Genomic DNA, 57,671 nt, shown 5'->3' with positions numbered 1-57,671 from the left:
TGGCGCGCGATCGCGGCGCCGCCCGAGGCGGTGATCCCGGCGACGACCTCCTTCGCGGCTTCGAGATCGAGATCGGAGACCACCACCCCCGCGGCGCCCTCGGCGGCGAACCGCCTGGCCATGGCGGCGCCGATACCGTGTGCCGCGCCGGTCAGCACGACGACCCGTCCTGTCACTTCCACATGCGCTCCATGGTTGTCGATTCTGCTTTCGATGACAATTCTTCTGTTTTGTTATGCCGGTGAGCAATGCGTTGTCGAAATCTGCGATGGCAGTGATAAAAGTCCAGGTCAGAAGGTTGATCCGGCTGTGTCGACATATTTGTTTCCGGCGCCGGACTTTAGCATGCGTTCCCTTGTTTTCCGAGTTTTCGCACAAGAGTATTGCGCTCTCTGCGGCAAGTAGGTTATTTCTTGGGAATCCCGCTGAAAGATCGCCGAACCCGGCGAGGTTCGACCAGTCCAGCCGAACAGGAGGTCCGCCGGTGAGTCATGCGACGGCGCGCACGCGGGTACTCGGTGTCAATCCTCTCGGACGTCCGGATCCGGGGCTGGCGGCAGCCGTCGCCAGGGGCGGTGGTCTCGGGGTCCTCGATCTCGGGCAGAGCGAGTCCATAGTGGACAGAGCATTCCCTTTCGGTGTCCGGATCCCGGCGGGCCGCCACGTGCGGGACGAAGAGGTGCGGGAAAGCGGCGCGGGGCTCGTCCTGCTGGCCGAGGGGGCGGTTTGGCGGGGCAGGGCAGGACTCCCAGTGCTGGCCGAGGTGACCGGTGTCGAGCAGGCCGTCCGGATGCTCGACGCCGGCGCCTCCGGTCTGGTGGCGAGGGGAGCCGAAGCGGGCGGCTCGGACCTCACCACGTTCGTCCTGCTGCAGCGGTTGCTGGAGCGGTTCGGCGCGGACGTGCCGGTGTGGGCGTACGGGGGCATCGGGCCGCGGACGGCGGTGGCCGCGATCGCCGGGGGCGCGGCGGGTGTCGTGCTCGACGGACTAGGTCTGTTCCCGGAGGCCGACGTGCCCGCGGCGGAGCGGACCGAACTGGCCAGAGCCGACGACGGGCTCACCGCGTTGTTCGCGAATCGCTTCGAGGACGCGGAAAACGCTGTCCGCTCGATCGTGCGGTCACTCGCGGCGCCGGTGGCGATCCCTGCGGACCAAGGCGTACGGCTGTGCCGCACGTTGGGGACCCGTCTGCCGGTCGTGCAGGGACCGATGACACGGGTGAGCGACCAGCCCGGTTTCGCCGCCGCCGTCGCCGCGCACGACGGCTTCCCGTTCGTCGCGGTGGCCACCGCGAACGGCGCCAAGACCGCCGAACTGCTCGGCCGCACCGCCGAAGCCCTCGGCGAACGGCCTTGGGGAGCGGGCATCCTCGGGTTCGTCCCGGAGGCCCTGCGCGACGGGCAGCTCACGGCGATCCGGGCGGCGCGCCCGCGGTGCGTGCTGATCGCGGGCGGGAAACCCGCGCAGGCCAAGACGCTGGAGGCCGACGGCATCGCGACCTTCCTCCACGTGCCGTCGCCGATCCTCCTGCGGCAGTTCCTCGACGCCGGGATCCGCCGGTTCGTCTTCGAGGGCGCCGAATGCGGCGGGCACATCGGTCCGCGTTCGAGCTTCGTGCTGTGGGAGCAGCAGCTGGACGTCCTGCGTGAACACGGCGCCGAGGACGTCGAGGTGCTGTTCGCGGGCGGGATCCACGATGCCCGGTCCGCCGCGATGGTCTCGGCGATGGCGGAACCCCTGAACGGCGGCGTCGGCGTCTTGATGGGCACCGCGTACCTGTTCACCGAGGAGGCCGTGACCCACGGCGCCATCACCGAGGTCTTCCAGGACCGGGTGCTCGACGCCGGGTCGACGGTCACCCTGGAGACCGCGCCCGGACACCTCACCCGCTGCCTGCCCAGTCCGTACACCGACGAGTTCGCCGCGGTGAAGGCCGGGCTCCGCGCGGACGGCGTCCCGCCGCAGGAGGCCTGGCAACGGCTGGAGGAACTGAACACCGGACGGCTGCGGATCGCGAGCAAGGGCATCCGGCGGGAAGGGGACGCCCTCGTCGAGGTCGACGCGCTCGGCCAGCTCGCCGAGGGGATGTACATGGCGGGACAGGTGACCGTCCTGCGCGAAGACCGCACCGATATCGCCGCCCTGCACCGGGAAGTCACCGACGGCGCGGCGGAGCTGCTCGCCGCCCGCACTTCCGCGGCGGAGTCCGTTGTGGACGGCGACATCGCCATCGTCGGGATGGCCTGTGTGTTCCCCGGGGCGCCCGACCTCCCGGCCTTCTGGTCGAACGTCCTGCACGGTGCGGACGCCGTCACCGAGGTGCCGGATCAGCGCTGGGACAAGGAGATCTACGCGGAACAGTCGACGTCGAAATGGGGCGGTTTCCTGCCTCCGGTGGCCTTCGACCCGCTCGCGTACGGCATCCCGCCCAAGTCGATGGGCAGTATCGACCCGGCCCAGCTGGTGTCACTGCAGACGGCTCGGCGTGCCCTCGAAGACGCGGGCTACGGCGACGGTGGCTTCGACCGCGAGCGCACCAGCGTCATCTTCGGCGCCGAGGCCGGGGGAGACCTGGCGAACGCCGGAGTCCTGCGCGCGCTGCTCCCGAGCTATCTCGAAGACGTCCCGGCCGAACTCCTCTCCCAGTTGCCGGAACTGACCGAGGACTCGTTTCCCGGCACGCTCGCCAACGTCATCTCCGGCCGGATCACCAACCGGCTCGACCTCGGCGGCACCAACTACACCGTGGACGCCGCGTGCGGCTCTTCGCTGGCCGCGCTGGACCTCGCGGTGAAGGAACTGCGGGCGGGCACGAGCTCGATGGTCCTGTGCGGCGCCGTCGACCTGCACAACGGCGTCAACGACTACCTCATGTTCACCTCCGCGGGTGCCCTTTCGCCGACCGGCCGGTGCCGTCCGTTCGACGCGTCGGCGGACGGGATCGCGCTCGGCGAGGGCGTCGCGTGTCTCGTGCTCAAGCGCCGGGCCGACGCCGAACGCGACGGTGACCGTGTCTACGCCGTGGTCAAAGGTGTCGGCGCCGCCAGTGACGGCAAGGCGCTCGGTCTCACCGCGCCGCGTCCCGAGGGACAGCGGCGAGCCCTCGCGCGGGCCTATCGCGACGCCGGGGTGTCTCCCGCGGACGTCTCGCTGGTGGAGGCACACGGCACCGGCACGGTCGTCGGTGACGCCACCGAACTGACCACGCTCACCGAGTTCTTCCTCGCCGCGGGCGCCGAGCCGGGCACTTGCGCGCTGGGTTCGGTGAAGAGCCAGATCGGGCACACGAAATGCGCCGCGGGACTGGCGGGCCTGATGAAGGCGGCGCTGGCGCTGTGGCACGAGGTCGTGCCGCCCACGCTGCACCTGAGCAGGCCGAATCCCGCCTGGGACGCCGAGAGCAGTCCCTTCACCTTCTCCACCGGCGCCCGGCCGATGCCGGTTCCGCGCGGACGCGAGTTCGCCGGAGTGAGCGCGTTCGGGTTCGGTGGGACCAACTTCCACGCGGTGCTCGCCGCCCCGGGAGTCCCGCCAGGACGGCGGCACGGCCCGCGTGACTGGGACGCCGAGCTCGTCCTGCTCCGCGGCCCTGACGTGGACACCGCCCGCGCCACGCTGCGCGACCTGCTGGCGGCCCATGAAGGGCGCCCGCTGCGGGAGATCGCCGCCCTCGCCGCCGAACGAGGTGGAACCGGGCCGGTGCGCCTCGCGGTCGTCGCGAGCGATCTCGCGGAACTGCGTGAGGCCGCCGAGAACGGCGGCGGGCTCGTCACCGAGAACACTGCGGACACCGAAGCCGGTGCGGTCGCGTTCCTGTTCCCCGGCCAAGGCAGCCAGCGGACGGGGATGCTGGCGGACCTGTTCGTGCACTTCCCCGAACTGGCCGACGTCCTGAGGCTCGCCCCCGACGTCGCCGCGACCACGTTCCCGCCGCGCGCGTTCGCCGAAGAGGCACGCGCCGCGCAGGACGAGGCGCTCAAGGACACGCGGGTCGCTCAGCCCGCGCTCGGGCTCGTCGAGTCGGCCGTCTGCCGGTTGCTCGCCGACCTCGGTGTCCGGCCGGATCTGCTGGCGGGGCACAGCTACGGCGAACTGACCGCGCTGTCGGTCGCGGGCGCGTTCGACACCCCGACCTTGGTCGCGCTCAGCCGGGCCAGGGCCCACTCGATCGCCGAAGTCGCGGGCGCCGACCCTGGCGCGATGGCCGCGGTGAAGGCGTCCCGTGAAGAACTGGCCGTCGCGCTCGACCACCCGGACGTCGTACTGGCCAACCACAACGCGCCGGGTCAGACCGTCCTTTCCGGGCCGACGGCCGCGATCGAGGAGGCGATCCGTGAACTGCGGGCCCAGGGGATCGGGGCCAAACGGATCCCGGTCGCCTGTGCCTTCCACAGTCCGCTGGTGGCCGGGGCGAGCGACGTGTTCGCCGTCGATCTCGACAACGCCGAGATCGGCGAGCCCGGTCCGCCGGTGTGGTCGAACCGCACCGCCCGGCCGTACGAAGCCGGAGCGGTCCGCGCCGGACTCGCCGCGCAGATCGGCTCGCCGGTGCGCTTCGTCGAACTGATCGAGGACATGTACGCGGCGGGCGCGCGCACGTTCGTGGAGGCGGGCCCGGGACAGGTGCTTTCCCGGCTGGCCAGGGACATCCTCGGTGACCGCCCGCACACCGTGATCGCGTGCGACCCCGGCGGGCCGGGGCTGCGAGGGTTCCTCACAGCGCTCGCGCGCCTGGCGCTCACGGGTGTCGATGTACGCACCGAACGGCTCTTCCGCGGACGCGTCCGCGTCGGCCCGCTTCCCGTACCCGCCTGGACCGTGGACGGCCAGACCGTCCGCGCGCCCGGCGGCGAAGTCCCCGCCCATGGGCTCGTGCCCGCCCGACGAATCCCGAGGACGACCATGAACCAGCCCACGCCCGGTCGTGACCAGGCCGTCGTCGAATTCCTCCGCACCAGCCGCGAACTGCTGGCGGCGCAACGGGACGTGATGCTGGGGTATCTCGGCACCGTAACGCTCGCCCCGGCACCGGTGCAGGTCCCGGTCGTGCCGGCTTTGCTGCCGTCGGTCGAGGCTCCGGTCATCGTGCCCGAGCCGGAACCGGTCAGGGAAGCCGTCGTCACGGACGTCCTGGCCACCGTGATCGGCGCGATCAGCGAACGCACCGGCTATCCGGCCGAGATGATCGACGCCGATCTGGACCTCGAAGCGGATCTTTCCATCGACTCGATCAAGCGCACCGAGATCGCGGGCTCGCTGCTCGCGAAGCTCGGCCTCTCCGGACGGGTCCACGACGACGCCCAGGACCAGCTCAGCCGCGACCGGACGGCGAGCGCGCTGGCCGCGCGGCTGCGGAAGTGGCTCGAACCGGCGGCTCCGGTCGCCGCGGCACCGGCTCCCGCCGAGGCCCCGGTCGGCGCCGCGCCCGGCCGGTACGTGCTCAGCCGTGTGTCCGCACCGCTCGGGACGCCCGATCTCGCCAGGGTGAACGGCAAAACGGTCGCGGTGAGCTTCGAGCCCGGCCAGGAGGAACTGGCCGGGTCGGTCCGCGCGGTGTTCGCCGACGCGGGCGCCCTGCCTGCGGAAGGGGACGAGGCTGACGTCTTCGTCGTGCTGAATCCGTTGTCGGACGCCGAAGAACCGGTCGCGGCACAGGTGTTCGGCCTGCTCAAGAGCGCCAAGGGTGCGGTGGTCGTGGTGGCGAGGCCGGGCGCCGGGCACGCCGCCGGACTGCGCGGTCTCGTCCGCGCGGCGGCGCGGGAACGGAGCGAGCCGACCAGACTCGTCGAGCTGGAGTCCACAGTGGACCTCGCGCGGATCGTGCTGGAAGAGGTGATCGCCGACGGGCCGGTGGCCGTCCGCTACGACACCGCGGGCCGCGCCGCGTTCGAGCCTTCCGCGGGCTCGCTCGGTTCGATCGCGTACGCGGGCGCCGGTCCCGGCGGCGGGGAGGTCAAGGCACTCGGCCTCGACGCGGATTCGGTGCTGTTGCTGATCGGCGGCGCCCGCGGCATCACCGCGCGGGCGGCGGTCGCGCTGGCGGCGAGCGGATGCCGGATCGAACTGGCAGGCCGCACCCCGTGGCCCGCCGAACCCGGTGACGAGGACCTTCCCGGCGACGCGCCGGGCATGCGCTCGGCCTTGGCCGCGCGGGGCGGTTCGCTGGCGGACATCGAACGCCGGGTGCGCACCGTGCTGGCCCGGCGTGAGATCGCGAGGACGCTCGACCAGATCCGCGCGGCGGGCGGCACCGCGGCCTACCGGTCGCTCGACGTGCGCGACGCCGCCGCCGTCCGGCAGGTCGTCAAGGATCTGCACACGCGCCACGGCCGCATCGACGGCGTGATCCACGCGGCAGGGGTGATCGACGACAAGCTGATGACCGACAAGGACGAGCTCTCGTTCCGCACGGTCTACGGAACCAAAGTGGACGGTGCGCGGGCACTGCTCGACGCCTTGGAGCACTTCGGTGTGCGGCCGGGATTCGTGACCTTCTTCGGCAGTATCGCCGCGGTGCTGGGAAACCGGGGTCAGACCGACTACGCGGCGGCGAACGACGCGCTGGAAACCCTCGGCGAACAGTGGGCGGAACGCACCGGCTGCCGGGCGCTGACCGTCCACTGGGGACCATGGGCACCCTCGGACGATCACGCGGGCATGGTGTCGCCGGAGCTGGCGCGCGAGTACGAGCGCCGCGAGGTGGCGCTGATCGACCCGGACGAAGGCACCACCGCGCTCCTGCGTGAGCTGGCCTACGGCCCGGCCGATGTCCGCTCGGTGCTGTACACGGCGTCGCTGTGGTGAACCAGGAACCGGTCGCGATCGTCGGGATGGGAGTGTTCCTCCCCGGCGCGTCCACTGTGGACGAATATTGGCAGAACATCGTTTCCGGCACCGACGCGATCACCGAGATCCCGCCGCACCGCTGGGACCCGAGTTTCCACGACGGTGACGGCCGGACGCCGGACCGCACCTACGGCAGGCGTGGCGGATTCGTCGCCGACAGCATGGATTTCGACGCGACGGCACTCGGCATCGCCCCCAGCACCGTCGCCGGGATGGAGCCCGACCAGCTGGTCGCGCTGGCCGTGGCCGCCTCCGCGGTCGACGACGCCGGTGGCCTGCGACGGCTGGGCGACCTCGAACGCGTGGGCGTGATCCTCGGCAGGGGAGGCTATCTCTCGCCCGGGCTCCAGCGGTTCGACCAGCGCGTCCGGTCGGTCCGTCAGATCACCGGCGCCGTCCGTGATCTCCTGCCGTCGGCGCGTCCGGAGATGCTCGACAGGCTGCGGGACGCGTTACTGGAACCGCTCGGCGAGTTCCGGCCGGACACCGCGATCGGGCTGGTGCCGAACCTCGCCGCGTCGCGTGTCGCCAATCGCTTGGATCTCGGCGGCCCGGCGTACACGGTGGACGCCGCCTGCGCGTCCTCGCTGCTCGCGGTGGACCAGGCGATCGGCGAACTGGCGCGTCGCCGCTGCGACGTCGTACTGGCCGGCGGGGTGCACCACTGCCACGACGACACGCTCTGGTCGATGTTCACCCAGCTCGGCGCCCTGTCGCCGAGCCAGCGGATCAGCCCGTTCTCGCGGGACGCGGACGGCTTGCTGATCGGCGAGGGCACCGCGGTCGTCGTCCTGAAACGGTTCTACGACGCGCGCCGCGACGGCGACCGGGTCTACGCGGTGCTGCGCGGTTCGGGGACGTCGAGCGACGGGAAGGGCGCGAGCCTGCTCAGCCCGGCCGTGGCCGGCCAGACCCTGGCCCTGCGCCGTGCGTGGGCGTCGGCGGGCCTCGATCCCGCCGCGCCCGGCGCGCTCGGCCTGCTGGAGGCGCACGGGACCGCGACGCCGGCCGGGGACGCGGCCGAACTGGCCACCCTCGCCGAGGTGTTCGGCCCGCCGGACGGACCCCGCGCCGCGATCGGCGCGGTGAAGGCGATGATCGGGCACACCATGCCGACCGCCGGGGCCGCCGGTCTGGTCAAGGCGGCGCTCGCGCTGCACCACGCCGTCCTGCCGCCGACCCTGAACTGCGCCGATCCGAGTCCATTGCTGGACAAGACCCGTTTCCGCGTCCTGTCCGACGCCGAGCGGTGGCGGTCGGGCGAAGTCCCGCGCCGGGCGGCGGTCAACGCCTTCGGTTTCGGTGGCGTCAACGCGCACGTGGTGCTGGAGGAGGCCGACCCGGCACCCGCGCGGCCGCGCCGGGCGAAGGTGACCGGGGAGCCTGAACGGGTCCTGCTGCTCGCGGCGTCCACTCCCGCCGACCTGCGCTCCCTGCTCGATCGCCCTGATCCGGAATCCGGTGGGCGGGGGCCGTGCCGGATCGGGATCGTCGAGCCGACCGAGAAGCGGCTCGAAGTCGCGCGAAGGGTGCTCGCGAAGGTCGCGGCCGAGGGCGGGTCCTGGCACGGGCCCAACGACATCTGGTGCACCACCGCACCGTTGCTGGAGCAGGCCGGGGCGAAGACCGCCTTCGTCTACCCGGGTCTGGAAGCGGACGCGGAACCGCGGTGCGCCGACGTCGCCCGGCACTTCGGCCTGGAACGGCCGGAGTGGTCGACGGCGAGTGTGCTCGCGCGCGCGTCGAGTGTGTCCCAGGTCGGGTTGCTGCTCGACACCGCGCTGCGTCGGCTCGCCATCAAACCGGACCTGCTCGCCGGGCACAGCGTCGGCGAGTGGACCGCGATGCAGGCGGCGGGGATGTACCCGGGACGGTCCACACAGGACATGTTGAACCGGTACTGGCCGCAGGGGTTCACGCTGCCGGACGCCGAATTCCTCGTACTCGGCTGTTCCGCCGAGCGGGCGGAGGCCTTGCTCGCCGCCGAACCGGAACTGATGATCTCCCACGAGAACGCGCCACGGCAGACGATCGTCTGCGGTGACCCGGCCGCAGCGGACCGGCTCGCGAAGCTGTGCACCCAGCACGGCGTCGTCGCCAGGACGCTGCCGTTCCGATCCGGATTCCACACCCCGCTGATGCGGTCCCGGCTCGGCCCGTTCACCCGTCTCGCGGCGGAACTGGACCTGAAGCCGCCGCGGATCCCGGTCTGGTCGGCGACCACGGCGCGGCCCTATCCCGCGGATCCGGTGGAGATCCGCGAGCTGTACCTGGCCCATCTGGTGCGCAAGGTCCGGTTCCGGGAACTCGTCGACGCGCTCTACGCCGACGGCGCCCGCGTCTTCGTCCAGGCGGGCGCCGGTCAGCTCGGCTCGTTCGTGTCGGACACCCTGGGCTCGCGGCCCCATCTGGTCATCCCGGCGTCCTCCGGTACGAGGCCAGGCCTCGCCCAGCTGCGCAGGGTGGCCACCGCGGTCTGGGTGGAGGGCGGACGGCCCGCGTTCGAGGCGCTGGAGCCGCACCGGACCCGGATCGACACGGCCGGCACGCTGCTCTCGGTCGACGGTGACGTGAAAGGCTTGTTCGCGGGCACCGGTGAGGTTCCCGAACTGGCCGACGGGATTCCGGACGCGATCGTCGCGGAGTTCACCGCGCTGCTGGCCGAGACCCGGCAGGCCGCGGCGAGTGTCGCCAACGCCGCGGCGCGGCGAACCGTCGAGTCCAGTGTGGACGTATCGCTCGCCACGATGCCGTACCTGGTGGATCACCGGTTCTTCCGCCAGCGCGAGGACTGGCCCGACGAAGCGGACTTCCGTCCCACCGTCCCCGCGACGACACTGGTCGACCTGGCCTGCCGGGAAGCGGAACGGGCCTGGCCCGGCACGGTCGCGACCGGGGTGAGCAACGCGGCGTTCTCCCGCTGGCTGATCGCCGCCCCCGCGGTGCGGGTCCCGCTTTCGATGACCCGCGAGGGCGACCGGATCAGTGTCCAAATCGGACCACACGCCAGCATGGACGTCCATCTGGCGCGGCGATACCCCACGGCGCCCCGGCCGTCCCCGCCGCCGGGGCCGGAAACCGCGCCGCCACTGAGCGCCGCCGAGATCTACAGCCGTCGGGAGATGTTCCACGGCCCGGCGTACCAAGGGCTCGACAAGCTGATCGGGCTCGGCGAGCGGCATATCCGCGGCGACCTCGTCGTGCCGCCGGCGCCCGGCGCGCTGCTGGACAACGTCGGCCAGTTGCTGGGTTGCTGGCTGATGGCCACCAAGGCGGACGCGCTGCTGGCCTTCCCGACGTCGATGGGCCGGGTCACCTGGTACGGACCGGAACCGGCGCCGGGCACCCGGCTGCGGTGCGTGGTCCGGGTCCGGCTGCCGCGGCCGGACGTGCTGGAGATGGACGCCGAACTCGTGCGGGACGGCGCCGTGCTGGCGCGGATCGAGCAGTGGCGCGACATCCGGTTCCCGTGCGACCGGCCCGCCCACCGGGTCTACGCCTTCCCCGATCGGAACCGGCTTTCCGAGGACCACCACGGCGGCTGGACGGTGGTGACCGACCGGTGGCCGAGCCCCGCCGCGCGCGACATCTACGCCGGGATCTACCTCGGTGCGGAGGAACGCGCCGAGTTCGCCGCCTGCGCGCCCCGGCGGCAGCGGGGATGGCTGCTGGAACGGATCGCGATCAAGGACGCGGTCCGCGCGAAACTCGGCCTGGACGGCGTTTACCCGGCGGAGCTCCGCGTGAGCGCCGACGGGACCAGGGTGACCGGGCTCCACGGCCGGGCGGTGCCGCCGTTGGCGGTGGCCGTCGCGTCGGCGGGCGAGGTCGCGGTCGCCCTCGTCCGCGAGCCGACCACGACGCCGCCCCGGATCGCGGTCCGGGCCGAAGGCGAGTTGGCGGGATTGGCCGAGGAGATCGGTATCGGGGCGGAATTCGCCGGAATCCCCGGGCACGTGGTGGCCTGGAATCGCGGGTAGGAACAGGAGCAGAGCATGACGATCGAACAGCAGAGCCCGGCGTCCGTCTTCGGCACCGTGGCGGAGTTGCTGAGAGAACTGGTCGGGGACACCGACGTCCTCGGCATCGAGATCACCCCGCGGACCACCTTCCACGAGGACCTCCAGCTGGAGAGCATCGACCTGGTGACCTTCGCGAGCATCCTCGCCGAGTTCTTCGGCGCCGACGTCAACCTCGCGGAGTTCCTGGCGGAGAAGGATCTCGACGACGTGATCGAACTCCGCGTCGGCGACATCGCGGACTACGTGGCCGCCCGCCTCGGCGAACGGGGGTGAGGCGGTGCCGACGATGACCGTCAACGGGCTGCGCACCAACGTGCAGCTCGTGCCCGGCGGGGGCACCGAGACCGTGGTGTTCCTGCACGGTATGGGCACCGACAGCCTCGCGAGCTTCTACCTCACGCTGGCCCCGCCGGTCGCCGCCGCCGGGGTCGACGTGATCAGCTACGACCTGCGCGGACACGGCAAGACCGAACGCCCCGAACGCGGGTACACGATCGCGGACTTCGTCGCCGACCTCGACGACCTGCTCGACCAGCTCGACCTCGGCCGGCCCGTGCACTTGGTGGGCAACAGTTTCGGCGGCACCCTCGCCTACAGCTACGCCGTGGCGAAACCGGAGCGGGTGCGCAGCATCGTGTGCATCGAATCGGAGCCCGCCACCGAACTGTGGGCGGACAAGATGTCGCAGATCCTCGAGCACACCGTGCGCTTCCTGAAGGTCGAGGAGAGCTTCGACTGGATCGAGGCCAACTACAGCGCGCATCACCGGCGGCTGGCGAGAATGGCGGCCGAGCGGATCATGTCCACGTCGATGGCCGAGGAGGTCCCGCTCGGCCCGTTGCTGACCCTGGACCAGGTCGCGGGGATCGGCTGCCCCGTACTGTCCATTTTGGGCAGTCACGGGTATCAGGCCGACGATCTGACCGCGCTGACCTCCATGCTGCCCCGCGGCGAGTTGCACGTGTTCGAGGGCCAAGGGCATTCGGTGCTCGTCGAGCAGCACCGGGAAGTCCGTGAGCTGCTGCTGAACTGGATCGCCCGGCACGGGAGGCCACGCGGATGAGCCGGTTCCTCCTGGTCGTCCCGCCACTCACCGGACATGTGGCGCCGTTGCGCGCGGTGGCCGCCGAGCTGGTGGGACGCGGCCACGACGTCGCCTGGTGCGGTCCGGAACCCACGACGTCCGAACTGACGCGGGCGGGCCGGGTGTACGCGGCGGGGGACGCGCTGGACTTCGCCGTGGAGCGCCGTCCCGAAGGCCTGCGCGGGTTCGCGGCGCTGAAATACCTTTGGGAGCAGTACCTGGTGCCGCTCGCGGACGCGATGGTCCCCGGGGTCGAGAAGGCGGTGGCCGCGTTCCGGCCCGACGTCGTGATCGCCGATCAGCAGGCCTTCGCGGGCGCACTGGTGTCGAGCCGCCGCGCCCTGCCGTGGGTGACGTCGGCGTCGACGTCGACCGAACTCGGCGATCCGCTGGGTGCCATGCCGAAGATCGCCGCCTGGGTCGACGGGCTGCAGGAGGGCCTCCGCACGCGGCACGGCGTTTCCTGCGGCGACCTGCGGTTCTCGCCGGACCTCATCCTGGCGTTCACCACCATCTCCTTGACGGGCCCGATCGCCGACGTGGGCGCGGTCCGGTTCGTCGGCCCCGCGCTGGCTCCCGCGCCCCCGGTGGGCTTCTCGTGGGACCGGCTCGACGGGCGCCCGCTCGTCCTCGCCACGCTCGGCACCGCCAACGCCGCTCTCGGCCGTCGCTTCCTGGCCGAATGCGTCGACGCCCTCGCCGGGATGCCGGACGTCCAAGGCCTCGTCGTCGATCCCACCGGCGAACTGCTCAGCGACGAGGTGCTGGTCGTCAAGCGGATCCCGCAGGCGGAAGTGGTGCGAAAAGCGGTGGCGGTGATCTGTCACGGCGGGCACAACACCGTCAGCGAGACCCTCGCTTCCGGGCTGCCGCTGGTGATCGCGCCGATCCGGGACGACCAGTCGATGCTGGCCCAGCAGGTCGAGGCGGCCGGCGCCGGGCTGCGGCTGCGCTTCGACCGGGTGAAGGCACCCGACATCCGCGCCACGGTCACCGAGGTGCTGACCGAGCCCGCCTACGCCGCAGCGGCCGCGCGGGTGCGGGCCTCGTTCGCGGCGGCGGGGGGAGTCGTGGCCGCCGCCGATCACCTGGAGTCCTTGCCGCGCTGACGCTTCGCCGCCGCCGGCCGGGCGGATCTTGCGTGCCTGGAGGCGGATCTCGCGTGCTTGAGGGCGGATCACATGAGATCCGTCTTCAAGCACGTGTGTTCGGTCTTCAAGCACGTGAGTGACGGGTTCGGGCTCAGGCCATCGGGGTGACGTCTCGCGGGGTCCGGAACGTACGGGCCGCGATCCACCCGCCCACCGACGCCGCCACGGCGGCGATCGCGAGCGAGACAGGGATCGACCAGCCCGACGGCCGACCCAGCGCGAGCGCTCTGGCCGCGTCGATGGCGTAGGTCAGCGGGTTGAGCGCCGAGACCACCCGCAGCCAGGTCGGCATCGTCTCGAGCGGCATGTACGCGCTGGAGGAGAACATCAGCGGGAACATGACCACGAAGGACGCCATCTGCAGGGTTTCGGCCTTGCGCAGCCAGGTCGTGATGGCGACGAAGATCCAGGTCAGGCACCAGCCCACGACGAGCGTGAGCAGAAGCGCCGCGGAGACACCGAAAACGCCGCCGGTCGGCCGGAAACCCAGCAGTACCACGCTGGCGAGCGCGGTCACCAGCAGTTGCACGCCGAGCCGGGCGGAGTCGGAGATGGTGCGCGCCACGAGGACGGCGGAAAGGCTGATGGGCATGCACCGGAGACGTCCGGTGAAACCACTGTAGATCTCCGAGAGCAGGCCGGCGCCCGAACTCATCGCCGTGGTCATCGCGATGTTCACCAGCGTCGCCGGGACGAGGAAGTTCACGTACCCCTGGTAGGCCGCGACACCGGGCAGCGTGCTGACGCCGTTGAAGACCTGGCTGAACAGCAGGAGCAGCACGATCGGTTGCAGCAGACCGAAGAACACCAGCCGCCGGTCGCCGAACGCCGTCTTCAGCGATCGAGCGGCGAGCACCCGGACCTGGGTGGCGAAGGTGCTCGGCGGCCAGATCGCCGGATCGGTCAGCACCGACGGGGACGGTGCGCGGTGCTTTGCCTCGGTCATGGCGCGACCGCCGGACTCCGGTGCAGCGAAAGGTAGACGTCGTCGAGCGTCGGCTCGGCGACGGTGAGGTCCTTGATCGGCGCGCCCGCCGCGTCGAGCGCGCGGACCAGCACCGTGATGTCGGCGGGCCCGGACAGCGCGACACCGATCACCAGCCCGGAGGCCGACGTCGTGCAGCTCATGCCGAGCCGGTGCAGCGCGGCCAGCGCGCGGCGGGCGGCGAGGTCGGTGCCGAAGGTCAGGGTCGCGGTCCGTTCCCCGAGCCGAGCCTTCAGTTCCGACGGCCGCCCGGAAACCGTGACGTGCCCCAGCCCCAGCACGATGACGTGATCCGCCAGCCTGTCCGCCTCCTCGAGGTACTGCGTGGTGAGCACGACGGTGGTGCCGCGCGCGGCGAGCCGTTCGACGCCGTCCCAGAGCCCCGCGCGGCTGAGCGGGTCGAGGCCGGTCGTCGGCTCGTCGAGGAAGAGGACATCGGGGGAGCCGACGAGCCCGGCGGCGAGATCGAGCCGTCGCCGCATCCCGCCGGAGTACGTCCGCGCGGGCCGGTCCGCCGCGTCGTCGAGGCCGAACATGGCGAGCAGTTCGGCCGCGCGGGCCCTGGCCTGGCGCCGGTTCGCGCCCAGCAGGCGGGCGACGAGTTCGAGGTTGCCTCGGCCGGAGAGCGCGTCGTCGACAGCCGCGAACTGGCCGGTGACCCCGATTCGCCGCCGGACGTGATGCCCGGCGCGCACGACGTCGAAACCGCACACCTTGGCGGTGCCGCCGGTCGGTTTGACGCGGGTGCTGAGGATGTCGATCAGCGTCGTCTTGCCCGCGCCGTTGTGGCCCAGCACCGCGAGCACGGTGCCGCGGCCGACCCGGAGACTGACGCCGGCGAGGGCCGTCACTTCACCGTAGTGCTTGGCGAGGCCGGTCACCTCGATGGCAGCCTGCTCCATTCGCCGAACGTAGCGGGGGTTTCGGTGCGGCCGCAATGAACGCGCGCGGACTCCGGGTACGGGTGACAATTCCTCGCCGCCGCCCGCTGACGTGGGTGACAAAAGTGATTTCCCGCGCGGCGAATTCCGTGCCCGACCGCGTGCGTATGACAAAGAAAAGGCGAGGGGTTCGGTGTCCTTGCCGGTGCGGTCCGGCGCGGGTAATTTACCGCTTCCGCGCAAGCGCCGTTTCGGCCGTGTCGCGTATTTCCCCGATTCCCCGGGAGTGACCGTTGTGAAGTTCCCGCTGAAGTACACCTGGCGTGCGACGTCAAGCCTCGTGAGTGGTAATGACGGTTAGAACCGTCATTACCACTCACGAGCCCCAACGCAAAACAGTTACGCCCATGACAACCTTTTCGTTTTCCGGAACCCTCGGCCACGCATTACTTGTCCCTCTGTCGTTCCGCCAGTAGCGTGCTGCACGAGTTGGCCGTTCGGCCGGAGAAGTCGAAGTGAGGAAGCCCGAATGTCAGTGATGACCGGGCGCGTTCTGCGCGCCTTCCTGCTCCCGGCGGTGCTGGGGCTGGGGGCGCTTTCCTTGGCTTCCGCCTCCGCCGACCCCGCGCGGACACAGGTACGACAGGCCGCCCCCGTACCGGAGCCGGCCGCCGCGCAAGCCGGACTGCAGTTCGGCTTCTACGTCGGCGACGAACAACAGCCCACGACCAGCCGCGTCGCGAAACTCGGTTCGGACATCACCTTCCCGCAGGGGCGGTTCGACGGCAAGATCCTCGGTTTCAGCGACACCTCGCCGATCACCGGCAAGCTCAGCATCCCGGTGACGTCGAGCTACTTCGTCTCCTTCCGCTTCATGCCCGCCACCGGCACCGTCGAACTCATCCCCGACGGCGACGCGACCGGTGTCGTCGACGTGGACACCGGAGCCACGGGCGACTGCAAGGAGGTCGGCACCGCCATCTGCGCGCACACCGATGTCACGAACAAGGTGTTCATCAAGCTCTCGAACGTCAAGGTGGACGGCAAGGTCCTCGACGTCGGCCCGAACTGCCGGACCGCGCGGTCGGTCGTGGTGAACATCAAGGCGCTGGTGCCGCTCGCGCTCCCTGCCTCGCCGGTGAAGGTCACCAGCACCTTCGACACGCCCGCGTTCGCCGGCTGCGGGGTGCGTGAAGACCTGAGCCCGCTGCTCACCGGTCTGGTCTCCGGTCCGGGCAACACGCTGGTCACCAACCTCAGGCTGCGATGCGTCGGCGATGGCCCGCCCCCCAACGGATGTGGAGCCTGACGATGGCCAATCCAGTCGCCCTGCTCGCCCGCGCGCCGGAGAAGGCCGCCGCGGGGCTGCGCGAATTCGGCCGCATGTGCGCCATGGGGATCGACGTCGTCCTCGCGATGTTCCGCCGCCCGGTGCAGATCCGCGAGTTCATCCAGCAGTTCTGGTTCATCGCCAGTGTGTCGATCACGCCCGCGATCCTCGTGTCAATCCCGTTCGGCGCGGTCATCTCGCTGCAACTGGGTTCGCTCACGAGCCAGATCGGGGCGCAGCAGTTCAACGGTGCCGCGAGCGTCCTCGCCGTGGTGCAGCAGGCCAGCCCGATCGTGACGACATTGATCATCGCCGGGGCGGGCGGTTCGGCGATCTGCGCGGATCTGGGCGCCCGCTCCATCCGCGAGGAGATCGACGCGATGGAGGTGCTCGGCGTCTCGCCGATCCACCGGCTGATCGTGCCCCGTGTACAGGCGGCCATCGGCGTTTCGGTGCTGCTGAACGGTTTGGTCAGCGTCGTCGGCGTGCTCGGCGGCTACTTCTTCAACGTCATCGTGCAGGGCGGCACACCGGGCGCGTACCTCGCGAGCTTCAACGCGCTGGCCCAGCTGCCCGACCTCGTGGTCAGCTCGATCAAGGCGTTCATCTTCGGTTTCCTCGCCGGCGTCGTCGCCGCCTACCGGGGGCTGAACCCCAAGGGCGGACCCAAAGGCGTGGGCGACGTCGTCAACCAGTCGGTGGTGATCACGTTTTTGCTCCTGTTCTTCGTCAACACGATCCTGACCGCGCTGTACCTGCAGCTCGTCCCGGCGAAGGGAACCTGATCCCGTGACCAGCGTCCCCGAACGGGCCCGTGAGGCGTTCAAACGCCCCGGCAACAGTCTTTTCGAGCTGGGCGACCAGTTGCTGTTCTACATCCGCGCGCTCGCGGCGATCCCGATGGCCGTCACCCGTTACTTCCGCGAGGTGGTGCGCCTGCTCGCCGAGGTGACTTTCGGCAGCGGGGCCCTCGCGGTGATCGGCGGCACCGTCGGCGTGATGGTCGGCCTGTGCGTGTTCACCGGGATCACTGTGGGGCTGCAGGGTTTCAGCGCGCTGAACCAGATCAACATCTCCGCGATGACCGGCTTCCTCACCGCGTATTTCAACACCCGTGAGATCGCGCCGCTCTCGGCGGGGCTCGCGTTGTCGGCGACGGTCGGAGCCGGGTTCACCGCGCAGCTGGGGGCCATGCGGATTTCCGAAGAGATCGACGCGCTCGAAGTGATGGCCGTGCGCAGCATGCCGTACCTCGTCACCACCCGGATCGTGGCCGGGTTCATCGCGATCATCCCGCTCTACGTGATCGGCCTGCTGATCTCCTACCTCGGCTCGCGGGTGACGACGGTGGTCTTCTTCGGCCAGTCCGGTGGGACCTACGACCACTACTTCTCGCTGTTCTTACCGCCTGAAGACGTGCTGTGGTCGTTCGGGAAGGTCCTCGTTTTCAGCGTCGGCGTCATCCTCACGCACTGCTTCTACGGCTATCGCGCCGCGGGCGGCCCCGCGGGCGTCGGGGTCGCGGTCGGCCGTGCCGTGCGGACGTCGATCGTGCTGATCAGCGTGCTCGACCTCTTCCTCAGCCTGGCGATCTGGGGCGCCACCACGACGGTGAAGGTCTCCGGATGAGCGCGCGGGCGCGGACGCAGGCGGCGGGGGTGATCTTCCTCGTCATCCTGGTGCTGCTCGGCTGGCTCGCCGTCGCCATCTTCAACAAGGACTTCGAACGTGCGGAACTGGTCACGCTCAAGACGGACAGGGTCGGCAACCAGCTGGCCCCGCCCGCCGAGGTCAAGGTCCGCGGTGTCCCGTTCGGCGAGGTCAGGGCGGTCCGGGGCACGGCGGAAGGTGCGGAGATCGATCTCGCCATCGACCCGGCGAAGATCGATCAGCTGCCGCGCAACGTCTCGGCGCGGCTGCTGCCGAAGACCGTGTTCGGCGAGCGTTACGTCAACCTCGTGCTCCCGGACCGGCCTGCCGGGGGTTCGCTGCGGGACGGCGATGTCATCGGCCAGGACAGGTCGGCCAACGCGATCGAACTGGAACGCGTCCTCGGTGATCTGCTGCCCCTGCTGCGGGCGGTGCAGCCGCAGAAGCTGAACAGTTCGCTGGGCGCGATCTCGCTCGCGCTCGACAACCGCGGGAAGTCGTTGGGGGACAGCATCGTCCAGCTCAACGATCTCCTCGGCCAGGTCAACCCGCTGATGCCGCGGTTCAAGGCCGACATCAGCGGTCTCGCCGACGTGGCGGACCTGTACACCGGTGCCGCACCGGACATCCTCAAGGCGCTCTCGGATCTCTCCACGACCGCGAAAACCATTGTGGACACTCGTGCGGACCTCGACAAGTTGTACGCCAGTGTCACCACCGCGAGCGGCGACCTGAACAAGTTCCTGATGCAGAACAAGGACAACATCATCGGCGTCAGCGTGAAGAGCAGGCCGACCCTGGAGCTGCTCTCCCGCTATTCACCCGAGTTCCCTTGCCTGTTCGACGCGGTGAACCGGCTCAAGCCGGTGATGGAGAAGGCCTTGGGCAAGGGCACCGGCGAACCCGGATTGCACGTGACGCTGTCCGTCCACGACCCACGCGACAAATACGTGCCGGGACGGGACGATCCGCGGTTCGACCAGAAGGGCGGTCCGCGGTGTTACGGCGGGGGCGGGGGCCGGGGCGGGGGCGGGGGAGAGATTTCGGTGGCGGTTTCCTTCGCCGCCGATGGGGACCTCGGCCCGGCCAATTCGAAGGGGGAGCGGGGGCTGGTCGCCGAGATCCTGGCGCCGTCGCTCGGGATGAAGCCGGCCGAGGTCCCGGACTGGAGCAGCGTGCTCGTGGGCCCGGCGTTGCGCGGTACGGAGGTGACCGTCCGATGAGGAGTATCGCGGGGCCGGCGATCAAAGGCCTGATCTTCTTCGTGATCACCGTGGTGGCGACCGGGATCCTGGCCATCACCATCGCCAACTCCGGGGTCGGCACGACGGTCGGCTACACGGCCAGGTTCACCGACGCCACGTCGGTCAACCCCGGCGACGAGGTCCGGATGTCCGGTGTCCGCATCGGCCAGGTGGATTCGGTCGGGGTGGTCGAGCGGCGTCTGGCTGACGTGCGGTTCTCGATCGAGAACAAGCGCCGCCTCACCTCCGGGGCCACGGTCACCATCAGGTACCGGAACCTCGTCGGCCAGCGGTATCTTTCGATCGATCCCGGCCCGGACGGACCGGCGGCCTTGGCCGAGGGAGCGCTGATCCCGCCGGAGCGGACTCGTCCGGCGCTGGATCTCACCGCGTTGTTCAACGGGTTCAAACCGCTGTTCCAGGCACTGTCGCCGAACGACGTCAACCAGCTGTCCTTCGAGATCGTCCAGGTGCTGCAAGGCGAGGGAAGCACCATCGACAGCCTCCTCGAACACACCGCTTCGCTCACGAACACCTTGGCGGGCAAGGACGAGGTGATCGGCCAGGTGGTCGGAAACCTCAACACGGTGCTCGACACGCTCAATTCGCAGGGTGATCAGTTCGACAAGCTCGTCGACGTCACCGCGCAACTGGTCTCCGGGCTCGCCGGTGACGCGAAACCCATCGGGCAGGCGATCGGCGGGCTCGGTGAGCTCACCACGGCCACCGCGGACCTGCTGCAGGACGGCCGCGCGCCGCTGAAGGACAGCATCAACACCCTCGGCGACCTGTCGAAGAACCTTGCCGACAATACCCCGGTATTCGAGCAGTTCCTGGCGAACCTCCCGAAGAAGCTGGACCGGATGGGCGCGATGGTCTCGTACGGTTCGTGGTTCAACTTCTATTTGTGCTCGGTGAAATCGGACGCGCCACCCGCCCCGGGCGGCCCGCCGGTCGGCATCCCGCTGACCCAGGGACGGTGCCGGTGAAAGCGCCCAGGATCAAACCGTTCCGCAGCCGCAACCCCATCGTCGTCGGCGCCGTCACGGCCCTGCTGATGGCGGTGGCGGGCTCGGCGACCTTCTTCTCCGACGATCTCCCTCTGGTCGGCGGCGGTACCACGTACGCGGCGGAGTTCACCGAAGCCGCCGGACTCAAACGCAACGACGAGGTCCGGGTGGCGGGTGTCAAGGTCGGCGAGGTGTCCGACGTCCTGCTGGACGGTGGCCGGGTCAAGGTCCTGTTCCGGGTCAAGGACACCTGGATCGGCAATCGCACCACCGCCTCGATCAAGATCAAGACACTGCTGGGACAGAAGAACCTGGTCCTCGACCCGGTCGGCAACGCCGAACTGGATCCGGACGAGTCGATCCCGGTGCAGCGCACGAGTTCCCCGTACGACGTCACGACGGTCTTCAACGACCTCGCGAACACGGTGGGCGCGATCGACACCGATCAGCTGGCGAAGGCGTTCGGCACCTTGTCGGAAACGCTCGGCGCCTCCACCCCGCAGGACGTCCGGACCGCCTTCGACGGCATCACCGCGCTGTCGAAGACGCTCGCTTCCCGGGACCAGGAGCTGGTGAAGCTGTTCGAGAACACGAACAAGGTGTCCAAGACGCTCGGGGATCGGTCGCAGCAGATCGAGGCGCTGATCCGCGACGGCAACACCCTGCTCACGGAGCTGAACGCGCGCAAGGACGCCATCGCGAAGCTGTTCAGCGGGGTGAAGAACCTGTCGGTGCAGCTCAAGGGTCTGGTGGCGGACAACCAGAAGACGCTCGGGCCCGCGCTCGATCAGCTCGATCGCGTCGCCACCGTGCTGCAGCGCAACCAGGACAAGCTCAACGAGAGCCTGCGGCTGGCCGGCCCGTTCTACCGGCTGCTCGGCAACGCGGTCGGCAACGGCCGCTGGATCGACACCTACATCTGCGGGCTCGTCCCGACCGGCGGCACACCGGGCAGCTGCATGCCTTCGAGGAAGGGGGGACGCTGATGGGGCGCCACTTCACGTTGTCGGATCTCGGGGCGCACGCCCGGCGGCGGGCCTGGGTGCGGCGGCTCGCGCTCGCCGTCGTCGCGGGGCTGGTGGTGACGGCGGTTTGGCCGCTGGTGACCCGGCAGGCCGACCGCGTCCTGACCGGGTTCTTCACCGCGACCGTCGGGGTGTACCCGAATACCGAGGTGCGGGTGCTCGGCGTCCCGATCGGCTCGGTGACCAAGGTCGAACCGCGCGGCACGAACGTCGAGGTGACGATGTCGGTGCGACCCGACGTCAAGCTGCCCGCCGACGTCGGCGCCGTCGTGATCACACCGAGCCTGGTCGCCGACCGGTACGTGCAGCTCACCCCGGTGTACCTCGGCGGACCGGAGCTGGGCGGGGACGGCCGGATCCCGCCCGAGCGCACCGTCACCCCTGTCGAGGTCGACGAACTACTGGGCAGCCTCAACCAGCTGATGACCGCGCTGGGGCCGAAGGGCGCCAACCGGGACGGGGCGGTCAGCGACGTCCTGACCAAGGCCGCGACCTACCTCGACGGGAACGGCGGCAAGCTCGGCGAGGCGATCAAGAACCTCGGTGAGTTCGCCAGAACGGCGAGCGATTCCAAGGACGACCTGTTCAACTCGGTCGACAACATCAGCAAGTTCACCGCGATGCTCGCCGCGAACGACGGCAAGGTGAAACAGGCGATCCAGCAGATCTCCTCGCTCAGCAAGATCCTGGCCGATCAGCGGGACCAGTTCTCCGGCGCGATGACGGAACTCACCGAAGCGCTCGGCGTGGTGCAGGGCTTCATCAAGGACAACCGGGGCAAGGTCAAGTCCGATGTGGACAAACTCGCCGAGATCACCAAGCTGCTCGGTCAGCAGAAGGCGTCGCTGGGCGAAGCGCTCGACACCGCGCCGAACGCGCTGGCGAACGTGCTCGGCGCGTACAACCAGGGCGCGGGGACACTGGACGGACGAGGGAACATCACCGAATTCTCGGGGGCGAAATGAAAACCCGGCTCGCTGCCGTCCTGGTCCTCGTGCTGGCCGCCACCGGATGCAGCGGCGGTGTCGACGTCTACGACATTCCGCTGCCGGGAGGTGCCGCGCTGGGCAGCCGCCCGATCCACGTCACGGCGAGCTTCACCAACGTGCTGGACCTCGTGCCCCAGTCCGGCGTGAAGGTCAACGACGTCCCGGTCGGCCAGGTGCGGACCGTCGATCTGGCGCCGGACGGCCGCAGCGCGGTGGTCGGGCTGCTCATCAACGGCGACGTGAACCTGCCGGCCAACGCCGTCGCGCGGCTGCGGCAGGCGAGCATCCTCGGCGAGAAGTTCGTCGAGCTCGCTGCGCCCTCCGACGGGACCCCGAGCGGCCGGCTGGCCGACGGCGCGGTGATCCCACTGGCCGGCTCTTCGCTGACCCCGGAGATCGAGGAGGTCTTCGGCGCGCTTTCCCTGCTGCTCAACGGTGGCGGTGTCGCGCAGGTGCAGAACATCACCCGCGAACTCAATGACGCGCTCGGCGGCAAGGAGAGCGCGGCACGCAGCCTTCTGTCCAATTTGGACGTGTTCGTGCGCGGGCTCGACGAACACAAGGCGGAGATCACCCGCGCCATCGAGAGCGTCAACAAGCTCGCTGCGACGCTGAACGCGAACACCGAAGAGATCAAGACGACGCTGAACGGGCTCACCCCCGGAATCGAAGTCCTGAACCAGCAGCGTCAGGCGCTGGTCGGGATGCTGAAGTCGCTGGACGGGCTCACTTCGGTCGCGGTCGACACGGTGAACCGCAGCAAGGACGACCTCGTCGCCGATCTCAAGGCGCTCGAACCGTTGCTGCGGAAACTGGCCGACTCCGGGGACAAGCTGCCGAAGGCGATGGAGATGATCTTCACCTTCCCGTTCCCCGACGCCGCGCTCGAGGCCATCCGCGGTGATTACCTGAACACGTTCCTGACCTTCAAGAACAGTGGTGGCCGCTGATGCTGACCAAGTTCGTCCGAGTGCAGTTGGTGGTCTTCGTGACCATCGCGGTCCTCGGCGTCGCGTACGTCGGCGCGACCTATGCGGGGCTGGACAAGTTGGTGCTCGATCGCGGGTACACCGTCAAAGTACGGCTAGCCACCGGCGGCGGCATCTTCAGCAACGCCGAAGTCACCTATCGGGGCGTGCCGATCGGCAGGGTCGGCGAACTGCGGCTGACCTCCTCCGGGATGGAGATGGACCTCGAAATCGAGCCGGGCGGCCCGGAAGTACCCGCGGACACCGAGGCCGTCGTCGCCAACCGATCCGCCGTCGGCGAGCAGTACGTCGACCTGCGGCCGCGTCGCGGCGACGGCGCCATGCTGCGGGACGGTTCGGTGATCGCCGAGGCGGACACGAAGATCCCGCTGCCGGTGGACGTCGTCCTGTCCAGTGTGGACTCTTTCGCCAACTCGGTGCCGAAGCCCGCCCTGCGGACCGTGGTCGACGAGCTGTACAACGCGACGTCCGACGCCGGCCCGGCGCTGGACCAGCTCGTCGGACGGGGGATCGAGTTCGTTCGGGAGGCGAGCGCGCATGTCGGCCCGCTGACCAGGTTCGTGACCGACGCCCAGACCGTGCTCGACACCCAGGTCTCGCAGGCGGACGCGATCCGCTCGTTCGGTGCCAACGCCAAACTGCTCGCCGCGACGTTGAAGAGCTCGGACGGCGATCTGCGACGGCTGATCCCGGCCGTTCCGGCGGCCGCGAACGAGGTCAGCACGCTCCTGCGGGAGACCGGGCCGAGCCTGGGCATCCTGCTGGCGAACCTGCTGACCACCGCGGACGTGCTGGAAACGCGGCAGGACGGCATCGAGCAATTGCTGGTCACCGCGCCGAAAGCGGTCGCCGCGGGGCACGCGATCATGGGGCCGGACGGCGCGCACGTCGGTCTTTCGCTGACGTTCTTCGATCCGCCGCCGTGCGTCACCGGTTACGGCACCGGCTACCGCGACGGGCTCGACACGTCGCCGCGTCCGTTGAACACCGCGGCGCGCTGTGCCCTGCCGAAGGGCGACCCGACGAACGTGCGCGGTTCGCAGAACGTGCCGGGAAGGTGAAGGCCATGACCAGATTCGCCGCATTCCTCGCAGCGGTCGCCACCGCGTCGGCGGCGTGGTTCGGCTACTCGTGGTGGGACGCCAGCCGCGACGACGGCGTCGCACGGGCGACGGTCCGCGAGGAGGCGTTGCAGGTGGGCAGACAGGCTGTCGCCGCACTGACCACTTTGGACTATCGGCAGGCGGAGCAGGGTTATCAGAACTGGCTGAACCTGTCCGGCGGCGCGTTGCACGACGAGCTGGCGCGGGACCGGGAAGGCGGACTCGGCCGGATCGGCCAGGCGAAGACCGTGACCACCGGCAGGGTCGTCGACGCCGCGGTGACCGAAGTGGACAGCGGTGGCGGGACGGCCGAGGTGATCGCTTCGGTCGAACTCGAGGTGCGGCCCGAAGGCGGGGAAGCCGTGACCAAGCACAACCGGTTCCGCGCCGGTCTGAACCGGACGCCGGACGGGTGGCGCGTCACGTCGCTCGGCCAGGTGCCGGTGACCGACACCGGAAAGCCCTGACGGAGGACGGTATGACCACGAAACGAGCCGTCAAGCCGGCGCGGCGCGCGGTGAAGGTGGCCGGGAAAATGGGCGGGAGCCCCCGGGTTCTCGAAGCGCCCGAGGAAGTCCCTGACGAGGCTCCGGTCGTTGCTCCGGTGCGGCGGCGGGGTGTGTTCGTGTTCGGCGCGGTCGCGCTGGTGATGGCGGGCTTCGCGGGGTGGTTCGCGATCGAGGCGCGGGACGCCACGGCGGTATTGACGCACAACACCGCGCTGACCGACGTCGCCACCACCGCGGAGGTGAGCGACCAGATCGGCAAGGCGCTCGGCACGGTCTTCTCCTACCGCTACGACGACCCCGCCAAGAGCGAGCAAGCCGCGAAAGAGGTCCTCACCGGGCCGGCGCTGGGGCAGTACGACCAGCTGTTCGCGCAGGTCCGGGGTCTCGCGGCGGAGCAGAAACTGGTCGTGACCTCGACCGCGGTGGTCTCGGGTGTCAAGGTGCTCGACGGGGACCGGGCGTCACTGCTGGTGTTCCTCGACCAGACCGGCGTGCGCGGGGACGGGCAGCGCAGTACGGGCGCGGCTCAGCTGAGCGTCAGTGCCGAACGGGCCGAGGGCAAGTGGCGCGTGACCGCTCTGGCCGCCGCCTGACCCCCGCCCCCTGTCGCAATTGGTCACCTACTTGCGAGGGGTGCGCGGGTCTCGTGATCGTTGATGAAGGAATTAGGACACTCGACGTCCCGGTTCCTTCATCGACATGAGGTGGCCCCGTCCCGGGCCATGATCGAGCCCGGCGGCCGACACCTCGCCCACCCGCACCAGCCCCACCGCGGCACCGCTCGGGTCGCGTGCATGAAGTCCGTGAAGGCCTCCTTGAGGGACCCAGGGTCCCTCAAGGAGGCCTTCACGGACTTTCGTGGTCGGCACCCTTGGCGCCGTCAGGAAGGGGCGGCCCGCAGGGCCAGGATCATCTCGAACCGCCGCTCAGGATCCCGCAGCCCGTCAGCGAACAGCGCCTCCAGTTCCTGAGCGCGGGACCGCACCGTCTGCGGGTGCACCGCGAGCCGTTCCGCCACCTCGCGGACGTTCCCGCAGGTCTCCAGCCACGCCAGCAGCGTCCCGGCCAGCCGCGAATGCTGCTTCCCGGTCAATCCGGCCAGCGGCCCGAGCCGTTTCCGGACCAGTTCGGCGGCCAGGAACGGTTCCTTGAGCAGCCACAGGCGCGAAAGATGGTCGACGCACCACGTCACGGGCTCGTCGGCGAGTGCTCCGGAGTCGACGAGCCGCAGGGCCTCTCGTGCGGCTCTCAAGGAACGCGCCGCGAAACCGGGCGGTACGGCGGGGCCGATCGCGGCTCGACTGCCTGCCAGGTCTTCGGCGAATCGCTCCCGTTCGTCCGGTGCCGGAGCGGGGAGCAGCAGACAAGGGGAGGCGCTTTCGAAGTCGGCCAGCGCGGTCGAGGCGGCCGCCGGGGCTTCGTCCGGCTGCTGGTCGAGGGCGACGGCGACGAGCAGGTCCGGAAGTTGCCACCGCGCGAGGTCTGCGGCGTGTTTGACGACCTCGGGCGGTGACGGCGGCTCGGCGAGCAGGAGCTCCATCAGGCGGTGCCGCCGGCGCTCCAGTGCGCCGGCGGCCTTTTCCCGCGCCTCCGCGTGGCCCTCGACCGACAGCGCCGACAGCTCGTCGATGTAGGCGAAGATGGCTTCCGCGAGGAGGCACAGCGTCGCCGAAGGCACCCCCGCGCGGCGGCCGGCCTCGGCCACCCGGCGCCAGGTCACCCTGGCGCCGACGCGGTACGCCGCCTGGAGGACGTCGACGTTGCGGCCTTGGTGGAACTCCTGGACACCCAGGCTCAGGAACACGCTCCGGCGGTCCTCCGACGGCGCTTCCGGGTTCACGATCCGTTCCACGAACTGCAGGAAGGCCATCTGGACGCCGGTCTTGAGCGCCTTCCCGAAGGCGCCGTCCAGCGGCCGCGCGTAGTCGGGGATGGTCCGCTGGATCTCGCGGACCACCTCCCCGGCCACGTCGGCCAGTACCGGCCGGAACACGGTCGCCAGCTCTCTCGGCAGCAGCGCCCAGAGCTGGACCGGACGCCCGCTCGACCCGCCCGGCCGGGCGGGCGTGAGCAGCGGACCGTACGTCGCCTCGACCCCGCTGCGGGCGTCCTGCGGTCGGGTCACCTCGTCACCTCATTGTGAGTGGGGAACGCTGATCTGTCAGTCCTCGGCGAGCAAGGCCTCCGCGCGCAGGGCGATCTCCATGTCGAGCCGGTCGTCGGCGTTGTTCAACCGGTCGCCGAAGAGATCGATGAGCTGGTGCATGCGGTACCGGACGGTCTGCGGGTGGACCTTGAGCTTCTTCGCGATCTCCGGAGCGCTGCCCCGCGACTGGAGCCAGATCAGCAACGTCTCCCCGAGCCGCGCCCGCTGTTTGGGGGTGAGGTCTTCGAACGGGGCGAGGCTGCGCGTGCACAGCTCGCGGACCAGGAACTCGTCGGCGAGCAGCCACAGGGTGGACAGGTGATCGCTGTACCGCGTGACCGGATTGTCCGGCAGCACCCCGCGCTGGACCAGCCGTAGCGTGCGGCGTGCCCACAGCAAGGAGCGCGGCGCTTCGGTGAGCCGCACGGCCGGGCCGATCACCGCGCGCCAGCCGGGAAGCCGTTCGGCGAGGTCCTTCAGGTGCTTTTCGGGATCGCCGGTGACCAGACAGGGTTTGGGACCTTCGAAGTCGACCAGGACGTCGGCGTCCAGGTCGGCGCTGTCGGGGTCCAGCGGGCCGAGCCGTCGCTCCAGTGCGACGACCGTGATCTCGGCGGGCAGCGCCCACTGGGCGTTGGCGGCGTGGGACGCGATCGACTGCGGTGAGGACGGGGGATCGGAGAGCATCAGTTCGAGCAGCCTGCGCCTGCGTCTCGCCCTGGTGCCCGCGGCCCGCTCCTGCGCGGCCGTGTAGCCCTCGATCGACAGTGCGGAAATCTCGTCCACGTAAGCGAAAATCGCCTCGGCCGCGGTGCACAGGAGATCGGCGTCCGCTCCGATCGCCTGCCCGAATTCCGAAACGTGCCGCCACGCGACGCGACCGCCGACGCGGTAGGCCGTCTGCAGGCAGTCGAGGCTGCGGCCCTCGTTGAACTCGACCTTCCCGAGGTTGCGGAACACCGCCGACCACTTGTCGAGCGGGGCCGTCCCCTGTCCGACGGTATCGAGGCAGTGCAGGATCGCCTGCCGGATACCCTGCGTGATGATCTGTCCGAACGCGCCTTCCAGTGGCTGCGCGTACTCGGGGACGGCTCGTTGCACCTCCTGGAGGATGGCTCGTGCCAAGGGGTCGGCCCGCGGCCGGAACCGCTCGCCGAGGTCTCTGGGCAGTGACGCCCACAGTCCATTCGCGCCGGTGCTGCGCACAGGTCGGTTCTCCACTGGGGTTCTCGGTGCCGGCGTGAAGGCGCGCGGTCGCTGGACCGGACCCGGTGGCTGGCGGTGCGGGGTGGCGGGGTGACGCACGTCGGGGTCGGGCCGTGCGGTCCGCAGATCGTGCCGCGAGAATCCGGTATCCAAGTCGGTCATGTTTTTATCCTTGCTGGCAACAAAATCAGCCTCTTCAACGGTGAAGCCGATCCAGATTTTGTGGCTCACGCAACATAAAATCCGGCCGAGAGGACTGTCAACGGCTGGCGGGGGCTTGATCGGCCACCTGGATGGACTACACCCGAACGGGTGGTCCGATCCGGCGGTGAGTGACATTTAGGCAGGCCGGAGATGGCGTCCGGATGACAATTTTTCCGGGACGTTTTCCTGCGTCTCCGCCGCCTCGCTGGCGCGGATGAGCACCTCGACGACCTCGTCCAGGGTCAACCGGGCGGGTGCGGTCCCGGCGAGGAAGCGTTCGAGCTCGTCGGCGAACCGGACCGGGTCGGCCACATGTGGAAAGTGTTTCGCATTTTTGAACACCGTCAATCGGCTGTCCGGCAGCACTTCGGCGGTCTTGCGGCCGTGGGCGACCGGGATGAGCGGGTCGTGCGCGCCCCAGATGACGAGCGTGGGCACCTGCCGGGCGAGGTAGAGCTTGTCGATCGCGCTCGCGCGCTGACCCCGGAGGTCGATCAGGCTGCGCGCGATGAACAGGAACGCCCGCCGCCTGCCCGGATCGGCCAGTGACGCGAGGTGACGGGTCAGCTCCCGGGTCTCGGGGGAGAGCTTCCCGCCGAGAGAGCGGCCGGCCGCGGCCAGCCCGCGGGCGATCGCGACGGTGACCGGGTTGACCGCGAGGGACAACGTCACCTTGGCCCCCGGCAGCGCCGTAGCGCGTAGTACCGAGGTCACCTGCGGGCCGAGCCCGGCGCTGCCCACGAGCACCAGCCGGGCGCACATCTCGGGGAACTGGTAGGCGAACTGCATCGCGATCCCGCCGCCGAGGGAGTGCCCGACGATGGTCGCGTGCCGGTTCCCGGTGAGCGCGAGGATGTCGCGGACCACGCTGGCCATCGCGCCGAGGCCGTAGTCGGCCCGCGGGGAGGCCGAATCGCCGTGGCCGGGAAGGTCGGGGACGAGGACGCGGCGCCCGAACCCGGTCCGCTCGAAGTGGTCGAGCAACGGGGCCCAGGTCTCGCCGCTGCCCGAGATCCCGTGCAGCAGCACGAGTGCCTCGCCCGCGACGTCCTTTGTGGACGGAACGTATTCCCGCAGCCGGATTTCCCGTCCGTGCAGGGTCAGTGTGCGCGCTTCGAGGGCCATGTCCCGCCTTTCCGTTGTCAGGCGTCAAAATAACGTGTGGAACGCCGGGTTCGTCAGCGTGTCGCGGGACACGTCCGGCAATTGCGACCCGGGTGACAAGAATTCCGGGACCGACCCCGAGCCGGATGCCAAAACCGGGACGTCCGGGCAATTGCGCATCGACATTTTCCCGCCGTCCCGGTATTCAGGAAAGCGTCGGTAAACACCCGTCACCACGGAGAAAAGCGATGGCCTGCCGGGCGGACTTCCACGTCGATCAGCCGAGGGCGAAGCGCGCCCGCCGAGGTCTCCGCTGGGTCCTGCCCGCCGTGCGGCCATCGGAACGGCGGGTCCGGCGCGTCAGTTCCCTGGTGTCCCTTCGCCGCGGCGGTGGGCGCGCATGAGCCGCCGCGCGCGCAGTGCGAGTTGCATGTTCAGCCGGTCGTCGGCGTCCCTGAGGCGGTCGCCGAACAGTTCCTCCAGTTGACGGAGGCGGTTCCGCACGGTCTGCGGGTGCACGCCGAGCCGTTGCGCGATCTCCGGTGCCCCACCGCGGGTTTCCAGCCACGCCAGCAGGGTTTCGCTGAGCCGCTCCTGCTGCTTCCCGCTCAGCGAGGTGAACGGGTCGAGGCTCTGCTTGGCGAGTTCGGCGCCGAGGAAGTCCTCGGCGAGCAGCCACAGCGTGGCGAGGTGATCCCGGCACCAGATGACCGGACCGGGCGCGTCCTGTCTGGTCAGCAGTAGCGCGCGGCGGGCGGTGCGGAGGGCGGCCGGGGCGTCGGCGAGCGGTACGACGGGGGAGACCGCCACGCGCCAGCCGTCAAGCGAGTCCTTCAGCGGGGCGAGATCGGTGTCGGGATCCGCGGTGAGCAGGTACGGCTCGGCGGTGTCGAGGTCGGCCAGCACGGTGTCGTCCAGGAGGTGGGTGGGGAAGGCGGCCGCGCCGGGAGCACGCTGAAGCGCGACCATCGCCGCGGCCCCTGGCACCCGCCAGCCGGCGCCGTCGGCCAGGCTGGCGATGCTGCACGCGGACCCTTCCGGCGCTTGGGCGATCAGTTCCAGTAGACGGCGGCGCCTGAGCGGGATCGCGCCCGCCGCCCTGGCCTCGGCTTCCTGATACCCCTCGATCGTCGTGGCGCACAGTTCGTCGACGTAGACGAAGACTGATTCGGCCGCGAGCGCGATGACGTCGAGGCCGACACCGAGCCCGCGCACGATGGGCCGCATCGCCCGCCATGCCGCCCGTGCGCCGATGGTCACGCTGTCGTGCAACGGTTCCAGGCTCCGGCCCTCGGTGAACTCGATCCGCCCGCGCATGCGGTAGAAGTCGATCCAGCGGTCGTGGGGCACGTGTGGATCGCCGATGCAGTCGACGTAATGCCGCACCGCCCGCTCGCAGGAAACGACCAGGACACGGCCGAAGACGCCGCGCAACGGCTGCGAATACGCGGTGACCGATCGTTGCACCTGTTTCACCATGGCGGCCGCGGCGTGCCCGGTATACGGACGCAGTTCTTCGCCGAGCGAACGCGGCAACGCCGCCAGCATGCCGAAACCGCGGTACTCGACCACCAAGACCACCCTTTGATTTTCTTCGAACCTGGGAGAAAAACATGAATCCGTTTGCATAACCACGTCGGATCGACGGGAACGGTGCGGGCCGTTTGTACTGGATCGGCGGACGGCCTGTACCCCGAATGTGACGTTGAATTTGCAACGGAAAGTCGCGACGCTCAGCGAGGTGACAACGAGCGGGTGTTTCGGTGTGACGTCTTTTGACACGGATGTGGCGACGGTTCTACGCTCCGTGCATTCGAGTGCGCCGGTGGCGCGCGGACGAAAGGGAATTGGTGCCCGTAATCGTCGGCCTACTTCACAGCGGGGGATCGCACACGTGAGCTGGCAGCCCGTTGGCGCGTTGTGGGCACGCCTGCCGAGGGAACTCGGCGACGCCGTCCGCCCGCGGATCCCGGCGATCGCCCGGCACTGCGTCGAAGGCGTGGTGTCCGAGATCGCTGAATGCGCCGAAGTGTTCAGTGACGACGAGGCCCGTGCCGCGGCCGTCGAGCTGACCAGGCGCAGTATCGAACGCGCCATCGACAGGGTCGGCGTTCCCGAACTCCTGCAGAACGACCTGCTGGTGGATTTCCGCGCGCAGGGCCGGCTCGCGTTCCAGCAAGGACTCAGCCGGGAGGCCGCGCAGGCGGCGTTCAGGGTCTCGAGCCGGGTGTTGTGGCGTTCGATCGCCGCGATCGGCCGCCGGCTCCAGCTCCCGGGTGACGTCCTCTATGGCGCGGCGGAGTGCCTGTTCGGCGACGTCGTCGAAGTGACGATGGCGCTGACCGACGGGTACAACGCCGCGCAGGCGGAGGCGACCGGTCCCGCGGAGCAGCGGGCCAGGTTGTTCCGGCTGCTGACCGGTGGCGCCGGGTACAGCCAGGCCGACGCCGGGGCGCTCGCCGTCGCCATCGGCTGGCGGATCCCGGACCGGATCACCGCGGTCGTCTTCACCGCGGCGCCCGATGCGCCCTCGTTCCCGCCGGGCCTGTTGCCCTCGGCGGTTCCCGTGGACCTCGTCTCCGGCACGCCCGGCGCGCTGGTGGCCTGTCCGGAAGCCGACCTGAGCGGCCTGCGGGAACTGCCGTCCGGCTGGTCGGCGACGGTCGGGGTGTCCGTCCCGACGGCGCAGGCCGCCGAGTCGTTCCGGATCGCGCGCCGCGCGTCCGAACTCGCCCAGCGGGGGATGATCACCGCGGTCGGCCCGGTGCTGTGGTGCGAGGAGCACATCACCACGCTCCTGTTGCTCGCCGACGAGTTCCTGCTCGACCGGCTGGCCGGAGAGGCGCTGGAACCGTTGTCGGGGCTGGCGCCGCGCCAGCACGACGAGCTGGCGGCGACCCTGCTCACGCAGGTGCAGACGCGGGGGAGCGCGCCCGAGATCGCCCGGCGGCTCGCCGTGCACCCGCAGACGGTGCGCGCGCGGCTGCGGCGGCTCACGGAGCTGTTCGGTGAGCGGCTCGACGATCCGGATCAGCGGCTGCGGATCGAACTGGCGCTGCGCGCGGAACGGCTGCGGCTCGCCGACGCCTGACGTGCTCCCGCCACCGGGGGCACCCAGCGTCGGGACAGCCGGTACGCGAGGACGGTCGCCACGACGGTGGCGAACCGGAGCGGCTCACGCCGCTTCCCGGTCCGCGCACCGTCGTCCACAAAGGACGTGGGGACGGTTCTGAGCACCGACGGCTCAGCAGTTCGACGTCACCGGGGCGCCCGCGACCCGGTCCTTGAGGAAGGCGAGCACGTCGGCGTTACCGGTGTAGACCGCCGTGATGTGGTCGGTGTCGAAGGTCTTCCAGATCGCCTTGACCCCTGCGGCGCAATAGGCCTTGTGCAGCGCGTCGGCCTGGGCGAACTGCACGAGCTGGTCCTGGGTGGCGTGGTAAAGGAACACCGGGACCTTGGGAGGTGTGCCGCCGAGCTTGTTCTCGTTGAGCCGCTTCACCCACTCCGGCCGCACGTAGCCGGCGCTGGTCGTGTAGTCGGCGATCTTCTGGTTCGCGTAGGTGGTGAGCAGCTCGAACGTGCACGCGCTCTTCTGCATCTCCGCCAGTTTCGCACGGCCGTTGTCGCTGAGGAACGAGTCCAGTTTCAGTTCGGGATAGGCGTTGTCCAGGCCGATCAGGGCGTAGGCGAAGACGCCGAAACCGAACTTCCCGTCGAGCTGCAGCGTGACCTGGACGAGGTCGGCGGGCACACCGCCGGCGGCGACGCCGACGAGGTTCAGTTCCGGTGCGTAGGCCGGTTGCAGTTCACCGGCCCAGGCGGCCGCCCCGCCGCCTTGCGAGTACCCGCGGAAGAGCACCTTGGCGTCGGTGGACAGTTTCGCCTCCGGCAGGCGCTGCGCGGCGCGGACCGCGTCGATCACCGCCGGGCCTTCCGAACGCCCGACCACGTACGTCGTCTTCGGATCCTGGCGATAGCCCTCGTAGTCGGTGAGCGCGACGGCGTATCCGGCGTCGAGCGCGTCGTCGAGACCCGACTGCTCGTAGAACGCGCCGATGTCGATCATCTTCGACGGAGTGCAGTCGAAGGCCGGACCGTGCGTACCGGCGGCGAACGAGACGATCGGCGCCTTCGCCGGGTCCACGTTCTTCGGCACCAGCACGGTCCCGGTCACCGCGTCCGGTCGCCCGAGGGCGTCCGTCGACAGGTACATCACCTGCCACGCGTTGACAGAATCCTTACGCGGACCGGCTTTCGAGACACGCGAGCGGATGATGTCCCCCGGCTTGCCCGCCGGGAGCGGGGACGGCGGGGTGTAGAACGAGTCGTCGGGCGCCGCCGGGGTGGCGGAGCTCGCCGGGCTGCCGCTCAGCGCGGTCAGGAGACCGGCGGACAGGACGATCGCCAGCGCGACGGCGAGTGTCCGGCGGGACGGGCGGGGGAACGGGGTCGGCACGGCCGGGCCTCCAGGGCGGGTGGGCTGGTTGCGGATGCGGGGAGCGTCGCGAAAGCCACTTTCGAGACGTCAGGTGTCCCGAAAGTGGCTTTCGCGACACCGCTCGGACTTCGCGCGCGCAGGGGTCAGGCGTTGCCGCCGTAGACCTGGCGGCAGGTCGTGGACTCGGCGAACGCGAGATCGAGTTCCGGGTTGGCGCGCAGATGCTTGATCGGGCCTTCCGGCTCGCTCAACCCGCTCATCGTGCTGTCGGCGTCGGCGACCACCTTCTGAAGGCTCGCCTGGTCGGTGACCTTCGCGTCCTGCATCTGCGTAAGGGTGGTGGAGATCTTCGACTTGGTCTCGCCGAGCGTGGTGGTGGCCTTGTCCACAGCGGACTGTCCATCCGGGACCGGTGGGACCCCGGCGTTCCGGATCCCGCCTGCCATGTCGTCGAGCGCGGCGGAGAGCGAGTTCAGGAAACCCACCATGGCTGTCTTCGTCCCCTGCGGGTCGGCAGGGTCGAACGCGGGCGGCTGGGACAGCTTCGCCGAGCCCGTCGCGACGCCCGAGCACACCTTGTCCACCCAGGCGAGCGCGGCCGGGTCGGCATGCCTGCCGGCGTCGGCTGGTTCGTCGGACCCGCAGGCGCTCGACAGGACCGCCACGGCGGTCACGGAGACGGTGGCGAACGCGATTCGCGCTGCCGTGCGGCGCATTCTTTTCATGGTTTCCCCGTCGAATTCGGCGAAAGAGGGCCTGTCCCGGCACGACGAGCGGGATTCCGCGGTGGTCGGCGGTGACCGGCTTGCTGAACCGCGAGGTTACTCACGAAAGAATCCGGCAGGCAAGGCGGGGGCGGCCCGGAAAAGGGTGATTGGCACGCGCGAGATAGTTTCCCGCGGTGCGATTGTCACCCTCGTCAGCGGTTCCGCGAGTGGCTTTACTTGGCTCTGAACTGGGGAAACCCATGTGCTGTTACTAGGAACCGTCCGGTCGCACCGTGTCAGCGTGACAATTTACCGGTGCCGCGTCAACTTTTCCGGGGAAGCACTTGATAGCGATGCGGACGCGTCGTTAGTTTACTGTTCGGTTGCGATCCGTCAGACATCGTCGCTACCCGGAGAATTCTCCCGGGCCGATATTCATTGCTCTGGGGAATTGTACGCCGTTTCGTATCATCGTTGATACCACGGAAGGACGATCGTGAGTCACCGAAGAGGAACCAAGAAGGCGGTCGCCGCCGCCGCTGCCGGTGCCGTGGGGCTTGCCACCGCGGTACTCGTGGTCGGGGCACAGTCCAGTGTCGCCGATCCGATCTCGCTCCCGCTCAACTACCACTGCGACCTGCCGCTCGTGGGGTCGCAGTCGCTGAAGGTGGTGATCAACACCGATCTTCCGCTGTCGGTCAAGACCGGTCAGCCGACCGGCACGTTCGACATCAAGGCCGTCTCCACGATCAACGCGGACACGGTCAGCGGGCTCAACCTGATCGGTGCGACCACGCTGGAAGGCCAGGCCATCGCGGCGGCGACCGTGGCGGCACCGGGGCTCAACCTCCCGGTCAAGGTCCCGAACGACATCGCCAAGCAGAACATCCCCACCTCGGGCGAGATGACGGTCAACGCGGCGGGCAAGACGCCTTCGCTGACCTTCAACCAGCCCGGCGAGGCGAAGATCACCGTGGGTGACCTGCAGCTGAAGGTCACCCCGCGCAAGGCCGACGGTTCGGTCACCGGCATCACGCCGGACGGCACGATCGACGCGCCGTGCACGCAGGATCCCGGCCAGAACAACACCCTGGCCACGATCAAGATCGGTGACGGTGGCGGCGGCACGACCACGCCGACGACGCCCACCACCCCGACCACGCCCACCACACCCACGACGCCGACCACGCCGACGACCCCGCCCACTACCACCACCACGCCAGGTGGCGGCGGGATCAAGTACGCGTTCGGCATCAAGGGACAGACCGCGCTGAAGACGCTCGGCAGCACCGCGCCGATCAACGGCGGCTTCGACGCGGACGTCGACCTGGCTTCGAAGACCTTCACCGGTGACCTCAAGCTCGACCCGTCGTCCACCCAGTTCAAGCTGTTCGGGTTCATCGACGGTCGTTCGGACATCAAGGTCGAGCAGGTCGGCAAGCAGTCCGGTGAGCTCGTCGGCACCGGGTTCAAGGCGCACATCAAGTTCAACGTGTTCCTGCCGAGCGTGCAGATCTTCGGGATCCCCATCAGCAACGACCCGAAGTGCGGCACGGTCAGCCCGTCCACCAGCGAGATGACCACCGGTCCGGACTTCGACCTGCTCAAGGGCGGGAAGCTGTCGGGCACCTACTCGCTGTCGGCCCTGCAGAACTGCGGTCAGCTGAACGACTGGATCAGCGCGTTCGCCAAGAGCGACGGCAACACGCTCGATCTGAACCTCACCAAGAAGTAAGTCAGGCAGCCGGTCCCCGTCGCGTTCCGTGACGGGGACCGGTGCCGTTTCCGGGAAGGCGACCATGCCCCTTCGCATCAACGTCCGGATGCTGCTCGCGGCGGGCCTCACCGTCCTGCTCACGGCAGGCTGCCTGCTGTTCGTCGCCGTCCGCGGCGCGGCGGCGGGTACGCCCGTCGACAAGAAACTGTCGTTCACCTGCCCGTTCCCGCTGATCGGGCTGCAGAAGCTCGACGTGAACATCAAGGCCGACTTCGAGGTGCCGACCGCGCCCGGCGGCACCCTCACCACCTCCGGGCTCACCATCACCGTGACCGTGCCGGACAAGGCGGCGCGCGGACTCGACCTCGTCGGCGCCACCACCATCGAAGGCACCGCGGCGGCGGGCGTGACGCTGGTCAACGGCGACGCGAACCCGCTTCCGGTGCGCATCCCGCTGAACGTCGCCAAGACCGACATCCCGCCGTCCGGCACGTTCAGCCCGGTGGCGACCGGCTCCGTGCCCACGGTGACGCTGGCGAAACCGGGCAAGACGACGCTGACCGTCGGTGACTTCACCACCCGCCTCACCCCGAAGAAGGCCGACGGCTCCTTCACCGGGCTCGGCTCGTTCACCTCGGACTGCACGCTCGACCCCGGCCAGGACCCGGTCCTGCTCTCCTTCGAACTCGGCGAAAAGCCCGCGGGGCACCGGTATGCGATCGCCGGGAAGACGGCCGTCAAAGCACTCGGTGCCGCGGCGCCGCTGACCGGCACCTTCGATCTGAGCCCCACCTCGGCGACGGTGTTCAGCGGCGGGCCGGTGTTCGACAAGGCGCACGTCGACTTCCGGCTGTTCGGCTTCCTGCCGGGCGCGGCCGATCTGGAGTTCGTCGCCGAGGGACCGCAGGGCGGCGACCTCGACGGCGCCGGTTTCGTCGCGCGACCCCGGTTCACCACCGTCCTCCCGCTCGTGACGCTTGTCGGGATGCCGGTCAGCACAGGGCCGGGCTGCCGGACGTCGGCCCCGTCGACGGCGGAACTGCGCACCGGCGACGGCTTCACCATGGCGCAGGGCGGCACGCTCACCGGCACCTACTCGCTGGCGCCGCTGACCGGCTGCGGCGCGTTCACCTCGTACGTGAGCACGCTCGTCCAGGGAGACGGCAACACCTTCGAACTCGCACTGACCCCACGCCAGGCCTAGTACTGCGGGGCGAAAGCGCGACTCCCGTGATCAGACACGTGACTCGCGTGATCAGACGGCGAACTCGCGTGACTGGACGCCGTACTTGGATGTACGACTCTGATCACGCGAGATCCGTCTCTGATCACGCGAGTGCGGCGTTGGACCGAAGCCTGACTCGGGACACCTGTTTCCACCACCACCGCAGTAGTCGGGCCGACGGCGGGTCCGGTTCCCGGCGGCGGTAATCTGCCTTGCGACACCACCCGGGACACCTGTTCCACCACCGAGGAACCACTGGTGAATCCCGGGAGTGCCACGAAATGACTGTTTCCGCGCCGGAGACCGCCGTCCGCACGGTGGAACTGACCGTGTCGGGGATGACCTGCGCCGCCTGTTCGGCACGGGTGGAACGCACGCTGAACAAGCTGGACGGTGTGCGCGCGTCGGTGAACTACGCGACCGAGCGCGCCACCGTGCAGGTGCCCGAAGCGCTGGCCGCCGACGTGCTCATCGAGCGGGTCCGCAAATCCGGCTACACGGCGGCGATCCGCGGGGAAGAGGATCCGGACATCGGCTTCGCCCGGGTCCGGGATCTCCGGCGTCGGCTGGTCGTCGCCGCTCTGCTGGCGATCCCGCTGGGGAACCTGTCGATCACGCTCGCCTTGGTGCCGCGGCTGCGGTTCCCGGGCTGGGAACCGCTGTGCCTCGCACTGGCCGTTCCCGTGGTGTTCTGGTCCGCGCTGCCGTTCCATCGCGCCACGCTGCGGAACCTCCGTCATCGGTCGTCCAGTATGGACACTTTGGTGTCGCTGGGGGTGCTCTCGTCGTTCGCGTGGTCGGCGTGGTCCGCCTTCGCGGGCGGCACCGAGCCCGGGTACTGGATCGGCTTCGGCCCGACGGCGGCCGGCGCCGACGCGATCTACCTCGACGTCGCCGCCGGGGTGACCACCTTCCTGCTGGCGGGCCGGTACTTCGAGAGCCGGTCCCGACGCAGTGCCGCCGGACTCCTGGCCGCGCTGGACGCCTTGGCCGCCAAGGACGTCCGGGTGCTGCGGGACGGGGCCGAGCGCATGGTCCCGATCGGCGAACTGGCCGTCGGTGATCTGTTCGTGGTCAAGCCGGGGGAGTCGATCGCCGCTGACGGTGCCGTCCACAACGGACTGTCTACTGTGGATGTCAGTGCGGTGACCGGCGAGCCGGTGCCCGCGGAAGTCGCCACGGGAGACCGGGTCATCGGCGCTTCGGTGAACCGGGACGGCAGGCTCGTCGTCCGCGCGACCGCGGTCGGTGCGCACACCCAGCTGGCGCAGATGACCGCGCTGGCCGAACGCGCGCAGGCCCGCAAGGCCGCGGTGCAACGTCTGGTCGACCGGATCTGCGCGGTGTTCGTCCCCGCCGTGCTCGGCGTCGCCGTGCTGACACTCGCGGTCTGGCTGCTCGGCGGTGCACCCGCCCGTGAGGGTTTCGCGGCGGCCGTCGCCGTCCTCATCATCGCCTGCCCGTGCGCGCTCGGGCTGGCGACGCCGACCGCGCTGATGGCCGGGGTCGGCCGCGGCGCTCAGCTCGGCATCCTCATCAAGGGGCCCGACGCGCTCGAGGCGAGTCGCACGGTCGACACCGTCGTGCTGGACAAGACCGGCACCGTCACCACCGGGAAGATGACCGTCACCGCGTGCCGTCCCGCCGACGGGTTCACCACCCCGGAACTGCTGCGGTTCGCCGGGGCCGTGGAGGCCGGTTCGGAGCACGCCATCGCGGCGGCCGTCGTGACCGCGGCCCGGGCCGAACTGCCGGCCCTGCCCCCGGTCGAACGATTCGGCGCACTGCCAGGGCTCGGCGCGAAGGGCGAGGTCGAGGGGCACGAAGTCCTCGTCGGCAACGCGCGCCTGTCCGCCGATCACGAGATCGCTGTCCCCGATGATTTCACGGCCGCCGAACGTGACGGCGCGACGGCGATCCTGGTCGCGGTGGACGGCCGCGTCGCCGGGCACTTGGTGATCCGGGACGTCGTGAAACCGTCGGCACGGGCCGCGGTCGACGCCCTGCACGCGCTCGGTCTCCGGACCGTGCTGCTGACCGGCGACAACGAAGCCGCCGCCCGGGTGGTCGCGGACGAGATCGGCGTCTCCGACGTGCGAGCCGGAGTGCTGCCCGCGGAGAAGGCCGCGGTCATCGAGGAACTGCGGGCCGGCGGAGCGCGGGTCGCGATGGTCGGCGACGGGATCAACGACGGTCCGGCGCTGGCCACCGCGGATCTCGGCATGGCGATGGCCCAAGGCAGCGACATCGCGGTGCGCTCGGCCGACATGGTGCTGGTCCGCGAAGACCTGCGCGTGGTCCCCGACGCCATCCGGCTCGCCGACCGCACCCTGCGGATCATCCGGGGGAACCTGGTCTGGGCGTTCGGATACAACGTCGCCGCGATCCCGCTGGCCGCGCTGGGACTGCTGAACCCGTTGATCGCCGGGGCGGCGATGTCGCTGTCCTCCGTGCTCGTCGTGTCCAACAGCCTGCGGCTCAAGGACTTCGGGCGGGCGGACCGACGCGCTGCGTGACACTTCCGGGTGGTTTTGTACCATCGCCCCGGACAAGGGGGCCTTCGTGAAGCCGTTGAACACCGGCGAACCCACCGGCGTGGGGCGTTACCGGGTGTTCGCCGCGCTCGGCGAGGGCGGGATGGGCCGGGTGCTGCTCGGGATCTCCTCCGACGGGCGCCTGGTCGCGATCAAGCAGGTCCATCCGGGCTTCGCGCACGACCCCGGCTTCCGCGAGCGGTTCCGACGGGAGGTCGAAACCTCCCGCCTGGTGTCCGGCGCGTACACCGCACCGGTCATGGACGCCGATCCGAACGCGCCGACACCGTGGCTGGCCTCGGTGTTCGTGCCGGGACCGGCGCTGTCCGAGGCGGTCTCCGCCGGTGGGCCGCTGCCTCCGACGGCGGTCCGTCATCTCGCCGCGGGGCTCGCGCTGGCGCTGGGGGACATCCACCGTGCCGGGCTGATCCACCGCGACCTGAAACCCGGCAACGTCATTCTCACCGGTGACGGTCCCCGGGTGATCGACTTCGGTATCGCGCGCGCCGTCGAAGGCGACTCCGAACTCACGCACACCGGCGCCGTCATCGGTTCGCCCGGGTTCATGTCCCCGGAACAAGCCGAGGGCAAGCCGCTGACCCCGGCGAGCGACATGTTCTCGTTCGGCGTGCTGCTGGTGATGGCCGCGACCGGGTCGAGTCCCTTCACCGGGACGTCCACTCCGCACACCCTGTACAACGTCGTGCACGGCCGGCCCGACCTGCGGCAGCTGGCGCCGGAACTCCGTCAGATCGTCGAACCGTGCCTGGCGAAGAATCCGGCGGACCGGCCGTCCCCGGCCTGGGTGCTGGAGCGGCTGGGCCCGATCCCGCCGACGACCGGCCCGTGGCCGCCGGTGGTGGCGCACCTCATCGAGACGCAACAGGCCGAGGTCCGGCGGCTGCTGAACCCGCTGCCCCCGAAGCGATCCCGGCGTGGCCTGTACGCGGGACTCGCCGCGGCCGCCGTCGTGCTGCTCGTCGGTGGCGTCGTCGCGGCGGTCTCCCTGTCCGGGGACGATCCGCCTCCGGCCGCCGTCGCACCGAGTTCGCCGCCGCAACCGGACAAACCGGTCGCAACTCCGGTCAACCAGGATCCGCTCGGCCCGGACAACCTTCGCCGGGTCGACCTGTGCAAGGTCCTGGCAGGACGCGACGTTCCCGGGTTCGGAAAGCTGAGCACGAAGATCGACCTCCAGTTCGATTCGTGCACGTACTCTTCGCCCGCCGGCAAGTGGCTGGAGCTGGCGGTCGGTGGCGGCCTGATCGACGGTGAAGCGGGCGGTGAGCTGGAAGGGCTTCCGTCGCGCATCAAGGGCTCCGACGATTCGTGCGCGGTCGCCGTCCCGGTCTCCGGTCTGCCGAACACCGAACTCAGCGCCGACGTGAACTCGATGTCCACAAAGGACGAGGCGTGTTCGGTGGTGAAGGCCGCGCTCGCCGACGCGGTTGAACGGATCCGCGCCGGAGGCCACGAACGCGACCTCCCGGCCGGGACCTTGGCGCCGCTGGACCCGTGCGCGCTGGTGGGCCCCGCGACCACGGATCGGCTGATCGGCCCGGTCGTCGAAACGATCCGCGAACATCTGCACCAGTGCCGGTACGACGCGGCGGGCAGTGTCCGGCTGAGCCTCGTCCGGGCATACCCACCGTCCCAGTCGAAGGATTCGTACTACACGGGGACCGCCACCCTGGAGCTCGGCGGCGCCAAGGTGTACCTGGCGAAGAAGGACGACGGCGTCGCCCGCTCCAGCTGTTCGCTGACCTGGCAGCACCGGTCCGTCAGCGACCGCGACGGGGAGAACGTCGAGCTGACCGTGGGGACCAGTGGTACGAAGATGACCGCCGACGAAGCCTGCGAGAAGGCGAAGGGCTTCGCCGGGGCGCTGCTGCTCGAACTTCCGAAACCCTAGGGCTGATCAGTGAAACCCTTGAACCCCGGCGAACCCCGGCAGATCGGCCCGTACCGGATCATCGCCGAACTCGGTGAAGGCGGGATGGGCCGCGTCGTGCTCGGCCTCGCCCCGGACGGCAGGCTCGTCGCGGTGAAGCAACTGCACGCCCAGTTCGCGCACGATCCACGCTTCCGGGAACGGTTCCGCCGTGAGGTCGCCACGTCGCGGCTGGTCTCCGGCGCCTACACGGCCGCGGTCATGGACGCCGACGCGGAAGCGGAAACCCCGTGGCTCGCCTCGGTCTTCGTCACCGGGCCCTCCTTGAAGGAGGCCGTGGACGCCGCCGGGCCGCTGCCCGCCGAGTCGGTGCGGCTGCTGGCGTCCGGGCTCGCCGCGGCGCTGACCGAGATCCACCGCGCCGGATTGATCCACCGGGATCTCAAACCCAGCAACATCATTCTGACGAGTGATGGCCCCAGGGTGATCGACTTCGGTATCGCACGGGTGGCGGAGGACGCGCAGGACCTCACCGGGACGGGCGCGATCATCGGATCGCCCGCGTTCATGTCTCCGGAACAGGCGGGCAGCGGGCGGATCACCGGCGCGAGCGACGTGTTCTCCCTCGGCGCGATCCTCGTCATGGCCGCGACCGGACGCGGCCCGTTCACCGGCCCGACCGCGCCGCAGACACTGTATAACGTCGTGCACGCCGCAGCGGATTTCGGTGACGTCCCGGACGAGATCCGGCGGCTCGCCGAGCCCTGCCTGGCCAAGGACCCCGTGCGACGGCCCACGCCGGAACAGATCCTGGATTTCCTCGGCCCCGTGCCGCCGGGTGCGGCGCCCTGGCCGCCCGCCGTGCATGCCCGGATCCAGCGGCAGGACGCCGAAGTGCGCTCGGTGCTGGCCCTGCCGCTGCCGATCTGGCGCCCGCCGCCCAAGAAGATGGCGCCACGGACGAAGAAGATCCTGTTCGGCTCGCTCGCGGCGGTCGTCCTGCTCGTCGTCGCCGGGATGGTCGCGCTCGGTCTCGCCATCGCCGAGCACGCCAAGCCCGAGGCCCCCGGGACGACGTCGCTGTCGGCGACCGAGGCGCTCGGCCTGGAACGCCTGCGCCTGGTGGATCCGTGCAAGGTGCTCGCCGGCCGGTTCGTGCCGGAGTTCGGCACCCTGAAGCCGGAAACCGGTCCGATCTACCCGGCCCGCTGCAACTACACCGGTCTCAAGGGCGTCACCTTCGACCTCCGGCTCGGGGAAGGCGTGACCGCGAGCAGTCTCGAGCGGACCGAGCGCACCGCCGAAGGACTTCCGTTGCTGCGCAGCACGATCAGCGGCGGCTGCGATTCGGTCGCCCAGCTGCCGGCGGACCGGCGGCTCGGCATCGTCGTCTCCCATCCGGGCCGGGACGGCGATCCCTGCAAGGCCGCCGACGACATGCTGACCGCCGCGCTCACCCGGCTGCGCACGCACGACGTCGACCGTGACGGCGATCCGGCGAGCATCCTGCCGCTCGACCCGTGCGCGATCGCCGATCCGGCGGTGCTCGGCAGGACCATGCCCAACGCGCAGCCGGCTCCGCGGACATTGCGGATCTGCGAGTGGGTGGGCGGCGGGGACACGCTGACCGTCGAACTGCAGCGAGGCGCCTATGCGCCGGAGGGTTCGCCGGTCGACCTCGGCGGCGTCACCGGTGACATGCGGGAGTTCGGCGGCTCGAATTGCGCCGTCACCTGGCGGCACCGTCCGCTGCCGGACCGCGAGGCCGAACACGTCGCCGTCCGGCTGCTGGCGCGCGAGGGGAGTGGAAGCCCGTGTGAGCGGGCGAAGGAGATCGCGGTCTCGGTCGCTTCGCGGCTGCCGAAACCCTGAGCTTCGCGGATAGGGAACCCCTGTGACGGCCCGGGAAACGGGGTCCGCTAAGCTATCGCCAGTACGAACAACACAACACGCGCGTTTAGCTCAGCGGGAGAGCGCTTCCCTGACACGGAAGAGGTCACTGGTTCAATCCCAGTATCGCGCACCAGGTTCGCTTCCCCGGTGGACCGAAGTTCGTACCACGGGCGATTAGCTCAGGGGGAGAGCGCTTCGTTCACACCGAAGAGGTCACTGGTTCGATCCCAGTATCGCCCACCGCAGTAAAGGCCCCACCCGACAAGGTGGGGCCTTTTCGCGTTGTGCCCGAACACGTGACTCGCGTGCTTGAAGACGGAACTCGCGTGATTGGACGCCGAACTCGATGATCCGGCCCCAATCACGCGAGTTCCGTCTCTGAGCACGCGAGTTCGGCTTAGCGGAGCGCTTCGATCATCGGTGTCAGGGTGTCCATGGTCGCGGCGAGGTCGGCCTTCGGGTCGGGGGAGTGGGCGAGCCAGACGGCGGCCTCGTTCATCGCACCGGAAAGCAGGCGTACCAACGGTTCGACGGGCCGCTTCGCCAGGGCGCCCTCGGTCATCAGCCCGGTCAGCGCTTCGGCGAGGTGCCGGGCGGAGGACTCCGCGTCCAGTTCGCGCCAGTCCTGCCAGCCGACCACCGACGGGCCGTCCAGCAGCATGATCTGCTGGGTCTCCGGATCGGTCGCCGCGGCGAGGAACGCGCGGCAGCCGGCCAGCAGCCCCGCCCATGAATCCGGCGCGGCGTCCGCGGCCCGCGCGATCTGCTCGCCGACGTCGTGCTGCACGACGCCGAGCACATGCCGGAACAGCTCCGCCTTGCTGCTGAAGTGGTGGTAGAGCGCGCCTTTGCTCACGCCCGCGGTCTGCGCGATGGTCTCCAGGCCGACCTTGCCGTACCCGTGCTCGGCGAACAGCCGCCGGGCGGTGGCGGTCAACGCTTCCATCGTCTCTTCGCGCTGCTGCTGCTTCGTGCGGGCCATGTCCGGAATCTTGACATACCGACCGTCGGTTGGCTAACTTTCAAAAAACAAACCGACGGTCGGTATTATTCACGAGCAAGGTGGCATCATGCGTCTGACCAGCTTTTATCCTGTTCTCATGACCGAGAAGATCGCCGAGACCCGGGACTTCTACTGCGGTCACTTCGGCTTCGAGCTCACGTTCGAGGCCGACTGGTACGTCAGCCTCGAACGCGGCGAGTGGGAGCTCGCGATCCTCGCCCCCGGGCACGACACCATTCCCGGCGGGGCAGGCAAACCCGTGCAGGGACTGTTGCTGAACTTCGAGGTCGAGGACGTCGACGCCGAGCACCGGCGGCTGGTCGAAGAGGCGGGGCTGCCCGAGGTGCTTTCCCTGCGCAGCGAGGAGTTCGGGCAGCGGCACTTCATCGTCACCGACCCCAACGGCGTCCTGATCGACGTGATCCAGGAGATCCCGCCGACGGGGGAGTTCGCCGAGCGGTTCACCGACGAGGCGCGCCCGCGCTGACGAGGACGGCCACCAGGAACAGTCCACAAGCGACGGCCGCCGACACCTGCAGTCCTGTGGTGCAGGCGGCTTTCGCGGCGTCGAGCACTTCGGCGGCGAGCCCGGAAGGCAACCCCGAGGCGGCCGTCTCCGCCTGAGCCGGTCCCGACAAGGCGAGCAGCCGCGCCGGTTCGGGCACTGCGGCGGGCACGGTCAGGTGTCCCGCGTACACCGCGGCCGCCAGAGAGCCGAACACTGTCGTTCCGAAGCCCGCACCGAGTTCGTAGCCCGTCTTCTCCACCGCCGCGGCGCCGCCGGCCTGGTCCGCCGAGGTCGCCGAAAGGAGGGTGTCGGTGCTCGAGGTGAGCGCGAGCGCCATCCCCAGCCCCAGTCCGGTCAGCCCGGCACCCAGCAGCACCGGCGATGTCAGCGCGGCCGATCCCGCCGCCGGGACCAGCAACGACACCGCCGCCACTGCGAACCCGGCCGTGCGGACCCGCGCGTTGCCGAAGCGCCCCAGCAGCGATGGGGTCACGACACTGCCGACGGCCGACGCGCCCAGCACCAGGAGCAGCCTGCCCGCCGCCGCCGTCGGTGAGAGCCCGAGCACCACCTGCAGGTACTGGGCGAACAACAGGCCGAGCCCGACGAGTGTGCTCATCACCAGCAGCACCCCGCCCACCGCGGCCCGCACTCCCGGCCGCCGGAACAGGGCGAGGTCCAGCAGCGGCGGATCGGTCCGGCGCTGGCGGCGCAGGAACAGTCCGATGAGGACGCATCCGGTCAAGCCCGAGGCGACGGCCGTGGTCCAGGAGCCCGGATGCCCGACGGCGAAAGCGATCCCCAGGACGCCGCCCGCGGCGAGGGCGGCGCTGAGCGCGTCCCACGGCCGCTGTCCCGGCGGAGTGCGGGGGAGCCACCGCAGCGCCAGCACCACCGCCGCGAGGATCACCGGCGGATTCAGCAGGAACGTGGCCCGCCAGCCCCACGCCTCGACGAGCACTCCGCCGAGGATCGGCCCGAACACCGACCCGGTGCCCGCGATCCCGCTGCACACCGCGATCGCCGTGCGACGGTGCCGCTGCTCCGGGAACAGTTCGCGGAGCAGCGACATCGTCACCGGCATGATCATCGCGCCGCCGCAGCCGAGCAGCGCGCGGCAGCCCAGCAGCACCGGCACGTTCGGCGCGAACGCGCAGCCGAGCGACGCGATCCCGAACACGACGTACCCGGCGACCAGTACGCGCCGCCGCCCGTACCGGTCGCCGAGGGTGCCGAACGGCAGCAGCAACGGCGCGGCGGTCAGCGGGTAGATCGCCACGATCCACACCTGTGCAGCCGCGCCCGGTCGCAGTTGCCGGACGAGGTCGGGCAACGCGACGTGCAACACGGTCGCGTCGACCGCCACGAGGAAGAGCCCGGCGCCGAGTACCGCCAGCAGCGGCCAGGCGCGGTCGACCGCTCGCTCGGCCCGGGCCGTGGTCACAGGAGTCCCGCCAGATGCCTCGCCACGACATCGACGTGGGGCGGGTCGACCACCGACAGGTGATGTGCCTCGACCGGCACGATCTCCAGCCCCGGGCACAACTCCGCCCAGCCTGCCGCGAGATCCGTGCGCGAATACCGGGGTTCCATCGCCAGTCCGGCCGCGTAGTGCCCGGTCGCCCGGTAGAGAACGACCCGTCCGTCGTAGCGGCGAGGCGTACCGCGTTCGGCCGCCAGGGTGTCCAAAAAGGACTGGCGCTGGTGCCGGAGTACACCGGGACTGAGCAAGCCCGCTTCGGCGACTCGCCGCATGGTCAGCTCGATCTGCTCCTCTTCGGGGAGCGGAGCCAGTTCCTCATGGCCGAGTCGTACTTCGCGGCCATAGGTTCCCTCGACGTATCCGGTGAACCGCAGGAACCGCCGGGCGGACGACGCCCTCGGATCGAGATCCGGCTCCGGGAGGGGGAGCATGGTGTCGATCAGCGCGACGAACTCGACCTCTTCGCCTTCTTCGGCGAGCCGTGCGGCGACGCCGTAGGCCAGCGCCCCGCCGAACGACCAGCCCGCCAGCCGGTACGGCCGGTCGCGACGCTGTGCCCGCACCAGCGGCAGGAGGTGTTCGACGCGCTCCTCGATGCCGACCCCGGGAACGCGTTCGAACCCCACGCACGGCACCCCTGGCGGCAGCCGGTCCAGCAGCGGCCGGTACACGGTGCAGGTACTTCCGCCCGGGTGGAACAGCAGCAGCGGCGCGACCCCGGCCTCGCCGGGAGCGAGGACGTGGACCGGCCCCCGCTCCTCCCGCGTGTCGAGGACGGCGCGAGCGACGTCGGCGATGGCCGCGAGCGAGTCGTGCCGTCGGAGTTCCGAAGCGTCGACAGGCGTGTCGAGCTCGGTGCTGAGCCCCTCGGCGAGCAGTTCGGCCAGCCGGTCCGGTGTGCCGGTCTCGGTCAGCCGGACCTGCGTGCCGGTCGCTTCGGCGCCGGTGTGCTCCTGCCACAGGCGCAGCACCAGGCGGTCCGCCGCGTCCCAGGCGCGACCGCGGGACGGCAGTGGTTCCTCGTTCTCGCGGGGTGTGAGATCGCGGCCGAGATCGGCGAGGGTGGCGCCCCGGAGCACGCTGACGGCGTCGGGTTCGGTGCCGAACTCCCGGCGGACGGCGTCGGAGATCCGGTTCGCCATCAGGGAATCCAGCCCGAGCTCCACCAGCGGGAGGTCGGCGTCGAGGCGATCGGGACGCAGTCCCATGACGGCGGCGACGATCTCGGTCAGCCGGTCACCACCGTCGCTCCGCACGGGTTCCGGTCCCGCTGTGGGTGCGGCGAACGACGGCGGCTCCTCGGTGGTGGTGTACCAGTGCCGTTCGTGCCGCCACGGCATCGGCGGGACGTCGACCAGCCGCGCACCGTCGTCCGGATCGGCGGTGGTGATCCGGGTGCCCGCGCAGTACAGCTCGGCCGCGGCGGCGCCCAGCGCGCGGACCTCGTCCTGGCCCCGGCGCAGCGTTCCGGTGACGACGGCGTCGTGGATTCCCTCGGCTTCGAGCGTCCGCGTGACCGAACCCCGCAGGATCGGATGAGGCGATACCTCGAGGAAGACGCGGTGCCCGTCCTCGGCTGCGGCCGTCACGGCCTGCCGGAACCGCACCGGACGGCGCAGGTGCGCGGCCCAGTACCCGGCGTCGAAGTCCGGCAGCTCCCGCGGATCGGCCAGAACCGTGTCGTACCAAGGCACCGTCGGACGGCGGCCACCCAGTTCGGCGAGCGCCTCCCGGAGTTGGGGCAGGACGGGGTCGACGCGGGCGGAATGCCCGGCGACCTCGACCGGCAGCCGTCGCGCGGCCAGCCCCGCCGCTTCGAGTTCCGCGACCAGCAGGTCGAGCACGGTCGCGTCCCCGGCCACGGTCAGCTGCCCCGGCCCGGATTCGACGGCGAGTTCGATGTCCGGGTACAGAGCCAGTTCCTCCGGTGCGAGCTCCACCGCCGCCATCGCCCCGCCCGGGCCGATGGTGCCGAGCAGCCGGGCGCGCGTCGCGACCAGGTGGACGGCCTCGTCGGGGGTGAGTACGCCGCTCACGACTGCGGCGGCCGCGGAGCCGAGAGAGTGCCCGACGACGGCCGCCGGCCGGACCCCGAGCGCCTCCCACTGGGCGGCCAGCGCGATCTGCGTCCCGAAGATGGCCGTCTGGGTTTCGGGCAGGGACAGGGGAATCCCGCTGGTGAGCAGGGCGCGCAGTGAGCGGCCGGTGTGCTCGGTGAACAGGTCGTGGAGCTTGTCGACCTGCGCGGCGAACGCGGGTTCGGCGGCCAGCAGTCCTTGCCCCATGCCCGGCCACTGTGAGCCGTGACCGGAGAACACGAACACCGGGCCGTCGGTGTTCCGGGCGGTGCCGGTGACCGCGCCCGCGGGCAGCGGGTCGGCACCGGAACCGACGGCGCGCAGCAGCACCGCCAGTTCGGCGGTGTCCCCCGCCACGACGGCGGCGCGGTGCGGTCCGCCGTTGTCGCGCCGGGACAGTGTGTGGGTGACGTCGGCGAGGGAAAGCGACGGCGTGGCCGAGGATTCCAGCCAGTTCGCCAGCTGGGTCGCGCGTTCGGCGAGCCGGTCGCGGGTGCGGGCGGACAGCAGCCCGATCCGGACGTCCGCGCGATCCGGTGCCGGATCCAGTGCCGGGGCCTGTTCGAGGACGACGTGCGCGTTGGTCCCGCCGAAGCCGAACGCGGACACCCCCGCCGTGGCGCGGCCGGACCGGCGTGGCCACGGCGTCGGTTCGGTCACCACCTTCAGGCGCAGGTCGTCGAACGGGATGTGCGGGTTGGGCGCGTCGAAGTGCAGCTGTGGTGGCAGTTCGTCCCGGCTCATCGCGAGGACGACCTTGATCAGCCCGGCGATCCCCGCGGCCGCCTCGGCGTGCGCGATGTTCGTCTTCACCGAGCCGATCAGCAGCGGGGCGTCGGCCGGGCGGTCCTTGCCGAGTACGGCGCCGAGCGAGCGGGCCTCGATCGGGTCACCCAGCAACGTGCCGGTGCCGTGCGCCTCGACGTAGTCCACAGTGGACGGGTCCAGCCGGGCGCCGTGGTACGCCGTACGCAGCATGTCCTGCTGGGCGGCGGGGTTCGGCGCCGCCATGCCCTGTGACCGGCCGTCGGAGTTGACCGCGGTGGAGCGGATCACCGCCAGCACCCGGTCGCCGTCGTACTCGGCGTCCGCCAGCCTCTTGAGCACGACGACGCCGCACCCCTCGGCACGTGCGATCCCGTCGGCGTGCGCGGCGAACGTCTTGCACCGGCCGTCTCCGGCGAGGAGACCCGCGGCGGCGAACGCGGCCGTCGGTCCGGGCAGCAGCATGAGGTTCACCCCGCCCGCCAAGGCCAGATCCGCCTCGCCGTCGCGCAGCGCGCGCACCGCGTGGTGCACCGCGACCAGCGACGAGGAGCAGGCGGTGTCCACCGCCATGCTCGGCCCGCGCAGGTCGTAGACGTAGGAGAGCCGGTTGGCCGAGATGCTCCCGGCCGCTCCGGTGGCCGTCCACAGATCCACCCCGCCACCCGACATCGTGAGATGCCCGTAGTCGTGGGTCGAGATCCCGGTGAACACGCCTGTCCGGCTGCCGCGCAGGGAGGCCGGGGCGATCCCGGCGTGTTCCAGCGCCGCCCAGGCGACCTCCAGCAGCATCCGCTGCTGAGGGTCCATTGTGGACGCTTCACGCGGGGTGATGCCGAAGTGGTCCGCGTCGAAACCCGCGACGTCGTCGAGGAAGCCGCCGACGATCGGCGCCGCGCCGGCGTTCCACCGGCCCGGCGGCGCGGTCCGGACGGCGTCCCGTCCGCTGCGCAACAGCTCCCAGAACTCGTCGATGCCGTCCGCGCCCGGCCAGCGGCAGCCGAGGCCAACGACGGCGATCGGGTCGGTCCGGCGGCGGTCTGTGCTCGAAGGCTCCGATTCCGGTTCGGCGCCACCGGTGAGGGACCGGGCCAGATGGTCGATGGTCGGGCTTTCCCACAGCAGGGTGGCCGGGAGCGGGGTGCCGAGCAGGTCTTCGAGATCGGCGGCGATACCGACGGCCTGGCGGGAGGACAGGCCGTAGTCGCTGAGCGGGCGGTCGGCTTCGAGCCGGGCCGCGTCGACGCCGGTGTGCCCGGCGACGGTGTCGAGCAGCCAGCGACGCAGCGCGGGGGTGTCGAACGAAGAGTTTCTCATCGCACCAAGGCCTTTCCGTAATCACCGGCGAGGTAACGGTCGCGGCAGGCGCTCCGCGCGATCTTGCCGCTGGAGGTCCGCGGGACCAGGCCGGCCGGGACGAGCACGACGTCGCGCAGCGCGAGGCCGTGCGCGTCGGAAACGAGCCGCCGGATCACCACGGCGAGCGCCCGCTCGTCGTCCGTGGTCAGCGCGGTGTGACCGCGGTGCTCGGCGACGACGACCGCGGCTTCGGTGTCGGTGCCTTCGACGGCGAACGCGGCGACACTGCCAGGTCGGATGTCGCGGTCGGCCGAGGCCGCCGTGGCTTCGACGTCCTGCGGGTAGTGGTTACGGCCGTCGACGATGAGCAGGTCCTTGATCCGGCCCGCGATGTAGACCTCGCCGTCGTGCCGGACGCCGAGGTCGCCGGTGCGCAGCCAGGGCCCGGCCGGTAGTCCCTCGTGATCGCCGGTCAGCCGGGCGCCGAAGGTTTCGGTGCGCTCCAACGGTTTCCGCCAGTAGCCTGTGCCGATGTTGGGCCCATGGACCCAGATCTCGCCGACCGAACCGTCCTCCAGCGCGACACCGGTTTCCGGATCGACCAGTGCGACGTGCTGACCCACCGGGACACCGCAGGCGACCAGCCGGAGACCGTCGTCCGCCCGCCGTGCCGTTCCCTCGCCCAGCGCGGCACGGTCGAACGTGGTGACGCGCGGGGGAACGCCGGGACCGGTGGTGACGAAGACGGTCGCTTCGGCCAGCCCGTACGCGGGCCGGGTCTTGTCCGGGGTGTACCCGACCTCGGCGAAGGTGGCGTGGAATCGGTCGAGTACGCCGGGGTTGATCGGCTCCGCGCCGTTGACGATCGCGGCGACGCGGTCGAGACGGAGTTTGGCGCGGTCTTCCGCGCGTACTCGGCTCGCCGCGTAGTGGAACGCGAAATTCGGGGCGGCGCTCCAGCTCCCGTTGTGGTCGCCGAGCAACTCCAGCCAGCGCACCGGCCGTTCGATGAAGGCCAGCGGATCCATCAGCACCGACCGCATGCCCATCGCCAGCGGCGTGATCAGGCCGAGGACGAGACCCATGTCGTGGAACAGCGGCAGCCACGACACAGTGGTCCCCGCCGCCGGGTCGATGCCGAGTCCGCGTACCGCCTGGCTGACGTTGGCCAGCACGTTCGTGTGAGTCAGGACCACTCCCGCCGGGCTGCGGGTCGAGCCTGAGGTGTACTGCAGGTACGCCACATCGTCCGGCGCCGCGGCCGGGGCGGGCCACGAGCGAACCGGCCCTTCGGCCGGCTTGTCGGCCGCGACGACGGCGACGCGCTCGCCACCGGGCAGACCGGCCAGGAACTCGCGGACCGCGTCCTCGGCCGCGGCCGAGGTGACCACCGCGGTGGGGGAGCAGTCGGTCAGCACCGCGGCGAGCCGTCCGGCGTGCCCGGGCAGCCCGGGGTCGAACAGCGGCACGGCGATCGCGCCCGCGGTGATCGCGCCGAGGAAGGCGACGACGTAATCGGCGCTCTGCGGGCACAGCACCGCCACCCGGTCACCGGGCTGGACGGGCAACGCGCCCGCGACGGCGTCGACGCGCTCCTGGAGCTGTTTCCAGGTCAGCGTCCGCCGCCGTCCGGCGCGATCGGTCGCGAAGTCGGCGAAGGTCAGCGCGGGCCGGTCGCCGTCGACGTCCGCCCAATGCCGAAGGCAGGCGGGGAGGGTGGGGCCGGCCGTGGCCGGCAGGTTTTCGGGGGCCAGGGACATGGCGTCTCCTCAGTGTTCGGTGGTGAACCCGGTTCGGCGGGGTGGTGCGGGGATTCAGCGGCCGAGCGGGCCGGCGGCGTGCCGCCAGGCGGCGACGGCCAGGGCGTCGAGATCGAGGCCGGTCGTTCCGGCGTCACGAAGCACGACCAAGACGTCGTCGGCGGCGATGGCGACGGTGCGCAGACGCAGTCCCGGCAGCTCGGGGGGCTGCCCGGGTAACGTCAGGAGTTGTTCGTAGGAAAGGGTTTTCGCGCCCGGAACGGCGGGAGCCGGGTGGACGGTGACGGTCGACACCGCGGTACCGGCCGCGTCGTCGACCGTCACCTTCGAGCACCGCCCGGCCTGCGCGGCCCATGCCGCCAGATCGGGCGGGTTCGTCATGCGTGCGACCAGTTCGGACACCTGGCCGCCGGGCACCGCGGACTGGAAACCCTGGCCGGTGGCGCCGGTGCCGACCAGCCTGCCGTGGACGACGTCCGCACAGCCCCCGATGTTGATCCGGCTCTCTTCTCGGTCCGAAGTGGACAAGGCGGAGGCCAGGTCGAAACCGTCGCGCGCGGACGCGTGCGGGACGGTTTCGGGCGGCAGCAGGGCGGCGGGCGGAACAGCGGGGGAAGGCGGTGCCGCGACCGCCTGAATCGATTCTCCGGGGGTTCCGGAAATAGTCGCTACCGCGGCGGCGGAGACGACGAGAGCACGAATTCGGGCAGCCATGAATAGCCCTTTCGGAAGGGTCCTGGGGAGATCGTGGTCCCTTCGGTGGGACGCGGGCGCCGGGGTCGCGTCAGGGGACGCCGAACCGGGGCGGCACGACGAAGGCTACGACGGGAAATCGAATACCGGAAGGTGTCAAGAGAACGTAAATGTCCTTCGTGTACAGGGTGTGACCTGCGAGGTCCAGGATTTTCGCTGGTGCGCGAGTCGGTTCTGGTACCCCCGTGCCACAGTTGCTCACGGTGCGTGAGTGCCGGGTCACCCTGCTGGGGGAGGCCGCTGCATTTCTTGTTTCCCTGGCATTCATATTGTCCTCCCGGATTGTGGGCAGGACAATTGCCTGGAAGGGGTTCTTCCGCTTAATGTGTCGGCACCTCTGGCTTTCTTTCTCGGGTAATCGCCGTCACATTTTCGAATTCTGTCGAACGGCCGGGACAAAGGATTACGTATGCGCGATACTTCGAGGCGGCTACGGGCCGTCGCGTCGTTGGTGGCCGCCATCTGCTTGCTGCCGAGCGTCGCCGTGGCCCCGGCGCGGGCCGCGAGCGGAGTCCGGGACGTCCGCGCCGACGACGGCTCGCACGTCGTCGCCCAGACCACTGTGGACGGTGACCCGCGGATGCTGGACCTCACCGTGCGCTCGGCCGGCGTCGGGAGCTACGCGATGGTCCGGCTGATCCTGCCGTCGGAGTGGGACGCCGAACCGGACCGGAAGTGGCCGGCGGTGTACCTGCTCGCCGGGGAGACACGGCTGCAGGACTATCGCGGCTGGACCGCCAACACCGACATCCGGAAACTCGCCGACGACTCCGGCGCCTTGGTGGTGATGCCGGGCTCCGGTTCCGCGGGGTTCTTTTCCGACTGGTGGAATTACGGCAAGGACGTCGTGCTCAACCAATGGGAGACGTTCACCGCGGTCGAGATCCCGCAGTTGATCGATCGCGGCTATCGCGGCGACGGACGGCGGGTGGCGGCGGGTCTCTCACTCGGCGGATACGGTGCGGTGGAACTCGCCGCACGGCGGCCGGGGGTGTTCCGGTTCGCCGGGTCGTTCAGCGGCAATCTCAACCCCACCGGCCCGTACGGTGAGCTGCTGACCAGCGCGATCGTCGCCTCGGCGCGGCAAGATCCCGAAGCGCTCTGGGGTGACCGGCGGCGCGAGGCGTCCCGCTGGGACGCGCACGATCCGCTGGTGAACGCCGACCGTCTTCGCGGCACCGAGCTGTACCTGTCCACCGGCAACGGCCTGCCGGGGCCGTTCGACGGAAAGCTCCCGATCGACGTGCTGCCCGGCGCGATGCTGCTCGAATTCCTCTGCTCCGGCCAGACCACCGCGATGGCGGACCGGCTGAACCGGCTCGGCGTCCCGGTCATGACGGATTTCTACGGGCCGGGCACGCACCACTGGGCGTACTGGCAGGACCAGTTGCACAAGACGTGGCCGCGGATGCTGCGGGCGCTCTCCGCGCCGGTGAAGCCGGGGGAGGCGTCGTGACCCGTCCGTCCTTTGTGGTCACCGGGGCTTCGAGCGGGATCGGCCGGGCCTGCGTGACCGAACTCGTCCGGCGGGATGCCCACGTCTGGGCCAGTGTGCGCACCGACGCGGATGAAACCGAACTCGCCCGCACCTACGGCGACGCGGTCACCGTGCTGCGGATGGATCTCCGGGATCCGGCGTCGATCGCGGCGTGCGGCGAGAAGGTCGCGGCGGCAGGTCCGCTGCGCGGTCTGGTGAACAACGCCGGGATGGCCCGGCCGGGACCGCTGGAACACGTCCCGCTCGAAGATTTCCGGCAGCAGCTGGAGGTCAACGTCACCGGTCAGCTGGCCGTCACGCAGGCGATGTTGCCCGCGCTGCGCGCCGCGCCCGCCGCCAGGGTGGTGACGGTCGGGTCGATGGGTGGCCGGATCGCCGGGCCCATGGTCGGGCCGTATCACACGTCGAAGTTCGCCTTGGTCGGCTTGACCGACAGCCTGCGCGCCGAACTGGCCCCGTCCGGGATCGGGGTCGTCCTCGTGGAGCCCGGCGCTGTCGCCACCTCGATCTGGCCGCGCGCCCGCGCCGCCGCCGAAGAAGTGCGTGCCGCCCTGCCGGAAGTCGCGCGGGAAAGGTATGCGGCGCAACTGGAAGAGGCCGAACGCGGCGCGGAGCGTTCCGCGCGGAACGGTGTGCCGCCCGAACGGGCCGCGCGGGTCGTGGTCCACGCGTTGACCGCCCGGCGGGTCGCGCCGAGGTACCTGGTCGGCAGGGACGCGCACATCGCGGCTGTGCTGGCGAATCTGCCGTTCCGACTCCGCTACCGGTTGACGGCGGCGAAGCGGTGACGCGGCTCGTCGTGATCGTCGCTCCGGGGTCGCGGGGCGACGTCCAGCCGTGCATCGCCTTGGGGCGTGGGCTCGACGGCGATCGGGTGCGAGTGCTGGCTGCCGAGCGGTTCCGGACCTTGGTGACCGGGCACGGCCTGGATTTCGCGCCGCTCTCGGCCGATCCCGGTGAGATCCTCGGTTCGGACGGTGGACGCGAGTGGACCGAGGGAGGGCGCACGCCCGTGACCTTCCTGCGCGGGCTGCGCGGTGCGCTGGCCCCGGTGATGGAGCGCCTGCTGGCCGACGTCCACCGGGGAGCGGCGGGAGCGGACCTCGTACTCGCCCCGACGCTCGGGTTCCTCGGCGCACACCTGGGCGCTTCGCTCGGCGTCCCCGACGTCGAACTGCACTACCAGCCCAGCGTTCCGACGGGGGCTTTCGCGCATCCGCTGTTGCCGTGGGCGGCCAAGGCCGGGCCGTGTGGCAGGCGGCTGAGCTTTCGCGCCGTCGACACCGTCGCGTGGCAGGTGCTGCGGCCGGAGGTGGACCGGTGGCGCGAGCGGTCACTCGGCTTGCCCGCGGCTGGTCTACGCGGGCCCCGGCGGACGGAAACCCCGGTACTGTGCGGTTTTTCCGACGCGGTGGTGCCGCGGCCGAAGGATTGGCCCACGAGGGTCCATGTCACCGGGTACTGGTTCCTCGAGGCACCCGCCGCATGGCGACCGGACCCGCGTCTGCGGGACTTTCTCGCGTCCGGACCGCCTCCCGTGTACGTCGGTTTCGGCAGCATGCGGCCGTCGGAGGCGGAGCGGACGTTCGCGGCCGTCCGCACGGCGTTGCGCCGGGTGGGGTCGCGCGGCCTGCTCGGCACCGATGCCGTGTCCGACGACGACGATCTGCTGGCGATCGGGGATGTCCCGCACGCGTGGCTTTTCCCGCGTACCGCGGCGGTGGTGCACCACGGTGGCGCGGGCACGACCGCGGCCGCGTTGCGCGCGGGCGTCCCGGCGCTCGTCTGCCCTGTCTTCTCCGACCAGCCCTATTGGGGCGACCGGGTTTTCCGGCTCGGCGCCGGGCCGCGCCCGCTGCCGCTCCGGGAGCTCACTGCGGACTCGCTGACCGCGCGGCTGCTGGAGCTGTCCGGCAACCTCCTGTTCCGCCGCGGCGCGCACTACGTCGCCGGGCGGCTGCGTGAGGAGGACGGGGTGGCGCGCGCCAGGAAGGTGCTGCGGGAGGTGGGCTAGTGCTGCTCCTGCGGAGGGCGGGCGGGTTGCGGTGCTCGTGACGTGTCCGTGAAGGCCTCCTTGAGGGACTCTGGGTCCCTCAAGGAGGCCTTCACGGACACGGCGATCGCCACGTTCGCCCCACATGCACAAGCAGTCACAGCGGCCGCGCGTGAAGGCCCCTTCACGCGGCTCAGCCGAGGAAACCCGACCTAAACGCCTGGTCGAGTACATGAAGGCCCCCTTCCTAGCGCTAGGCGCGAGAAAGGGGGCCTTCGTATACCTCAGGCGAGCGAGGGCGCTGGGACCGAGTCGACCAGGTCGTCATGAGTGGTAAGGACGGTTCTAACGCGTCTTACCACTCACGAGCCACGTACGGTCGCACGCATGACTCTGCGCTCAGCACTCTGGCTGCCGATCTTCGACGAACTGGCCGATCCGGTGATCATCGCGCGCCTCGCCGCAGAAGCCGAGGAAGCGGGCTGGCACGGCCTGTTCGTCTGGGACCACGTCCGCTGGCACGAGCCGGTCCGAGCGATCGCCGATCCGTGGATCACCCTCGCCGCCGTCGCGTCCGCCACCGAAAACCTCGCCTTCGGTCCGATGGTCACGCCGGCGGCCCGCCGCCGTCCGGTCAAGCTCGC

General features: G+C 70.3%; 41 protein-coding genes and 2 tRNA genes (2 of these 43 only partly in view). 29 read left to right on the top strand and 14 right to left on the bottom strand.

The window, feature by feature from the left end:
* A protein-coding gene (locus tag H074_RS26845) for an SDR family oxidoreductase (RefSeq protein ID WP_007033218.1) crosses the window boundary here: on the bottom strand, positions 1-182 show its beginning. 619 nt of this gene lie to the left of the window's left edge; only the first 182 of its 801 coding nucleotides appear in the window; its start codon is at positions 180-182; its stop codon lies off the left edge, out of view.
* 302 nt (positions 183-484) lie between these two features.
* On the opposite strand from H074_RS26845, the gene H074_RS26840 reads away from it, so the two are divergent.
* The 5 genes from H074_RS26840 to H074_RS26820 are packed head-to-tail and all read left to right on the top strand — an operon-like array spanning position 485 to position 13,062.
* Positions 485-6,805, top strand: a complete 6,321-nt coding sequence (locus tag H074_RS26840) for a type I polyketide synthase (RefSeq protein WP_039923452.1) — start codon at positions 485-487, stop codon at positions 6,803-6,805.
* Positions 6,799-10,827, top strand: coding sequence for a beta-ketoacyl synthase N-terminal-like domain-containing protein (locus tag H074_RS26835; RefSeq protein ID WP_007033216.1), 4,029 nt, complete (start codon positions 6,799-6,801; stop codon positions 10,825-10,827). The genes H074_RS26840 and H074_RS26835 overlap by 7 nt, the downstream gene beginning before the upstream one ends.
* A 15-nt stretch (positions 10,828-10,842) precedes the next feature.
* Positions 10,843-11,142, top strand: coding sequence for a phosphopantetheine-binding protein (locus H074_RS26830; RefSeq protein WP_007033215.1), 300 nt, complete (start codon positions 10,843-10,845; stop codon positions 11,140-11,142).
* A 4-nt stretch (positions 11,143-11,146) separates the two neighbouring features.
* Complete coding sequence (locus tag H074_RS26825) at positions 11,147-11,932, top strand: alpha/beta fold hydrolase (protein WP_039923451.1); 786 nt, start codon at positions 11,147-11,149, stop codon at positions 11,930-11,932.
* Positions 11,929-13,062 carry a glycosyltransferase gene (locus H074_RS26820; RefSeq protein WP_007033213.1) on the top strand — a complete coding sequence of 378 codons (1,134 nt, stop codon included), beginning with the start codon at positions 11,929-11,931 and terminating at the stop codon, positions 13,060-13,062. The genes H074_RS26825 and H074_RS26820 overlap by 4 nt, the downstream gene beginning before the upstream one ends.
* A gap of 133 nt (positions 13,063-13,195) precedes the next feature.
* Here H074_RS26820 and H074_RS26815 read toward each other — a convergent pair whose 3' ends face one another.
* Together H074_RS26815 and H074_RS26810 are read right to left on the bottom strand one after the other, a co-directional pair.
* Positions 13,196-14,050: an ABC transporter permease gene (locus H074_RS26815; RefSeq protein WP_007033212.1), complete on the bottom strand. Its 855-nt coding sequence runs from the start codon at positions 14,048-14,050 to the stop codon at positions 13,196-13,198.
* Entirely contained in the window at positions 14,047-14,991 is a 945-nt protein-coding gene (locus H074_RS26810) for an ATP-binding cassette domain-containing protein (protein ID WP_007033211.1), read from the bottom strand. The genes H074_RS26815 and H074_RS26810 overlap by 4 nt, the downstream gene beginning before the upstream one ends.
* Before the next feature lie 508 nt (positions 14,992-15,499).
* Here H074_RS26810 and H074_RS26805 point away from each other — a divergent pair.
* From H074_RS26805 to H074_RS26755, 11 genes are read left to right on the top strand one after another with little or no spacing between them, the layout of a single operon-like run.
* A complete protein-coding gene (locus H074_RS26805) occupies positions 15,500-16,279 on the top strand; it encodes a hypothetical protein (protein WP_085941020.1) in 780 nt (259 codons plus the stop codon).
* Between the two features lie 2 nt (positions 16,280-16,281).
* Positions 16,282-17,085, top strand: a complete 804-nt coding sequence (locus H074_RS26800) for an MlaE family ABC transporter permease (protein ID WP_007033209.1) — start codon at positions 16,282-16,284, stop codon at positions 17,083-17,085.
* Between the two features lie 4 nt (positions 17,086-17,089).
* Positions 17,090-17,929, top strand: coding sequence for an MlaE family ABC transporter permease (locus H074_RS26795; protein ID WP_007033208.1), 840 nt, complete (start codon positions 17,090-17,092; stop codon positions 17,927-17,929).
* Complete coding sequence (locus tag H074_RS26790; RefSeq protein WP_007033207.1) at positions 17,926-19,173, top strand: MCE family protein; 1,248 nt, start codon at positions 17,926-17,928, stop codon at positions 19,171-19,173. Before H074_RS26795 ends, H074_RS26790 begins: the two co-directional genes overlap by 4 nt.
* Positions 19,170-20,183, top strand: a complete 1,014-nt coding sequence (locus H074_RS26785; RefSeq protein WP_007033206.1) for an MCE family protein — start codon at positions 19,170-19,172, stop codon at positions 20,181-20,183. The genes H074_RS26790 and H074_RS26785 overlap by 4 nt, the downstream gene beginning before the upstream one ends.
* Complete coding sequence (locus H074_RS26780) at positions 20,180-21,190, top strand: MCE family protein (RefSeq protein WP_235096893.1); 1,011 nt, start codon at positions 20,180-20,182, stop codon at positions 21,188-21,190. Before H074_RS26785 ends, H074_RS26780 begins: the two co-directional genes overlap by 4 nt.
* Positions 21,190-22,194 carry an MCE family protein gene (locus H074_RS26775; RefSeq protein ID WP_007033204.1) on the top strand — a complete coding sequence of 335 codons (1,005 nt, stop codon included), beginning with the start codon at positions 21,190-21,192 and terminating at the stop codon, positions 22,192-22,194. The genes H074_RS26780 and H074_RS26775 overlap by 1 nt, the downstream gene beginning before the upstream one ends.
* Positions 22,191-23,168, top strand: coding sequence for an MCE family protein (locus tag H074_RS26770; protein ID WP_007033203.1), 978 nt, complete (start codon positions 22,191-22,193; stop codon positions 23,166-23,168). Before H074_RS26775 ends, H074_RS26770 begins: the two co-directional genes overlap by 4 nt.
* Positions 23,168-24,268 carry an MCE family protein gene (locus H074_RS26765; protein WP_007033202.1) on the top strand — a complete coding sequence of 367 codons (1,101 nt, stop codon included), beginning with the start codon at positions 23,168-23,170 and terminating at the stop codon, positions 24,266-24,268. The genes H074_RS26770 and H074_RS26765 overlap by 1 nt, the downstream gene beginning before the upstream one ends.
* A gap of 5 nt (positions 24,269-24,273) precedes the next feature.
* The gene (locus H074_RS26760; protein ID WP_007033201.1) at positions 24,274-24,777 is read left to right on the top strand and encodes a hypothetical protein; all 504 of its coding nucleotides are present in this window, start codon (positions 24,274-24,276) and stop codon (positions 24,775-24,777) included.
* A gap of 11 nt (positions 24,778-24,788) precedes the next feature.
* Entirely contained in the window at positions 24,789-25,412 is a 624-nt protein-coding gene (locus H074_RS26755; RefSeq protein ID WP_007033200.1) for a hypothetical protein, read from the top strand.
* A gap of 287 nt (positions 25,413-25,699) precedes the next feature.
* On the opposite strand, the gene H074_RS26750 is transcribed toward H074_RS26755, so the two are convergent.
* From H074_RS26750 to H074_RS26735, 4 genes are all read right to left on the bottom strand, one after another.
* Positions 25,700-26,944, bottom strand: coding sequence for a helix-turn-helix domain-containing protein (locus tag H074_RS26750; RefSeq protein WP_007033199.1), 1,245 nt, complete (start codon positions 26,942-26,944; stop codon positions 25,700-25,702).
* A gap of 36 nt (positions 26,945-26,980) precedes the next feature.
* Complete coding sequence (locus H074_RS26745) at positions 26,981-28,171, bottom strand: PucR-like N-terminal domain-containing protein (protein WP_007033198.1); 1,191 nt, start codon at positions 28,169-28,171, stop codon at positions 26,981-26,983.
* A gap of 339 nt (positions 28,172-28,510) precedes the next feature.
* Positions 28,511-29,500, bottom strand: coding sequence for an alpha/beta fold hydrolase (locus H074_RS26740; RefSeq protein ID WP_007033197.1), 990 nt, complete (start codon positions 29,498-29,500; stop codon positions 28,511-28,513).
* A gap of 339 nt (positions 29,501-29,839) precedes the next feature.
* Positions 29,840-31,060, bottom strand: a complete 1,221-nt coding sequence (locus tag H074_RS26735; RefSeq protein ID WP_007033196.1) for a PucR family transcriptional regulator — start codon at positions 31,058-31,060, stop codon at positions 29,840-29,842.
* Positions 31,061-31,373: 313 nt separating this feature from the next.
* Here H074_RS26735 and H074_RS26730 point away from each other — a divergent pair, with 313 nt between their 5' ends.
* On the top strand, positions 31,374-32,570 hold the full coding sequence (locus tag H074_RS26730) for a PucR-like N-terminal domain-containing protein (protein ID WP_039923449.1): 1,197 nt from the start codon (positions 31,374-31,376) through the stop codon (positions 32,568-32,570).
* A 153-nt stretch (positions 32,571-32,723) separates the two neighbouring features.
* Here H074_RS26730 and H074_RS26725 read toward each other — a convergent pair whose 3' ends face one another.
* Together H074_RS26725 and H074_RS26720 are read right to left on the bottom strand one after the other, a co-directional pair.
* Positions 32,724-33,938 (bottom strand): lipase family protein, encoded by a 1,215-nt coding sequence (locus H074_RS26725; RefSeq protein ID WP_007033194.1) that lies wholly within the window; start codon positions 33,936-33,938, stop codon positions 32,724-32,726.
* 125 nt (positions 33,939-34,063) lie between these two features.
* Positions 34,064-34,636, bottom strand: a complete 573-nt coding sequence (locus H074_RS26720; protein ID WP_007033193.1) for a hypothetical protein — start codon at positions 34,634-34,636, stop codon at positions 34,064-34,066.
* 487 nt (positions 34,637-35,123) lie between these two features.
* Between H074_RS26720 and H074_RS26715 the strand changes: the two genes are divergently transcribed.
* The 7 genes from H074_RS26715 (at position 35,124) to H074_RS26685 (ending at position 44,127) form a co-directional block, all read left to right on the top strand.
* Positions 35,124-36,362 (top strand): DUF6801 domain-containing protein, encoded by a 1,239-nt coding sequence (locus H074_RS26715; protein WP_007033192.1) that lies wholly within the window; start codon positions 35,124-35,126, stop codon positions 36,360-36,362.
* 64 nt (positions 36,363-36,426) lie between these two features.
* On the top strand, positions 36,427-37,548 hold the full coding sequence (locus tag H074_RS26710) for a DUF6801 domain-containing protein (RefSeq protein WP_039923447.1): 1,122 nt from the start codon (positions 36,427-36,429) through the stop codon (positions 37,546-37,548).
* A 302-nt stretch (positions 37,549-37,850) separates the two neighbouring features.
* Positions 37,851-40,085, top strand: a complete 2,235-nt coding sequence (locus H074_RS26705; RefSeq protein ID WP_007033190.1) for a heavy metal translocating P-type ATPase — start codon at positions 37,851-37,853, stop codon at positions 40,083-40,085.
* 46 nt (positions 40,086-40,131) lie between these two features.
* A complete protein-coding gene (locus H074_RS26700) occupies positions 40,132-42,015 on the top strand; it encodes a serine/threonine-protein kinase (RefSeq protein ID WP_007033189.1) in 1,884 nt (627 codons plus the stop codon).
* A gap of 9 nt (positions 42,016-42,024) precedes the next feature.
* Positions 42,025-43,866 carry a serine/threonine-protein kinase gene (locus H074_RS26695; protein ID WP_007033188.1) on the top strand — a complete coding sequence of 614 codons (1,842 nt, stop codon included), beginning with the start codon at positions 42,025-42,027 and terminating at the stop codon, positions 43,864-43,866.
* Between the two features lie 79 nt (positions 43,867-43,945).
* Positions 43,946-44,020, top strand: a tRNA-Val gene (locus H074_RS26690).
* A 35-nt stretch (positions 44,021-44,055) separates the two neighbouring features.
* Positions 44,056-44,127, top strand: a tRNA-Val gene (locus H074_RS26685).
* 157 nt (positions 44,128-44,284) lie between these two features.
* On the opposite strand, the gene H074_RS26680 is transcribed toward H074_RS26685, so the two are convergent.
* On the bottom strand, positions 44,285-44,869 hold the full coding sequence (locus H074_RS26680) for a TetR/AcrR family transcriptional regulator (RefSeq protein ID WP_007033187.1): 585 nt from the start codon (positions 44,867-44,869) through the stop codon (positions 44,285-44,287).
* A gap of 118 nt (positions 44,870-44,987) precedes the next feature.
* On the opposite strand from H074_RS26680, the gene H074_RS26675 reads away from it, so the two are divergent.
* Positions 44,988-45,377 carry a VOC family protein gene (locus H074_RS26675; RefSeq protein ID WP_235096892.1) on the top strand — a complete coding sequence of 130 codons (390 nt, stop codon included), beginning with the start codon at positions 44,988-44,990 and terminating at the stop codon, positions 45,375-45,377.
* Here H074_RS26675 and H074_RS26670 read toward each other — a convergent pair.
* The 4 genes from H074_RS26670 to H074_RS26655 are packed head-to-tail and all read right to left on the bottom strand — an operon-like array spanning position 45,352 to position 53,497.
* On the bottom strand, positions 45,352-46,842 hold the full coding sequence (locus tag H074_RS26670; protein WP_007033185.1) for an MFS transporter: 1,491 nt from the start codon (positions 46,840-46,842) through the stop codon (positions 45,352-45,354). The two genes, H074_RS26675 and H074_RS26670, sit on opposite strands and share 26 nt — an antisense overlap.
* Positions 46,839-51,041: a type I polyketide synthase gene (locus tag H074_RS26665; protein ID WP_007033184.1), complete on the bottom strand. Its 4,203-nt coding sequence runs from the start codon at positions 51,039-51,041 to the stop codon at positions 46,839-46,841. The genes H074_RS26670 and H074_RS26665 overlap by 4 nt, the downstream gene beginning before the upstream one ends.
* Positions 51,038-52,783: a fatty acyl-AMP ligase gene (locus H074_RS26660; RefSeq protein ID WP_007033183.1), complete on the bottom strand. Its 1,746-nt coding sequence runs from the start codon at positions 52,781-52,783 to the stop codon at positions 51,038-51,040. The genes H074_RS26665 and H074_RS26660 overlap by 4 nt, the downstream gene beginning before the upstream one ends.
* Before the next feature lie 54 nt (positions 52,784-52,837).
* The gene (locus H074_RS26655) at positions 52,838-53,497 is read right to left on the bottom strand and encodes a hypothetical protein (protein ID WP_007033182.1); all 660 of its coding nucleotides are present in this window, start codon (positions 53,495-53,497) and stop codon (positions 52,838-52,840) included.
* A gap of 448 nt (positions 53,498-53,945) precedes the next feature.
* On the opposite strand from H074_RS26655, the gene H074_RS26650 reads away from it, so the two are divergent.
* The 4 genes from H074_RS26650 to H074_RS26635 all read left to right on the top strand — a co-directional run.
* Entirely contained in the window at positions 53,946-54,992 is a 1,047-nt protein-coding gene (locus H074_RS26650; protein WP_007033181.1) for an alpha/beta hydrolase, read from the top strand.
* A complete protein-coding gene (locus H074_RS26645; protein WP_039923505.1) occupies positions 54,989-55,822 on the top strand; it encodes an SDR family NAD(P)-dependent oxidoreductase in 834 nt (277 codons plus the stop codon). The genes H074_RS26650 and H074_RS26645 overlap by 4 nt, the downstream gene beginning before the upstream one ends.
* Positions 55,819-57,048 carry a glycosyltransferase gene (locus tag H074_RS26640; RefSeq protein WP_007033179.1) on the top strand — a complete coding sequence of 410 codons (1,230 nt, stop codon included), beginning with the start codon at positions 55,819-55,821 and terminating at the stop codon, positions 57,046-57,048. Before H074_RS26645 ends, H074_RS26640 begins: the two co-directional genes overlap by 4 nt.
* Positions 57,049-57,414: 366 nt before the next feature.
* On the top strand, positions 57,415-57,671 hold the start of the coding sequence (locus tag H074_RS26635; RefSeq protein WP_007033178.1) for an LLM class flavin-dependent oxidoreductase. The gene runs 547 nt beyond the window's last position; 257 of the gene's 804 nt are visible here — the first part of the coding sequence; it begins with the start codon at positions 57,415-57,417; its stop codon lies off the right edge, out of view.

The organism is Amycolatopsis decaplanina DSM 44594 (assembly GCF_000342005.1).
Taxonomy (GTDB): Bacteria; Actinomycetota; Actinomycetes; order Mycobacteriales; family Pseudonocardiaceae; genus Amycolatopsis; species Amycolatopsis decaplanina.
This window is presented reverse-complemented; position numbering and strand designations above follow the sequence as displayed.

What these genes read in the sequence shown, in the direction of transcription:
- H074_RS26755 (WP_007033200.1), top strand. Translation starts at nt 24,789, where the DNA reads ATGACCACGAAACGAGCCGTCAAGCCGGCGCGGCGCGCGGTGAAGGTG.
- H074_RS26815 (WP_007033212.1), bottom strand. Translation starts at nt 14,050, where the DNA reads ATGACCGAGGCAAAGCACCGCGCACCGTCCCCGTCGGTGCTGACCGAT.
- H074_RS26680 (WP_007033187.1), bottom strand. Translation starts at nt 44,869, where the DNA reads ATGGCCCGCACGAAGCAGCAGCAGCGCGAAGAGACGATGGAAGCGTTG.
- H074_RS26805 (WP_085941020.1), top strand. Translation starts at nt 15,500, where the DNA reads ATGTCAGTGATGACCGGGCGCGTTCTGCGCGCCTTCCTGCTCCCGGCG.
- H074_RS26785 (WP_007033206.1), top strand. Translation starts at nt 19,170, where the DNA reads ATGAGGAGTATCGCGGGGCCGGCGATCAAAGGCCTGATCTTCTTCGTG.
- H074_RS26740 (WP_007033197.1), bottom strand. Translation starts at nt 29,500, where the DNA reads ATGGCCCTCGAAGCGCGCACACTGACCCTGCACGGACGGGAAATCCGG.
- H074_RS26710 (WP_039923447.1), top strand. Translation starts at nt 36,427, where the DNA reads ATGCCCCTTCGCATCAACGTCCGGATGCTGCTCGCGGCGGGCCTCACC.
- H074_RS26675 (WP_235096892.1), top strand. Translation starts at nt 44,988, where the DNA reads ATGACCGAGAAGATCGCCGAGACCCGGGACTTCTACTGCGGTCACTTC.
- H074_RS26790 (WP_007033207.1), top strand. Translation starts at nt 17,926, where the DNA reads ATGAGCGCGCGGGCGCGGACGCAGGCGGCGGGGGTGATCTTCCTCGTC.
- H074_RS26760 (WP_007033201.1), top strand. Translation starts at nt 24,274, where the DNA reads ATGACCAGATTCGCCGCATTCCTCGCAGCGGTCGCCACCGCGTCGGCG.
- H074_RS26775 (WP_007033204.1), top strand. Translation starts at nt 21,190, where the DNA reads ATGGGGCGCCACTTCACGTTGTCGGATCTCGGGGCGCACGCCCGGCGG.
- H074_RS26650 (WP_007033181.1), top strand. Translation starts at nt 53,946, where the DNA reads ATGCGCGATACTTCGAGGCGGCTACGGGCCGTCGCGTCGTTGGTGGCC.
- H074_RS26720 (WP_007033193.1), bottom strand. Translation starts at nt 34,636, where the DNA reads ATGCGCCGCACGGCAGCGCGAATCGCGTTCGCCACCGTCTCCGTGACC.
- H074_RS26820 (WP_007033213.1), top strand. Translation starts at nt 11,929, where the DNA reads ATGAGCCGGTTCCTCCTGGTCGTCCCGCCACTCACCGGACATGTGGCG.
- H074_RS26765 (WP_007033202.1), top strand. Translation starts at nt 23,168, where the DNA reads ATGCTGACCAAGTTCGTCCGAGTGCAGTTGGTGGTCTTCGTGACCATC.
- H074_RS26665 (WP_007033184.1), bottom strand. Translation starts at nt 51,041, where the DNA reads ATGAGAAACTCTTCGTTCGACACCCCCGCGCTGCGTCGCTGGCTGCTC.
- H074_RS26660 (WP_007033183.1), bottom strand. Translation starts at nt 52,783, where the DNA reads ATGTCCCTGGCCCCCGAAAACCTGCCGGCCACGGCCGGCCCCACCCTC.
- H074_RS26655 (WP_007033182.1), bottom strand. Translation starts at nt 53,497, where the DNA reads ATGGCTGCCCGAATTCGTGCTCTCGTCGTCTCCGCCGCCGCGGTAGCG.
- H074_RS26810 (WP_007033211.1), bottom strand. Translation starts at nt 14,991, where the DNA reads ATGGAGCAGGCTGCCATCGAGGTGACCGGCCTCGCCAAGCACTACGGT.
- H074_RS26830 (WP_007033215.1), top strand. Translation starts at nt 10,843, where the DNA reads ATGACGATCGAACAGCAGAGCCCGGCGTCCGTCTTCGGCACCGTGGCG.
- H074_RS26800 (WP_007033209.1), top strand. Translation starts at nt 16,282, where the DNA reads ATGGCCAATCCAGTCGCCCTGCTCGCCCGCGCGCCGGAGAAGGCCGCC.
- H074_RS26770 (WP_007033203.1), top strand. Translation starts at nt 22,191, where the DNA reads ATGAAAACCCGGCTCGCTGCCGTCCTGGTCCTCGTGCTGGCCGCCACC.
- H074_RS26705 (WP_007033190.1), top strand. Translation starts at nt 37,851, where the DNA reads ATGACTGTTTCCGCGCCGGAGACCGCCGTCCGCACGGTGGAACTGACC.